Origin of the sequence: Pseudomonas sp. GM33 (assembly GCF_000282295.1) — a bacterium.
GTDB classification, from domain to species: domain Bacteria; phylum Pseudomonadota; class Gammaproteobacteria; order Pseudomonadales; family Pseudomonadaceae; genus Aquipseudomonas; species Aquipseudomonas laurylsulfatiphila.
Genome location: NZ_AKJO01000074.1, coordinates 1 through 55155 on the forward strand (window position 1 = coordinate 1; position 55155 = coordinate 55155).

Annotated in this window: 58 protein-coding genes (1 of these 58 only partly in view); 29 read left to right on the forward strand and 29 right to left on the reverse strand. The window is 61.8% G+C overall.

The window, feature by feature from the left end; genetic code table 11:
- The first annotated feature begins 330 nt into the window (after positions 1-330).
- The 5 genes from PMI26_RS17850 to PMI26_RS17830 all read left to right on the forward strand — a co-directional run bounded on the left by PMI26_RS17850 (position 331) and on the right by PMI26_RS17830 (position 3388).
- Positions 331-948 carry a cytochrome b/b6 domain-containing protein gene (locus PMI26_RS17850; RefSeq protein WP_007973715.1) on the forward strand — a complete coding sequence of 206 codons (618 nt, stop codon included), beginning with the start codon at positions 331-333 and terminating at the stop codon, positions 946-948.
- The gene (locus PMI26_RS17845; RefSeq protein WP_007973718.1) at positions 945-1730 is read left to right on the forward strand and encodes a molybdopterin-dependent oxidoreductase; all 786 of its coding nucleotides are present in this window, start codon (positions 945-947) and stop codon (positions 1728-1730) included. Before PMI26_RS17850 ends, PMI26_RS17845 begins: the two co-directional genes overlap by 4 nt.
- Before the next feature lie 53 nt (positions 1731-1783).
- Positions 1784-2038 carry a pentapeptide MXKDX repeat protein gene (locus tag PMI26_RS17840; protein WP_007973720.1) on the forward strand — a complete coding sequence of 85 codons (255 nt, stop codon included), beginning with the start codon at positions 1784-1786 and terminating at the stop codon, positions 2036-2038.
- 220 nt (positions 2039-2258) lie between these two features.
- Complete coding sequence (locus tag PMI26_RS17835; protein WP_007973722.1) at positions 2259-2666, forward strand: response regulator; 408 nt, start codon at positions 2259-2261, stop codon at positions 2664-2666.
- A 59-nt stretch (positions 2667-2725) separates the two neighbouring features.
- A complete protein-coding gene (locus PMI26_RS17830) occupies positions 2726-3388 on the forward strand; it encodes an HAD-IA family hydrolase (protein WP_033047763.1) in 663 nt (220 codons plus the stop codon).
- A gap of 106 nt (positions 3389-3494) precedes the next feature.
- Here the strand turns inward: PMI26_RS17830 and PMI26_RS17825 are convergent, their stop codons facing one another.
- The gene (locus PMI26_RS17825) at positions 3495-4154 is read right to left on the reverse strand and encodes a methyltransferase family protein (RefSeq protein ID WP_007973726.1); all 660 of its coding nucleotides are present in this window, start codon (positions 4152-4154) and stop codon (positions 3495-3497) included.
- Positions 4155-4226: 72 nt separating this feature from the next.
- On the reverse strand, positions 4227-5171 hold the full coding sequence (locus tag PMI26_RS17820; RefSeq protein WP_007973728.1) for a GlxA family transcriptional regulator: 945 nt from the start codon (positions 5169-5171) through the stop codon (positions 4227-4229).
- Positions 5172-5294: 123 nt separating this feature from the next.
- Here PMI26_RS17820 and PMI26_RS17815 point away from each other — a divergent pair, with 123 nt between their 5' ends.
- Complete coding sequence (locus PMI26_RS17815) at positions 5295-6086, forward strand: SDR family NAD(P)-dependent oxidoreductase (RefSeq protein WP_007973730.1); 792 nt, start codon at positions 5295-5297, stop codon at positions 6084-6086.
- Between the two features lie 101 nt (positions 6087-6187).
- Positions 6188-7180 (forward strand): pyridoxal-phosphate dependent enzyme, encoded by a 993-nt coding sequence (locus PMI26_RS17810; protein WP_007973733.1) that lies wholly within the window; start codon positions 6188-6190, stop codon positions 7178-7180.
- Here PMI26_RS17810 and PMI26_RS17805 read toward each other — a convergent pair.
- Positions 7174-7494, reverse strand: a complete 321-nt coding sequence (locus tag PMI26_RS17805) for a DUF2388 domain-containing protein (protein WP_007973734.1) — start codon at positions 7492-7494, stop codon at positions 7174-7176. The two genes, PMI26_RS17810 and PMI26_RS17805, sit on opposite strands and share 7 nt — an antisense overlap.
- A 131-nt stretch (positions 7495-7625) precedes the next feature.
- Between PMI26_RS17805 and PMI26_RS17800 the strand changes: the two genes are divergently transcribed.
- The gene (locus tag PMI26_RS17800; RefSeq protein WP_007973736.1) at positions 7626-8735 is read left to right on the forward strand and encodes an NAD(P)/FAD-dependent oxidoreductase; all 1110 of its coding nucleotides are present in this window, start codon (positions 7626-7628) and stop codon (positions 8733-8735) included.
- Between the two features lie 72 nt (positions 8736-8807).
- Positions 8808-9404, forward strand: a complete 597-nt coding sequence (locus PMI26_RS17795) for a DinB family protein (protein WP_007973737.1) — start codon at positions 8808-8810, stop codon at positions 9402-9404.
- On the opposite strand, the gene PMI26_RS17790 is transcribed toward PMI26_RS17795, so the two are convergent.
- The 3 genes from PMI26_RS17790 to PMI26_RS17780 all read right to left on the reverse strand — a co-directional run bounded on the left by PMI26_RS17790 (position 9325) and on the right by PMI26_RS17780 (position 12169).
- Positions 9325-10245 carry a LysR family transcriptional regulator gene (locus tag PMI26_RS17790; protein WP_007973738.1) on the reverse strand — a complete coding sequence of 307 codons (921 nt, stop codon included), beginning with the start codon at positions 10243-10245 and terminating at the stop codon, positions 9325-9327. The genes PMI26_RS17795 and PMI26_RS17790 overlap by 80 nt on opposite strands.
- 175 nt (positions 10246-10420) lie before the next feature.
- Positions 10421-10783, reverse strand: a complete 363-nt coding sequence (locus PMI26_RS17785; protein WP_007973739.1) for a DUF6124 family protein — start codon at positions 10781-10783, stop codon at positions 10421-10423.
- 489 nt (positions 10784-11272) lie between these two features.
- The gene (locus PMI26_RS17780) at positions 11273-12169 is read right to left on the reverse strand and encodes a LysR substrate-binding domain-containing protein (protein ID WP_007973740.1); all 897 of its coding nucleotides are present in this window, start codon (positions 12167-12169) and stop codon (positions 11273-11275) included.
- 116 nt (positions 12170-12285) lie between these two features.
- Here PMI26_RS17780 and PMI26_RS17775 point away from each other — a divergent pair, with 116 nt between their 5' ends.
- The 3 genes from PMI26_RS17775 to PMI26_RS17765 are packed head-to-tail and all read left to right on the forward strand — an operon-like array spanning position 12286 to position 14539.
- Positions 12286-13302, forward strand: a complete 1017-nt coding sequence (locus tag PMI26_RS17775; RefSeq protein ID WP_007973741.1) for an aldo/keto reductase — start codon at positions 12286-12288, stop codon at positions 13300-13302.
- A gap of 2 nt (positions 13303-13304) precedes the next feature.
- Positions 13305-14102 (forward strand): SDR family NAD(P)-dependent oxidoreductase, encoded by a 798-nt coding sequence (locus tag PMI26_RS17770; protein WP_007973742.1) that lies wholly within the window; start codon positions 13305-13307, stop codon positions 14100-14102.
- A 26-nt stretch (positions 14103-14128) separates the two neighbouring features.
- The gene (locus PMI26_RS17765; RefSeq protein WP_007973743.1) at positions 14129-14539 is read left to right on the forward strand and encodes an SRPBCC family protein; all 411 of its coding nucleotides are present in this window, start codon (positions 14129-14131) and stop codon (positions 14537-14539) included.
- Between the two features lie 157 nt (positions 14540-14696).
- Here PMI26_RS17765 and PMI26_RS17760 read toward each other — a convergent pair whose 3' ends face one another.
- Together PMI26_RS17760 and PMI26_RS17755 are read right to left on the reverse strand one after the other, a co-directional pair.
- Positions 14697-16100 (reverse strand): sensor histidine kinase, encoded by a 1404-nt coding sequence (locus PMI26_RS17760; RefSeq protein WP_007973744.1) that lies wholly within the window; start codon positions 16098-16100, stop codon positions 14697-14699.
- Positions 16078-16761, reverse strand: coding sequence for a response regulator transcription factor (locus tag PMI26_RS17755; protein ID WP_007973745.1), 684 nt, complete (start codon positions 16759-16761; stop codon positions 16078-16080). The genes PMI26_RS17760 and PMI26_RS17755 overlap by 23 nt, the downstream gene beginning before the upstream one ends.
- 132 nt (positions 16762-16893) lie before the next feature.
- On the opposite strand from PMI26_RS17755, the gene PMI26_RS31850 reads away from it, so the two are divergent.
- Complete coding sequence (locus tag PMI26_RS31850; RefSeq protein WP_007973747.1) at positions 16894-17244, forward strand: hypothetical protein; 351 nt, start codon at positions 16894-16896, stop codon at positions 17242-17244.
- 179 nt (positions 17245-17423) lie between these two features.
- Complete coding sequence (locus PMI26_RS17745; RefSeq protein WP_007973749.1) at positions 17424-18353, forward strand: hypothetical protein; 930 nt, start codon at positions 17424-17426, stop codon at positions 18351-18353.
- A 232-nt stretch (positions 18354-18585) separates the two neighbouring features.
- Here the strand turns inward: PMI26_RS17745 and PMI26_RS17740 are convergent, their stop codons facing one another.
- Positions 18586-19191 carry a glutathione S-transferase gene (locus tag PMI26_RS17740; protein ID WP_007973752.1) on the reverse strand — a complete coding sequence of 202 codons (606 nt, stop codon included), beginning with the start codon at positions 19189-19191 and terminating at the stop codon, positions 18586-18588.
- 382 nt (positions 19192-19573) lie between these two features.
- Here PMI26_RS17740 and PMI26_RS17735 point away from each other — a divergent pair, with 382 nt between their 5' ends.
- The 3 genes from PMI26_RS17735 (at position 19574) to PMI26_RS17725 (ending at position 22150) form a co-directional block, all read left to right on the forward strand.
- Entirely contained in the window at positions 19574-19978 is a 405-nt protein-coding gene (locus PMI26_RS17735) for a TraR/DksA family transcriptional regulator (protein WP_007935965.1), read from the forward strand.
- A gap of 618 nt (positions 19979-20596) precedes the next feature.
- Positions 20597-21820, forward strand: a complete 1224-nt coding sequence (locus PMI26_RS17730; protein ID WP_443200842.1) for a methyl-accepting chemotaxis protein — start codon at positions 20597-20599, stop codon at positions 21818-21820.
- Between the two features lie 126 nt (positions 21821-21946).
- Positions 21947-22150, forward strand: a complete 204-nt coding sequence (locus tag PMI26_RS17725) for a hypothetical protein (RefSeq protein ID WP_033047772.1) — start codon at positions 21947-21949, stop codon at positions 22148-22150.
- A gap of 5 nt (positions 22151-22155) precedes the next feature.
- Here PMI26_RS17725 and PMI26_RS17720 read toward each other — a convergent pair whose 3' ends face one another.
- From PMI26_RS17720 to PMI26_RS31855, 3 genes are all read right to left on the reverse strand, one after another.
- The gene (locus PMI26_RS17720; protein ID WP_007973758.1) at positions 22156-22392 is read right to left on the reverse strand and encodes a DUF2789 domain-containing protein; all 237 of its coding nucleotides are present in this window, start codon (positions 22390-22392) and stop codon (positions 22156-22158) included.
- A 132-nt stretch (positions 22393-22524) separates the two neighbouring features.
- Entirely contained in the window at positions 22525-22755 is a 231-nt protein-coding gene (locus PMI26_RS17715) for a hypothetical protein (protein WP_007973761.1), read from the reverse strand.
- Between the two features lie 161 nt (positions 22756-22916).
- A complete protein-coding gene (locus PMI26_RS31855) occupies positions 22917-23165 on the reverse strand; it encodes a hypothetical protein (protein ID WP_007973763.1) in 249 nt (82 codons plus the stop codon).
- Between the two features lie 412 nt (positions 23166-23577).
- Here PMI26_RS31855 and PMI26_RS17710 point away from each other — a divergent pair, with 412 nt between their 5' ends.
- The 4 genes from PMI26_RS17710 to PMI26_RS17695 all read left to right on the forward strand — a co-directional run bounded on the left by PMI26_RS17710 (position 23578) and on the right by PMI26_RS17695 (position 25939).
- Positions 23578-24048: a hypothetical protein gene (locus PMI26_RS17710; RefSeq protein WP_007973765.1), complete on the forward strand. Its 471-nt coding sequence runs from the start codon at positions 23578-23580 to the stop codon at positions 24046-24048.
- Positions 24048-24251 carry a hypothetical protein gene (locus tag PMI26_RS17705; protein ID WP_007973767.1) on the forward strand — a complete coding sequence of 68 codons (204 nt, stop codon included), beginning with the start codon at positions 24048-24050 and terminating at the stop codon, positions 24249-24251. Before PMI26_RS17710 ends, PMI26_RS17705 begins: the two co-directional genes overlap by 1 nt.
- A gap of 118 nt (positions 24252-24369) precedes the next feature.
- On the forward strand, positions 24370-25383 hold the full coding sequence (locus PMI26_RS17700) for an ABC transporter substrate-binding protein (RefSeq protein ID WP_007973769.1): 1014 nt from the start codon (positions 24370-24372) through the stop codon (positions 25381-25383).
- Positions 25384-25501: 118 nt separating this feature from the next.
- Entirely contained in the window at positions 25502-25939 is a 438-nt protein-coding gene (locus tag PMI26_RS17695; protein WP_007973770.1) for a DUF3995 domain-containing protein, read from the forward strand.
- Positions 25940-26079: 140 nt separating this feature from the next.
- On the opposite strand, the gene PMI26_RS17690 is transcribed toward PMI26_RS17695, so the two are convergent.
- The 7 genes from PMI26_RS17690 to PMI26_RS17660 all read right to left on the reverse strand — a co-directional run bounded on the left by PMI26_RS17690 (position 26080) and on the right by PMI26_RS17660 (position 33326).
- Positions 26080-26442: a Na+/H+ antiporter subunit G gene (locus PMI26_RS17690; protein WP_007973772.1), complete on the reverse strand. Its 363-nt coding sequence runs from the start codon at positions 26440-26442 to the stop codon at positions 26080-26082.
- Positions 26439-26717 (reverse strand): K+/H+ antiporter subunit F, encoded by a 279-nt coding sequence (locus PMI26_RS17685; protein ID WP_007973773.1) that lies wholly within the window; start codon positions 26715-26717, stop codon positions 26439-26441. The genes PMI26_RS17690 and PMI26_RS17685 overlap by 4 nt, the downstream gene beginning before the upstream one ends.
- On the reverse strand, positions 26714-27202 hold the full coding sequence (locus PMI26_RS17680; protein ID WP_007973776.1) for a Na+/H+ antiporter subunit E: 489 nt from the start codon (positions 27200-27202) through the stop codon (positions 26714-26716). Before PMI26_RS17680 ends, PMI26_RS17685 begins: the two co-directional genes overlap by 4 nt.
- A complete protein-coding gene (locus PMI26_RS17675; protein WP_007973779.1) occupies positions 27199-28884 on the reverse strand; it encodes a monovalent cation/H+ antiporter subunit D in 1686 nt (561 codons plus the stop codon). Before PMI26_RS17675 ends, PMI26_RS17680 begins: the two co-directional genes overlap by 4 nt.
- The gene (locus PMI26_RS17670; RefSeq protein ID WP_007973781.1) at positions 28881-29225 is read right to left on the reverse strand and encodes a Na+/H+ antiporter subunit C; all 345 of its coding nucleotides are present in this window, start codon (positions 29223-29225) and stop codon (positions 28881-28883) included. The genes PMI26_RS17675 and PMI26_RS17670 overlap by 4 nt, the downstream gene beginning before the upstream one ends.
- Positions 29225-32143, reverse strand: a complete 2919-nt coding sequence (locus tag PMI26_RS17665) for a monovalent cation/H+ antiporter subunit A (protein WP_007973782.1) — start codon at positions 32141-32143, stop codon at positions 29225-29227. The genes PMI26_RS17670 and PMI26_RS17665 overlap by 1 nt, the downstream gene beginning before the upstream one ends.
- A gap of 247 nt (positions 32144-32390) precedes the next feature.
- A complete protein-coding gene (locus PMI26_RS17660) occupies positions 32391-33326 on the reverse strand; it encodes a DMT family transporter (protein ID WP_007973784.1) in 936 nt (311 codons plus the stop codon).
- Between the two features lie 84 nt (positions 33327-33410).
- Here PMI26_RS17660 and PMI26_RS17655 point away from each other — a divergent pair, with 84 nt between their 5' ends.
- Together PMI26_RS17655 and PMI26_RS17650 are read left to right on the forward strand one after the other, a co-directional pair.
- On the forward strand, positions 33411-33974 hold the full coding sequence (locus tag PMI26_RS17655; protein ID WP_007973785.1) for a helix-turn-helix domain-containing protein: 564 nt from the start codon (positions 33411-33413) through the stop codon (positions 33972-33974).
- A 14-nt stretch (positions 33975-33988) separates the two neighbouring features.
- On the forward strand, positions 33989-35395 hold the full coding sequence (locus PMI26_RS17650) for an FAD/NAD(P)-binding protein (RefSeq protein ID WP_007973787.1): 1407 nt from the start codon (positions 33989-33991) through the stop codon (positions 35393-35395).
- Between the two features lie 168 nt (positions 35396-35563).
- Here the strand turns inward: PMI26_RS17650 and PMI26_RS17645 are convergent, their stop codons facing one another.
- From PMI26_RS17645 to PMI26_RS17630, 4 genes are read right to left on the reverse strand one after another with little or no spacing between them, the layout of a single operon-like run.
- A complete protein-coding gene (locus PMI26_RS17645) occupies positions 35564-37015 on the reverse strand; it encodes a hypothetical protein (RefSeq protein WP_007973789.1) in 1452 nt (483 codons plus the stop codon).
- Positions 37016-37044: 29 nt separating this feature from the next.
- Positions 37045-37506 carry a curlin gene (locus PMI26_RS17640; protein ID WP_007973790.1) on the reverse strand — a complete coding sequence of 154 codons (462 nt, stop codon included), beginning with the start codon at positions 37504-37506 and terminating at the stop codon, positions 37045-37047.
- 60 nt (positions 37507-37566) lie between these two features.
- A complete protein-coding gene (locus PMI26_RS17635) occupies positions 37567-39816 on the reverse strand; it encodes an Ig-like domain-containing protein (RefSeq protein ID WP_007973791.1) in 2250 nt (749 codons plus the stop codon).
- A 35-nt stretch (positions 39817-39851) separates the two neighbouring features.
- Entirely contained in the window at positions 39852-41198 is a 1347-nt protein-coding gene (locus PMI26_RS17630) for a hypothetical protein (protein ID WP_007973792.1), read from the reverse strand.
- A 279-nt stretch (positions 41199-41477) separates the two neighbouring features.
- On the opposite strand from PMI26_RS17630, the gene PMI26_RS17625 reads away from it, so the two are divergent.
- The 5 genes from PMI26_RS17625 (at position 41478) to PMI26_RS17605 (ending at position 50045) form a co-directional block, all read left to right on the forward strand.
- Positions 41478-42923: a sensor histidine kinase gene (locus tag PMI26_RS17625; RefSeq protein WP_007973793.1), complete on the forward strand. Its 1446-nt coding sequence runs from the start codon at positions 41478-41480 to the stop codon at positions 42921-42923.
- Positions 42924-43108: 185 nt separating this feature from the next.
- Entirely contained in the window at positions 43109-45916 is a 2808-nt protein-coding gene (locus tag PMI26_RS17620; RefSeq protein ID WP_007973794.1) for a multicopper oxidase domain-containing protein, read from the forward strand.
- Positions 45917-45933: 17 nt separating this feature from the next.
- A complete protein-coding gene (locus PMI26_RS17615) occupies positions 45934-47046 on the forward strand; it encodes an SCO family protein (protein ID WP_007973795.1) in 1113 nt (370 codons plus the stop codon).
- A 103-nt stretch (positions 47047-47149) separates the two neighbouring features.
- Positions 47150-48643 (forward strand): sensor histidine kinase, encoded by a 1494-nt coding sequence (locus tag PMI26_RS17610; RefSeq protein WP_007973796.1) that lies wholly within the window; start codon positions 47150-47152, stop codon positions 48641-48643.
- On the forward strand, positions 48612-50045 hold the full coding sequence (locus PMI26_RS17605) for a sigma-54-dependent transcriptional regulator (RefSeq protein ID WP_007973797.1): 1434 nt from the start codon (positions 48612-48614) through the stop codon (positions 50043-50045). The genes PMI26_RS17610 and PMI26_RS17605 overlap by 32 nt, the downstream gene beginning before the upstream one ends.
- On the opposite strand, the gene PMI26_RS17600 is transcribed toward PMI26_RS17605, so the two are convergent.
- Entirely contained in the window at positions 50046-50426 is a 381-nt protein-coding gene (locus PMI26_RS17600) for a hypothetical protein (RefSeq protein WP_007973799.1), read from the reverse strand.
- A 171-nt stretch (positions 50427-50597) separates the two neighbouring features.
- On the opposite strand from PMI26_RS17600, the gene PMI26_RS17595 reads away from it, so the two are divergent.
- Entirely contained in the window at positions 50598-51410 is an 813-nt protein-coding gene (locus tag PMI26_RS17595) for a class I SAM-dependent methyltransferase (protein ID WP_007973800.1), read from the forward strand.
- Between the two features lie 14 nt (positions 51411-51424).
- On the opposite strand, the gene PMI26_RS17590 is transcribed toward PMI26_RS17595, so the two are convergent.
- The 5 genes from PMI26_RS17590 to PMI26_RS17570 form a co-directional block, all read right to left on the reverse strand.
- On the reverse strand, positions 51425-51733 hold the full coding sequence (locus tag PMI26_RS17590) for an addiction module antidote protein (RefSeq protein ID WP_007973802.1): 309 nt from the start codon (positions 51731-51733) through the stop codon (positions 51425-51427).
- A 261-nt stretch (positions 51734-51994) separates the two neighbouring features.
- The gene (locus tag PMI26_RS17585) at positions 51995-52690 is read right to left on the reverse strand and encodes an N-acetyltransferase (protein ID WP_007973805.1); all 696 of its coding nucleotides are present in this window, start codon (positions 52688-52690) and stop codon (positions 51995-51997) included.
- Positions 52691-52994: 304 nt separating this feature from the next.
- Positions 52995-53789 carry a ChbG/HpnK family deacetylase gene (locus PMI26_RS17580; protein ID WP_007973807.1) on the reverse strand — a complete coding sequence of 265 codons (795 nt, stop codon included), beginning with the start codon at positions 53787-53789 and terminating at the stop codon, positions 52995-52997.
- Complete coding sequence (locus PMI26_RS17575; RefSeq protein ID WP_007973809.1) at positions 53761-54972, reverse strand: GNAT family N-acetyltransferase; 1212 nt, start codon at positions 54970-54972, stop codon at positions 53761-53763. Before PMI26_RS17575 ends, PMI26_RS17580 begins: the two co-directional genes overlap by 29 nt.
- Before the next feature lie 4 nt (positions 54973-54976).
- Positions 54977-55155, reverse strand: the final stretch of a protein-coding gene (locus PMI26_RS17570) for a hypothetical protein (protein ID WP_007973810.1). It continues 511 nt past the right edge of the window; 179 of the gene's 690 nt are visible here — the last part of the coding sequence; its start codon lies beyond the right edge, outside the window — the gene reads right to left on this strand; its stop codon occupies positions 54977-54979.

Below are 55155 nucleotides of genomic sequence, written 5' to 3' on the forward strand. Positions count from 1 at the left end.
GGGCGGGGGCGCCTGCCAGGGCAGTCAGCAGATGCTGGTCGAGGGTGGCGAGGGCTTCAGGGTTCATCGGGTCGGGTCGGTGGCGTGGAAAGGGGCGGCATTTAACCATAATTGCGCAAATCCTGTGGGAGCGGGCTTGCTCGCGAAGGCGGTGTGTCAGGCAATACAGATGTCGACTGACACACCGCCTTCGCGAGCAAGCCCGCTCCCACAGGTTCTGCCACAGGTTATCGAGTATGAGTTATCACGTTTAATTTAACTTTACGTGAGGATTTGGCGATCTTCCGGCTCCCATACTCGGCCCCAACGAACAACAAACGGGAGCCGGACATGTCGCAGTCAACTGCTTCACCCAAGGCCAGTCATCCACGCTGGCTACGCCTGACCCACTGGCTCAACGCCCTGGCGGTGCTGGTGATGGTCACCAGCGGCTGGCGCATCTACAACGCCTCGCCGATCTACGAATTCAGCTTTCCCAAGTCGATCACCCTCGGCGGCTGGCTCGGTGGCGCGCTGCAGTGGCATTTCGCGGCGATGTGGTTCCTGGCGATCAACGGCCTGATCTACCTGGCCTTCAACCTGTTCAGCGGGCGCCTGAAGCGGCGCTTCTTCCCGGTTTCGCCCAAGGGCGTGCTGCATGACCTGTGGGCCGCCTTGCGCGGAAAACTCGCACACGCCGACCTCAGTCATTACAACCAGGTGCAACGCGTCGCCTACCTGTTCGTGATGGTCGACATCACGCTGCTGGTGCTCTCCGGACTGGTGTTGTGGAAGTCGGTGCAGTTTCCGCTGCTGCGTGAATTGATGTTCGGTTACGAAGGCGCACGCCGTGTGCATTTCTTCGCCATGGCGCTGTTGGTGGCCTTCGTGGCGATCCATCTGCTGATGGTCGCGCTGGTACCGAAAACGTTGTTGGCCATGATTGTCGGCCGCAAGGAGCAAGCATGAAAAAGCGTATTCAGATCCCCGGGCTGGACGAATCTTCGATCCTCACCGACGCCCGCAAGATCCTCGCCCCGCAAATCGAAGACCGCTCGCGGCGTTCGTTCCTGCTGCGTGGCCTGACCCTCGGCGGCGTGGCGATGTTGTCCGGTTGCAACATCACCGACAACGAAAGCGTCGACACCGCGCTGTCGTCCATGTCGCGCTTCAATGACCGGGTACAGGGCTGGCTGTTCAACCCCAACGCCATGGCGCCGACCTATCCTGAATCGATGATCACACGGCCGTTTCCGTTCAATGCGTTTTACGGCATCGACGAGGCACCGACAGTGGAGGAGGAGAGCTATCGCCTGGAGGTCAGCGGCCTGGTCGCCGACAAACGCAGCTGGCGCCTCGACGAGCTGCGCGCCATGGCCCAGACCGAGCAGATCACCCGGCACATTTGCGTCGAAGGCTGGAGCGCGATAGGACGGTGGGGCGGCGTGCGCTTCAGCGATTTCCTCAAGCGCATCGGCGCCGACACCGACGCCAAATACGTCGGCTTCAAATGCGCCGACGACTATTACACCAGCATCGACATGGCCACTGCGCTGCACGCGCAAACCTTGTTGGCGCTGACCTGGGACGGCGCGGTGCTGCCACGCGAATACGGCTTCCCGATGAAGCTGCGCATGCCCACCAAGCTTGGCTACAAGAACCCCAAACACATTCAGGCGATTTTCGTCAGCAACACCTACAGCGGCGGCTACTGGGAAGACCAGGGCTACAACTGGTTCGGTGGCAGCTGACGGATGCCTGGCCCTTTCACACCTCCACAACCCACGCTCCAAGGAGTTTCATCATGAAAAAGTTGACCACCGTTGTACTGTCCATGTGCCTGGCCGTTGGCGCCGCCTCCGTGTTTGCAGCTGACACGATGAGCAACGACAGCATGAGCAAGGACTCGATGTCCAAGGATGCGATGAAGAAAGACGCGATGAAGAAAACCGATTCGATGTCCAAGGACGCCATGTCCAAAGGCAGCATGTCCAAGGACTCGATGAAAAAAGATGCAATGTCCAAGGATGCAATGAAAAAAAGCGAAATGTCTCAGTAAGTCCAATCACCGCAGGCCCTGTGGGGGCCTGCTCCCACAGGTTTTTTGTCGCCCCGAACGACCTGAGCCCCGAAAAAAGACATCGATGATTGATCCGGACGCGTGATGCCGGTCACCTGTCTGTATCAAAAATGAATTTCCGCGGTTTGTGCTGCTCATACCTTTAGGCAGCGGATCCAATTCCGCGAAATCATTGAGGCAATCAGGGAGCGGCACGGTCATGAGTCGAGTACCGACGGCGGGCGGACATCGTCCTGACGGGTTGATCCTGGTGGTCGAGGACGACCCGTTGATCCTGGAGTTTCTCTGCGAGATTCTCCAGGAGGAAGGTTTTGTCGTCGAGCCGCACATCAGTGCGGACGCGGCAGTCATCTATCTGGAGCAGCATGCGCCGCAGGTGCACATGCTGCTGACAGACATCACCATGCCCGGCACGCTCAATGGCGCGGACCTGGCCAACCAGTTCGGTGATCGCTGGCCGGACAAGCCGATCATGATCATGTCCGGTTTCGAAACCCCTGAAAGCTCCGGCGTGCGGCACGCGGTCTCGTTCATCAAGAAGCCCTGGATGATCGGTGGGCTGCTCGATTGTGTGAGCCAGACCTTCAAGTCCAAACGACTCAACTGAGCCGTTCGCAGATGCTACATTGCCGGGCAAATCCGTCCGGCAGATGCGAGGTCCTTTCCTTGTCCGATCACCCTGTATTCAACTCGACTTACCGTGCCTTTCTGTTCGACATGGACGGTACCGTCCTGACGTCCATTGCCGCTGCCGAGCGGGTCTGGACCACCTGGGCCATGCGCCATGGGGTCGATGTCGAATCCTTCCTGCCGACCATTCACGGCGCCCGCGCCATCGACACCATCAGGCGCCTGGGCTTGCCCGGGGTGGATGCCGAGGCCGAAGCCGCGTGGATCACCGAAGCGGAAATCGACGACGTCGACGGGGTATTCGAAGTGGCGGGCGCGGCGAAATTCCTCCGGTCCTTGCCGGCCAGACAGTGGGCGATCGTCACCTCCGCCCCACGGGAGCTGGCGCTGCGGCGGATGGCGGCGGCGGGGATTCCCGAACCTGAGGTTATGGTGACTGCTGAGGACGTCACGGTCGGCAAGCCTGACCCAGCGGGGTATCGACTCGCGGCCCGGCGCCTGGGCGTGGAGCCTGGGCAGTGCCTGGTTTTTGAAGATGCCACGGTGGGGATTCTGGCGGCTGAAGCGGCGGGGGCGGATTTGATGATTGTCACGGCGACCCATGAGCAGCCGATCGAGACGCTGCATGGGACCTTGGTTGACTATGACCTGGTCCGGGTTCAGGTGGATGCCGCTGGTCTGCGCCTGCACGCCGACTAATGTGGGAGCGGGCTTGCTCGCGAAAGCGGCGTATCAGTCAACATTGATAGCGACTGACACTATGCCTTCGCGAGCAAGCCCGCTCCCACAGGGGATAGGGTTGCAGTCAGTAAAGTCCCGGCACCAACCGCCAGGTGCGGGCGCAATAGGCTTCGTATTCGCTGCCGAACTGCGCCCTGAGCAAGGCTTCTTCCGAGTGAATCCGGGCGATCAGCGGGATCAGGGTCAACGCCGCCAGCAGCAGGCCGACGCTTGAGCGAAACGCCAGCGCCCAGCCCACGGCGATGACCATCATCCCCAGGTAACTGGGGTTGCGCAGGCGCCGGTAAATGCCCTCTGTGACCAGTCGATGCCCCGGCTGGATCGCCACCAGCCCGCTGAAACGCCTGCCCAACACAAACACCGGCCACAACCGCAGTGCGCCGCCCGCAATGAACAACAGTGCCCCGAGCCAGCGCACGCCTTCACCTCCAAAGGTCCAGAAATCGATGCGGTCGGTATAGGCCGGCAGGAAGCCGCTGAGCACGCCGATCACGCCGAAGACCGGGAGGACCCAGCGATTGGCCCGGTCTTCGCGTTCTCCCGAACTGAGGTTGACCTCGGTGAACAGTGATGCGACGGCCATGACCAGGGTGGCCAGGGCAACGACGACCAGTGAGCCGTGGCTGAAGTAAGCCGCGAAGCCGCCCAGTGCCCAGATCGCCAGGGCAAGGTAGGCGAGGGTGCTGACGACGGCGAAAAACGCCAGTTTGGCCGAGATTCTCATGGCGCCTCCAAAAAAGACCTCCGGTATGTTCAGTGTAGATACCGAGGGTTCCCACGTTGAGCGAGGGAGCGATCAAATCACCTCCGCCCGCGCATTGCGCCGGATCACCTGAGGCGGTTGTCCGAACACCCGCAGGAAGGTTTCGCGCATGCGGCGGCGGTCAGTGAGCCCGGTTTCCAGGGCGATCTGGTCGAGGGTCAGGCGTCCGCGCTCGAGCATCTGTCGCGCCGCCTCCAGACGCAGGTTCTCGATGGCCTTGGCCGGTGATTGTCCGGTTTCGGCGCGAAACGCCCGGCTGAATTGCCGGGGGCTGAGGTTGGCCACTTGAGCCAGTTGCTCCACCGAAAGGGGTTGGGCGAGGTGTTCCCGGGCATAGCCGAGCACGGTCTGGATGCGGTCGGATTTCGGCGCCAGTTCCAGCAGCGCCGAATGCTGCGACTGGCCGCCGGCGCGGCGGTGGTACATCACCAGTTTCTGCGCCACTGCCCGGGCCAGCTCGGCGCCGTGGTCCTTTTCCACCATGGCCAGTGCGAGGTCGATACCCGCGGTCATGCCGGCGGACGTCCAGATCGAACCGTCGATCACGTAGATGCGATCCGCCTCGACCTTGATCGCCGGAAACCGCGCCTGCAGTTCCCGGGCGTAGGCCCAATGGGTGGTGGCCCGCCGTCCGTCGAGCAAGCCGGCCTGGGCCATGACGAACGCCCCGGAGCAGATCGACGCGGTGCGGCGCGCGCTGTGGATGCTGGCCTTCAGGTAGTCCAGCACGGCCTCGGGCGCCTGTTCGACGATCGAGTCGCCACCGACCACGATGACGGTGTCGAACACGCGCCCGTCGAAGGCCTCGGTGCAAACGCTCAAGCCACCCGAGGCGCGCAGGGTGTGACCGTTTTCCGACAGCACGCGCACGTCATACAGGGTCTGTGCGGCACTGAAATTGGCGTACTCGAACACCGGCATGGCGGCCAGCGCCATGGACTGGAAACCCTCGAAAACCACGAACGCCACGCTGATCATCGGCCTGTCCTCAAACGCTATGTCCGAAAAACGTACTTTAAACGTCATTTGAGACAGGCGTAAGTCCCTTTATAACGGACTGCACCCGGCGAATCTCTCGCCTCACCCTTGAGGAATTGCACCATGGCTCTCTCATCCAAAGGCACTGCACTGATCACCGGCGCTTCTTCGGGCATCGGCGCGGTGTATGCCGACCGCCTGGCCCGCCAGGGTTACGACCTGATCCTGGTGGCCCGCAGCCGGGGCAGACTCAATGCCCTGGCCAAGCATCTGAGCGACCAGACCGGGCGCAGCGTGGAGGTGGTGGTCGCCGACCTGACGAACAAGGCGGATTCGCTGCGGGTCGAACAGATCCTGCGCAACGACGCCAGCATCACCTTGCTGGTCAACAACGCCGGGGTCGGTGGCGTCATGCCGCTGCTGGCCAGTCCCGTGGACGACATGGAAGCGATGGTCAGCCTCAACGTGACGGCGTTGATGCGCCTGGCCTACGCCGCTGTACCCGGCTTCGTTGCCCGGGGCGCCGGCACCCTGGTCAATATCGCCTCCATCGTCGCCATCGCCCCGGAAATCCTCAACGGCGTGTACGGCGGGACCAAGGCGTTCGTCCTTGCCCTGAGCCAGTCGATGCAGCATGAGTTGGCGGACAAAGGCGTACGCGTGCAGGCGGTGTTGCCGGGGGCGACTGCCACCGATTTCTGGAGCGAGGCCGGCAATCCGGTGGAAAACCTGCCGCAGGAGATCGTGATGTCCGCCGAAGACATGGTCGATGCCGCGCTCGCGGGCCTGGCGGCCGGTGAAGCGGTGACCATCCCGGGCCTGCACGATGGCAGCCAGTGGGATGGTTACGAAGCCCAGCGCAAGACACTGTCCGGGTTGTTTGGCAATAGCGTGGCGGCGCCGCGTTATCGCTGAGACTGTCTGCGGACCGGGTGAACTAAACTTGCATGAGAGGACCGTTCACCGCTGGCTCGTCGACCTGTTCGGCGAGCCGGTGGCGTGTAACAGGAACCGACATGCTTCACATCCGCACACCTTTGATCCTGCACCCCGGCCTGTCGACCCCGACCCGCCGTATCTGGCTGAAACTGGAAAACCTGCAACCGGGCGGCTCGTTCAAAATACGCGGCATCGGCTTGCTGTGCAGCCGGGCGGCGCAGCAGGGCAAGCGCAAGGTGGTCTGTCCCTCCGGCGGCAACGCGGGACTGGCCACGGCCATGGCCGCCGCATGCCTGGGGCTCAAGGCCTGCATCGTGGTGCCGCACACCACCCCGCACAGCACCCGGGCGCGGATCAGCAAGACCGGCGCCGAGGTGATCGAGCGCGGCAAGGTCTGGGATGAGGCCAATCAATGGGCCCGGGAACTCGCCCAGGACCCACGCAGTGAATTCGTGCCGGCCTTCGACCACCCGGTGTTGTGGGAAGGGCACAGCACGATGGTCGATGAAATCCTTGCCGACTGCCCGCCAGTGGACGTGCTGGTGGCATCGGTGGGCGGCGGGGGCTTGCTGGCCGGGTTGCTCACCGGCCTGATTCGTCATCGGCACACCGATTGCCGCATCGTCGCCTGCGAAACCGAAGGCGCGGCGTCATTCGCCGCGGCGGTGGCGGCCGGGCATCCGGTCAGACTGCCGAAAATCGACACGGTTGCCACGTCCCTGGGGGCCGCGCAAGTGGCCGCCTGGCCGGTCAGGCACATCGGCGATTTCCCCTATGAGTGCGTGGTGCTCAGTGATGATGAGGCGATCATGGGCGTGGTGCGTTACGCCAACGATTTGCGTCAGCTGGTCGAACCGGCGTGCGGCGTTTCATTGGCGATCGCCTACCTGGATCACCCGGCGATTGCCGACGCCCATGACGTGGTGATCGTGGTGTGCGGCGGGGTGAGTATCAACGCGCAGCTCGTGGCCGGGTGGGCACGCATGTCCACTGGCACGCACGCAAGGCAGGGCTGGAAACGCTATCCCGGTGTCACAAGCCCCACCGCTGGCGATGACGGTCTTCAGTGATCGGTGGCAACGCCTTCCTGGACGAGGATGGCGCGGGCCAGGTCTTCGTCGCTTGCGTTGTTGAGGGCGGGATTGTCCTGACGGATTTTTTTCAATACCGCTTCCAGATAAGCACCACGAATCGCACCGCCGCTGGCGACGAAGCTGGAGGCGTCATCGCGGGCGGGAATCATGAGTTTGTGGTCTTTGAACGTTGAGTACAGCGAGGCGGAAACCCCGGCGGAAGTGGCGACGTCACCGGCATCCACTTTGGCCAGAGCCGAACCTGCGGGCAAACAAAGTACCAGTGCAGAGATGATAAATAGGCGGCGCATGACGGTGTCCTCCGACTGCATGAAGCATAAGGGATGTATCACATAGTTTAGGATACGTGGCAGTCGACGAGAGTTCCGTGAGGAGAGCTCTGTGGCGTCGGCGCCGAGAACAGGTGTGGGAGGCAGGGTCGTTGAGCGTCGATATTCAAAGCGTGGTGATCGGGGCCGGCGTCGTCGGGTTGGCGGTGGCCAGGCACCTGGCCATGAGCGGGCGGGACGTGCTGGTGGTCGAGGCCGGGGCGGGGATCGGCACGGGCATCAGCTCGCGCAACTCGGAGGTGATTCATGCCGGTATCTATTACCCGGAAGGCAGCCTCAAGGCGCGGTTGTGCGTGGAGGGCAAGCAGCGTCTCTACGCTTTTTGCGATGAGCATGCCGTTGAATACCGACGCGTCGGCAAGCTGATCGTGGCCACCGATGCGCAACAGCGCTCGGTGTTGCAGCGTCTGTTGGAGCAAGGGCGACTTAATGGTGTCGATGACCTGCAATGGCTCGACAGCGCACAGGCCCGGGAGCTTGAACCGGCGTTGTCCTGCGTTGCGGCACTGTGGTCGCCCTCTACCGGCATCGTCGATTCCCACGGGCTGATGCTGGCCCTTCAGGGCGACGCCGAGCGGTTCGGTGCGACGCTGGCCTTGCACACGCCGTCGCTGTCGGCCCTGTGCATCGACCAGGGCTTCGAGCTGCACATGGGCGGCAGCCAACCCATGACCTTGCGCTGCCGCGAAGTGATCAACTGCGCGGGGCTGTCCGCTCCCGAGGTGGCGCGCGCTATCGTCGGCCTGCCTGCACAGTGCGTTCCCCAGGCGCATCTGTGCAAGGGCAGCTATTTCAGTTTCAGCGGCCGGGCACCCTTTCGACACCTGGTGTATCCGGCTCCGGAGAGTGCGGGACTGGGCGTGCACATGACGCTCGACCTGGGCGGGCAGGCGCGCTTCGGGCCGGATGTCGAATGGGTCGAGCACATTGATTACCGCGTCGAACCCCGCCGGGCCGAGGGCTTCTATCAGGCGATCCGCCGTTATTGGCCGGGGTTGCCGGACAATAGCCTGCAACCGGCCTACAGCGGCATTCGCCCGAAAATCAGCGGGCCGACCGAGCCGGCCGCCGATTTTCTCGTCAGCGGATGCGCCGAACATGGCGTGCCGGGGCTGGTGAATCTGTTCGGCATCGAATCACCGGGGCTGACCAGTTGCCTGGCGCTCGCCGAGTACGTGGTGAAACGCCTCGACGACCGATGATCGGTGCTGACCCTGCCTTGCGGGCATCGGGTCTATGCTAGGGAGTGCGCTTACTGCCATCGGAGACCTCTGATGATCACTGTACGCACTGCCTGCCTGCTGGCCGATTACAAACGCTGGGCCAATCAGCGTTTGTTTGACAGCCTTGCGGCGCTTCCTCCGGGCGAAGTCAAAAAACAACGGGTGTCGGTGTTCAACAACATGATCGGCACCCTCAATCATGTCTACGTGGTGGATTGCATCTGGCGGGCGCACCTTGAAGGCCGGGGACATGGCTTCAAGACCTCGCACGATCTGCTGCATGCCGACCTGTCCGAGCTGCGCCAGGCGCAAAAAGAGATCGACCGCTGGTACTGCGACTGGAGCGCCCGGCAAACCGATGCCTCCCTGGACAGACCGGTGGAGTTCACCTTTGTCTCGGGCGAAAGCGGCACCATGAGCGCCGGCGCGATGCTGATGCATGTGGTCAACCACGCCAGCTACCACCGTGGCTGGGTGGTGCAGATGTACTTCGAGATTCCGGCCATGCCACCGGTGACCGACATGCCGGTGTACCTGCGCGAATCCGAACCGGTGCTCCTGCAGTCGATCAATGCCCCGACGGTGGCGCCGCCATGTGCTGTGCAATTTTCGAACGCAACCAGCGTTCTGCCGGATCGTTATCGCTGACCCCGTTCCAGACCATCGACAGTTCGGACAGGTTGATCTCAAAGGGCGCATCGTCCGCCCGTAACTGGCTGCTGCCTTCGATCAGCGCACTGGCCGCGTAATCCGGTACGGTGGCGAGCATGTCAGTCCCCGCCAGTAGCGCCCGCAAGCCCGCGAACTGTGGCACCGCCAGTACCACCCGACGCGAACGGCCGATGCGGGCCAGGTCATTGTCGATGGCACCGCTCAGATCCCCGGAAAACGACACCAGTGCGTGAGGGCGTTCGCAGAACTCGTCAAGGGTCAACGGGCCGGGACGGTCATCGCCGCGCAGAATCTTCACACTCAGGTCGCGCAATTTCTTGCGCTTGGCATTGGCCGGCAATTCCGTGGTGTAGCTGATGCCAACGGAAATCTCGCCACTGGCCAGCATCGACGACATCAGCAGAAAGTTCACCCGGCGCACCACCACCACAACGTTCTGCGCCTCCTCGCGAATCTGCTTGAGCAGCGGCGGAAAGAGCCCGAATTCGGCGTCGTCGGACAAGCCGATGCGAAACACCTCGCGACTGGTGGAAGGCTCGAAATCCTTGGCCCGGCTGACCGCACCGGAAATGGTGTCCATCGCCGGCTGCAACTCCTTGAGAATCTGCAACGCCCGCGGGGTCGGCTCCAGGCTCCGACCGTTGCGCACCAGCAACGGGTCGTCGAACAGATCGCGCAGCTTGGCCAGCGACGCACTGACAGCGGGTTGACCGAGGAACAGCTTTTCCCCGGCCCGGGTCAGGTTCTTCTCGAACATCAGGGTTTCGAAAATCACCAGTAGGTTCATGTCCACGCGACGCAGGTCGTTGCGGTTCATGGTGATGGCTCGGTGGGGGTGGGTTTTTTCAGTAAAGCAGCAAACCCTGCGGAATCTAGCGTTCGCTGAATACCTGTGGGAGCGAGCTTGCTCGCGATTGCGGTGCGTCAGACACATCATCGTTTAACTGATGCTCCCTCATCGCGAGCAAGCTCGCTCCCACACGTTCGGCGCTTTATTCAGGCGGATCGAGTCGATCCAGCGCCCGGTTCACTGCCAACTCACCCAGCATGATGACCTGGGCGATGCCCAGCAGGGTGTTGCGATGCGAGCCCTCCAGAAAACCCGCCAGATCATTGGTCATCACATTGGCCGAGGCCAGCGATTCGCAGGCGTGGGCCAGCAGGGTTTCGGTGTCGAGGTCGGGGTTGATGGTGAACATGGTGGACGGTTTGTGAGGCACGGTCATGATGTTGGCGGCGGGGTTGAGGTAGTGATTGAGGGCGCGTTCGGCGGCTTCTTGGAATTGCTTGGAGTCGGGGCTTTCGTAGGGGGAGGCTGGATCGGTTTCTGGCGGGTTGGGTGTTGGTTTGATCATCGATAGAACTCCAGTACTGTAAAAATTGGAGCCATCACTTTCGCTACCAAACGAAGGGCGGTGGCCATGCACAGGTTGGTAGACCGGAGTACTGGAACCGGCGCCCCCGAAGAGGCCCTGCGCATGACGACCATAAAAGCAGCAACTGCTTGAAGTGGCGCTACGCGCAGTACTCCGGGCTACCAAACCCGATCGCTGTTTTTCAGCGACCGGCTAACGATAAAGCCCGGACTCAAGGCGCGTAAGCCGGCGGATTCTGGCGTAACCGTAGGCAATGACGCAAGGCGCTGTAGCTTTCATCAAGTTACGCTGACAGCCGTTAAACAAGGGCGGTCAGTCGATGTTTAATGTGCGGTTGTCACGACAAAAACATGGCTTTGGGCTGGGCACGAAACCTGTGGGAGCGGGCTTGCTCGCGAAAGCGATGTGTCAGTCGACAACATTGCTGGCAATGCCGACGCCTTCGCGGGCAAGCCCGCTCCCACAGGTTCATGAGGTGGACTCAGGCTCGGTCAACATTTTGCGGAAAGTCTCCACCAACGGCCGCAAATTGATCCGGTGCCACGCCGCCCACAGCGGTCGGGTGAGGGAAATCCACGGCACTTCCCGCAGCACCACACCCGGCGGTGCGTTGCGGCTCAAGCCTTTCTGGATCATGGCGATACCCAGTCCCGAGGCCACCAGCGCCATGGCGGTGAACGGGCCGGTGGCTTCCATGCGGATATCCGGGGTGAAGCCGGCGCGGATGCAGGCGCTGACGAAGTTTTCGCGGCTGGCGACATTCTGGTGTTGCACGCCAATCCACTCCTGACCGGCGAGGTCTGCCGGGGTCAGCACGGTCTGTTGTGCCAGCGGATGGTGCTCGGGCAGGGCCAGCAGCATCGGGTCGTCCAGCACCTGGAAGCCCAGCAGGTCCGGGTCGTCTTCGGTCGGTGGTTCGCTGACCAGGGCGATGTCCAGGCTACGCTGGCGCAAGCCTTCGAGTTGTTCGGCCGAGCGCAGGTTGTACAGCGCCACGTGGACGTTCGGCCGGTTGGCCCGCAGCACGCGCAAGGCATTGGGCAGCACGCCGGCGTGCATGGCATTTTCGATGTAGCCGATGCACAGGCCGCCTTCCTCGCCGCGCCCCAGGCGTTTGCCGAGGGATTCCAGGCGATTGGCGTGGGTCAGCAGGGCGCGGGTTTCGGCGAGGAAGGTCTGGCCGTCGCGGGTCAGGCGAATGCGTTGCTGGCTACGCTCGAACAGGGTCAGGCCCAGGCGCTCTTCGAGCTGGGCGATCTGCCGGCTCAGGGGCGACTGGGAAATGTGCAGGCGTTCGGCGGCGCGCCCGACGTGTTCTTCCTCGGCGACGGCGACGAAGTAGCGCAATTGGCGGATGTCGATCATGTCAGACCTTCAAGGACTCAAGTGCTGCACATTATGTCTTGGACGGTCCGATGCTCGCAATCTAGGATCGGCTCAACGGTCAGCCACCTGACCTCTGATACTCAAGAGGATTCACCATGAGCTTGAAAGACAAACTGCCCGGCGCGCTGGGCTTGGGCACCGCACCACTGGGCAACATGTTCCGCGCCATTCCCGAAGACGAGGCGATTGCCACCGTCCATGCCGCCTGGGACGCCGGCGTGCGTTACTTCGATACCGCGCCGTTCTACGGTTCCGGCTTGTCGGAAATTCGCCTCGGCGCCGCTTTGGCCCGCTACAACCGCGACGACTATGTACTGAGCAGCAAGGTCGGCCGGGTGATCCTCGATGAAGTCGAAGACACCGCCGCCCGTGACCTGGGCGAGAAGAGCGGGGTGTTCGAGCACGGCCTGCCGAACAAAATCGTCAACGACTACAGCGCCGACGCGACCCTGCGCTCCATCGAAGACAGCCTCAAGCGCCTGCAAACCGATCGCCTGGACATCGTCTGGGTCCACGATATCGCCCAGGATTTCTATGGCGACCAATGGCTGGAGTACTTCAACCAGGCCCGCACCGGCGCGTTCAAAGTGCTCACACGCTTGCGCGAGGAAGGCGTGATCAAGGGTTGGGGCCTGGGGGTGAACAAGGTCGAACCCTGCGAGCTGACCCTTGATCTGAGCGAAGCGCAGCCGGACGGTTTTCTGCTGGCGGGTCGCTACACTCTTCTGGACCATGATCGCGCCTTGCAGCGTTTGATGGACGCCGCCTTGGCGCAGCAAGTCGAAATCGTGGTCGGCGGTCCTTACAGCTCGGGCATCCTGGCCGGTGGCGCGCACTTCGAATACCAGAAGGCCAGCCCGGCGATCATCGACAAGGTCGAGCAGATCAAGCGTATCGCGGCGGCCCATGGCGTCGACGTCAAGGCCGCAGCCTTGCAGTTTTCGCTGGCTAACCCGGCAGTCGCCGCGGTGATTCCGGGTTCCAGCCGTCCGCAGCGGATTGCCGAAGACGTGGCCGCGCTGTCGGCGGTGATTCCCGCTGCTTTCTGGCAGGCGTTGCGTGAGGCGAAACTGGTCTCCGAGCGCGCGCCCTTGCCCCTCACTGGAGCTTGAGCATGAAGATTGATTTGAGCGCAAAACTGGCAATCGTCAGCGGCAGTACCGCCGGCATCGGCCTGGGTATCAGCCAGGCACTGGCCGAGGCGGGCGCCACGGTGGTGGTGATCGGCCGCGATACGGCCAAGGTCGAGCAGGCACTGGCGAGCATCCGTCAGCGTGTTCCTGCTGCGCAATTGCGTGGCGTGACCGCCGACCTGGGCACCGCCGAAGGCGCCGAAAAACTGTTCGCCGCCGAACCACGGGCCGACATCCTGGTGAACAACCTCGGGATCTTCAATACGGTGGATTTCTACGACGCCCCGGACAGTGAGTGGACGCGCTTCTACGAGGTCAACGTGATCTCCGGTGTGCGCCTGTCCCGGCACTACACGCCGGGCATGGTCAAGCAGGGGTGGGGGCGGGTGATCTTCCTGTCTTCGGAATCCGGCGTGGCGACACCGGCGGACATGATCAACTATGGCGTGACCAAAAGTGCCAACCTGGCGGTGTCCCATGGCCTGGCCAAACGCCTGGCCGGCACCGGGGTGACGGTCAACGCGATCCTGCCCGGCCCGACCTTTACCGATGGCCTGGAAGACATGCTCAAGGACGCCACGGCCGAATCCGGGCGCAGCGCCCGGGACGAAGCCGATGCGTTCGTGCGCAAGGCCCGGCCGACGTCGATCATCCAGCGCGTGGCGGACGTCGAGGAGGTTGCCAATCTGGTGGCCTACATCGCTTCGCCGTTATCCTCGGCCACCACCGGTGCTGCCTTGCGGGTCGACGGCGGTGTCGTCGACAGCCTGGCCATCTGAACCTTTTTGATTGGAGAAAGCATTTCATGGCAACTGCAACAGCCTTCATCGACATCCCGGCTTCGGCCGAGCAGGTCTGGCAATTGATTGGCGGGTTCAACTCGCTGCCGGACTGGCTGCCGTTCATTCCCAGGAGCGAGCTCAGTGACGGCGGGCGCGTGCGCAGCCTGCAAACGGCGGATGGCGCGGTGGTGATCGAACGCCTGCAAACCTTCGACAACGCGGGCCGAACCTACAGCTACTCGATTGAGCAGGCACCCTTTCCGGCGACTGATTATCTGGCGACGATCAAGGTCGAGGCGCAAGGCGAGGGCGCGCGGGTGACCTGGTCCGGGCGGTTTGAACCGGTGGGTGTGAGCAATGAGGAAGTGGAGGCGTTGTTTACCAGTATCTATCAGGGTGGGCTTGAGGCCTTGCGGGCCAATTACCCGGCCTGATTCACCCAGCGGAAAACACCACCAATCCCCTGTGGGAGCTTGCTCGCGATGACGGTGTGTCAGGTAAAAATATATCGCCTGACACTCCGCTATCGTCGGAACGCCGCCCGGACCAAGCTCGCTCCCACAGGGGGTGATCATTGTTTGTAAGAGTTTGTCAGGCCTGCGGTATCAAACTCTCCCGACAATCAAGTACCAACCGCGCACCGCCCAGTTCGCTGCTGCCCACCTCCAGCGTAAATCCGTGCAGGCTGACAATCGCCGCGACGATGGACAGGCCCAGCCCGAAGCCGGTCTTTTGATTGCCGGCCTCGGCGCGATAGAAACGCTGGAATACCGCTTCACGCTCTGCCTCGGGAATGCCGGGGCCTGAGTCGAGCACTTCGATCCGTGTATGCCCGCCAGCATTGACCCCGCGCAGGATCACCGCACCACCGGGCGGGGTGAATTTGATCGAGTTGCTGAGCAGGTTCGCCACGGCTTCGAACAGCAGTGCCCGGTCGCCGTTGAGAGGTGGCAATGACGCGGGCAGGTGCAACTGGAAAACCAGGCCGTCGTCTTCCGCCAGGGGCAGGTAGAACTCATGCAGTTCCTGCAGTAACGCCACGGGGTCCAGTTGCACGAAACCGGAGCGGCGCCGGCGATCTTCCAGTTCGGAAATCCGCAGCAGGCCACGGAAACGCGCCATCAGCGTGTCGGCTTCGGCCAGCACCAGGTCCAGTTGCATGGCCTGCGGCGAGCCTTCGCCGGCTTGCTGCTGCATGCGGTAAAGCTGCGCGCGCAGACGGGTCAGGGGCGTACGCAGGTCATGGGCGATGTTGTCGCACACGCCCTTGACCTCATGCATCAGGCGCTCGATGCGTTCGAGCATGGCGTTGACGATGGCGGCGAGCATGTCCAGTTCGTCACGCCGATTGGACAGTGGCAGGCGCCGGCTCAGGTCGCCCGCGACTATGGCTTCGGCACTGGCCTGGATCCCGCGGATGCGGCGCAACGGCCGGCGCCGCAGCAGATACCAGCCGACGATGCCCGGCAGGATGGTCAGGGTCACCCCCCAGAACAGCGCGTGAAGAATGATGCGGGTCACGGCGAACAGCGAACCGTTGTCGCGCACCAGCACCAGCCAGCGGCCGTCGAGGGTGCGGGTCGCCACGGCGTCGCAACTGTCGGCGGGCAGCGTCTGGTCATCATTGTCGCCGGAGGCATCGCAGTCGCGCAGCATGTGGATCTTGCCATCGAGCGGCAAGCCGTCCGGAATGTAGCGCAGGGCGCCGCTGAGGTAATGGTGCCGGGCATCGAACAGGCCATAGGCGTCGATGCCGCGGATGTCGAAGGTCATGCTGACGGCGAGGGCGTCCACCAGTTGCTCGCCCGAGAAGCGCGAAAACAGGTGCTGGCGCTGCATCAGTGAGTGCTTGGCCAGATTGTCCAGGTAAGCGGAAACCTCGTAGTACATGACCCCCATGAGGATCCCGCTCCAGATCACGAACAGCGAACTGTAGAGCGCCAGCAAACGGCTGCTGGAGGAGCGCCAGCCTTTAGATGGGTTCGGCAATGACATAACCGGAGCCTCGCACGGTCCGAATCAGTGGGACATTGCCAGGCGGGTCGATTTTCTTGCGCAGACGGCCGATGTGTACGTCGATCAGGTTGGTGCCGGGGTCGAAGTGGTAACCCCAGACTTCTTCGAAAATCATCATCCGCGAGAGGATTTGCCCGGTATTGCGCATCAGGAACTCCAGCAGTTTGTACTCGGTGGGCAACAGCGTCAGCAGTTGACCGTCGCGGCTCGCTTCGTGGCTGATCAGGTTCAGTTCCAGGTCCGCCACCCGCAACGTGGTGGCCTGGGCGGTCACGGTGTTCTGCCGGCGCAGCAGGACTTCGACCCGGGCGGCCATTTCATCGGTGGCGAAGGGTTTGGTCAGGTAGTCGTCGCCGCCGGCGCGCAAGCCGCGCACGCGCTCATCGACGTCGGACAGTGCGCTGATCATCAGGATCGGCGTCGCCACGCCCATGGTCCGCAGCGTGGTGACGATCGCCAGGCCATCGAGCTCGGGCAACATGCGGTCGAGGGTGATCAGGTCATAGTTGCCGCTGACTGCCCGCTCCAGCCCTTCACGGCCATTGTCGACCCAATCGACGTCGAGGCCGTGGCTACTCAGTTCGGCGACAATTTCCCGGGCGGTCACGGCGTCGTCTTCGATGGTCAAGATGCGGGTCATAAGGCTGGCCTGATTTGCAGTTCAATACGAAGTTGCGAGCATTTTGCCAAGAAAAAACCGCGACTTAATAAATTAACTTTCATCTGGGCGGGGTCCCGTTCGCAACATTGATATCATTGAGCCATAACTTCAATGGGGTGCTGCATTGTGCGTAACTCGATCCGCCATGGCTGGATGCCGATTTGTCTGTTGTTGTTCAGTGTGTTCAGTTCATCTGCCTGGGCTGGCAATACACCCTGCTCCGGCAAAAAGGGTGGAATCGATCGCTGCGACGGCGATCTGTTCCTGTGTAACGACGGCTCCATCAGCGGCTCGAAAAAAAGTTGCTCGGCCATGTTCGGCGGTCAGACCCAGGCACGTCCACAAGCGTTTATCCAGGACACGCAGGGGTGCTCCTGTGGCACCGGTTCGTTTTGTACCGGGCCAAGAGGCGGCGTTTACTGCCTGACCCCCAGTGGCAATAAAAGCTATAAGCGCAAATAACCCATGCATAAAACCCGTTGGCTCAACCTGTTCCTTGCAGTTTGCATGGGACTGGGAAGTTCAAACTTTCTAAGCGATTGAAGCGCAACGATTTATTCAAAGTGCGTAACTGGCACGGTGACTGCAATTCCTTCCTCGAAGAGTTGTAACACCATCTTTCTGCCTGGAGCGATACAACTATGAATAGATCCTCTGACGGTTTCTATCCCGCCATGGACGAGTCCACGACGCTGTCCGGCGTGTCCTGGGGAGCGATTTTCGCGGGTGCCGCTGCCGCGGCGGCGTTGTCGCTGATCCTGGTGTTGCTCGGCTTCGGCCTGGGTTTTTCGGCGGTGTCGCCTTGGGCCAATGAAGGCGTGAGCGCCAAAGGCCTGGGGATCTCGACCATTGTCTGGCTGGCCTTCACCCAGATTGTCGCTTCGGGACTTGGCGGTTACATCGCCGGGCGACTGCGGGTGAAGTGGGCGTACATGCACGGCGATGAAGTTTACTTTCGCGACACGGCCCATGGTTTTCTGGCCTGGTGCGTGGCGACGCTGGTGACGGCCACGCTGGTCGCCGGGTCGGTCAGCAGTCTGGTCGGTGGTGGCGTGCAGGCCGGGGCGAACATGGTCGGCGGTGCGGCCAGTGCCGCGACGCAAGCCGTGGGCACTGCGGCGGGCAATACCCAAGGCGATGAGTACGGTTACTTCGTCGACAGCCTGTTCCGTGATGATCGCCCGGTTGCCGTCAGCGATGATGCGGCCCGGGGCACCGTCACCCGGATCTTTGTGCGATCCCTGAACAGGGGTGAACTGGCCGCCGAAGACCGGACTTACCTGGCGCAACTGGTCGCACAACGGACCAACCTCACTCAGGCCGACGCCGAACGTCGTGTCGATGAAGTCTATGCCCGCACCCAGAAAGCCGTGGCCGACGCCAAGCTGGCCGCTCAACAAGCCGCTGACACCGCTGCGAAAGTGGCGGCGTGGACCACGTTGTGGATGTTCGTTGCGCTGTTGGCCGGCGCGTTTTTCGCCAGCCTTGCCGCGACCTTCGGCGGTCGTCGCCGGGATGCGGTGGTGTATCTGGAAACCGATACCTACGTCACCGCTGCACCGATTCGTTAATCCAGGAGAACTACCATGCGTTCATTACTGCTGTTCTTTCTCGGCGTGCCGATCCCGATCATTATCCTGATTGCGTTGTTTGTGCATTGATTCGACTGAAGCTATAAAAGCTTCGCGAGCAAGTCGGATCGCCGCACCGCCGCTCCCACAGGAACGCGTGATTCCCTGTGGGAGCGACGGTGCGGCGATCCGACTTGCTCGCGATGGCGGTCGAAGAGGCGAAATGAATCCGTCAGTCGATCGGCGTACTGACAAAAACCTCAAGCCCTTCGGCATACGCCGTGAACGCGGCAATTCGCGGAAACTGCGCCGCACTCACCTGATCCGGCACCACCAGGTTGGTAAAGCTCCAGGCCACCGCCAGCGTGATGCCGTCCTGCTCGATCGCACCCTCAGTCTTCAGTGGCTGCTTTTCCAGCTCCCGCTCCAGTGCCGACCAGGCCGCCACCAGTTGTCCTTCGACCCGCTGCACCCAAGGCTCGAACTGAATTTCCGCCGGCCGCAGGTTGCGCTCGTAGTAAAGCTGCACGGATTTTTCGCTGGCGGCCAGCGCCAGGCCGATCAGGCGCAACGCGCGCAGGCGCCGAGCCGGTTCGACGGGCATCAGGCTGCTATCGGCCAGGGTTTCCAGGTAGTCGATGATCAGCGTCGAATCCATCAACACCTCACCGTCATCCAGCACCAGCGTAGGCGCCTTGACCACCGGGTTGATCTGCCGGAATTGTTCGAAGTGGCGGAACACCGAGACCGATTGATGTTCCAGCGTGATTCCCAGGCATTTGGCAGAAATGGCGGCGCGCCTGACATAGGGCGAGTCCAGCATACCGATCAGCTTCATGGTCCTTTCCTTTATATGGCCATTTCGGGAGGGACAACCTTAGCTGAGGTTCGCAGCCATGCAAATGGCAGGGAAAAAGGCGGGGAAAATGGCCCCGTGCAGGCCGTTTGTCTTCTATATACAGCCGCTCGATTGAATTTCTTGCTATAAACGCACTCCGATTACCGCCTCAAAGCCTGCCGTAGAGCATTTTCAGGGCTTTGTCGGACAAATTCGCTGTCTTTTCAGTTGCTGAGGCCTCAAGTCGGCCTTAGACTGCCGCCCCTCGTAAATTGAGTGCCGGGTGGCGCTTGGAACAAACGGCGCCTTTCCGATGGCCTGCCCAGGTCTGCCGGAACGCTCCCTAATTCGCCTTAATGCACGTTTTTTTATAGAGATATCAATGACAAAGGACAAGTTGCTGGCCATGCCGGCGGATGACTACATGAATGCCGAGCAACATGCTTTTTTCTCCGAGCTGTTGCAGAACATGAAAGTCGAAACCCATGAGCGCATCGAACAGAACCGCATCGCCATCGAAAGCCTGGACACCCCGGCCGATCCGGCAGACGCGGCTTCGGTCGAAGAAGAGCGCACCTGGCTGGTGAACGCGATCGATCGCGACCAGCGCATGCTGCCTCAGTTGGAACAAGCCCTTGAGCGCATCAAGGAAGACAGCTTTGGCTGGTGCGACGACAGCGGCGAGCCGATTGGCCTCAAGCGCCTGCTGATCAGCCCGACCACCAAGTACTGCATCGAAGCTCAAGAGCGTCACGAGCAAATCGACAAGCACCAGCGTCAGGCCTGATTCTGTGAGGTAGCCCAGTTATACCGGGCTGCCTGGAAAAGATCGCAGCCTTCGGCAGCTCCTACATTTGTTCCGTAGGTGCTGCTGAAGGCTGCGATCTTTGTTTTCTGTCGTCTGCGATTTCCCGATTCTTCTGTTGATCTGCTGCAAGGTTCGCGACTAAAGGCTCATGGATAATGGCCTTATGCTGGCGTTTAATGCGATGACAACAATTAGAAGTTTTCCGGGGTGACGATGATGACAAGAGACGGGTCTCTGGCTGCGGCAGTGACTGCACCAGTGCTGTTGCCGAAAAACCGCTGGCTGACACCGACGCTGCAAAGCATCGCCCTGATGCTGTTGTTATGTGGCATGACGTTGGGCGGTGGGTCGCTCTACCTTGGCCTGCCCCTGGCCGTACTGATCATCTGGCTGCCTCGCTTGCGTTCGCGCGCGACCCCACAGGCGGCTTCCCCCGACAACCCCGATGCCATCGGCGAATTGACTCGCGATCTTTCCTACACCACCAGCCATAACGCGCTTTCGGCCGCCGGGGTGGCGTTCTCGGTTCGGCAACTGGCGGAAAAACTGCAATCGCAGCTCTCGGCGGCGGCACAGATCGTCAGCAACGCCGAGGTCATGATTACCACCGAACACGCCACCTCGCTGCTCAGTCGCCAGGCGCTAAGCGCCGCCAGCGAGGCTCATCAATGCGGCGCGGTGGGGCGTACGGAACTGATCGAGTCCATTGCCCGCATGCACCAGCTCAGCCAACGCGCCAGCAACAGCCGTGAACTGATCGAAGCCTTGAGCCTGCGCAGCGATGATATCCAGCGCGTGACCCTGGTGATTCAATCCATCGCCAGCCAGACCAACCTGTTGGCGTTGAACGCCGCCATTGAAGCGGCGCGGGCGGGGGAGCACGGCCGCGGGTTTGCCGTGGTGGCCGATGAGGTTCGCGGGCTTGCCGCGCGCACGGCGACCGCGACGGGCGAAGTCGGTGAGATGGTGGCCGATATCCAGCAACGTACTGCGCAGGTGGTGGAGCAGATCCGCCAACTGTCCAGCGATCTCGACACCGGCGTCGAGCAGGTCGAGCGCACGGGGCAGCACCTGGAGAACATTGCCCGTCTGGCGGCCAGTGTCGAGTCCCAGGTCGGGGACATCGCCCAGGGCGCAGACACCAACCGTGAACAGCTCGACAGCCTGTTTCACGCCATCGAACAGATGCGCAGCGACCTGGCGGTCAGCGACCAGCAGACTCAGCGTCTGGCCCAGGCGGCGGTGCAAATGGAAGGGCAGGCCGAAACCATCAGCGAGCGACTGGCCGAGGTGGGGCTGGATGATTATCACCAGCGAATCTATGACCTGGCCCGGGAAGGCGCGAGCCGGATTGCAGAACGTTTCGAGGCGGATATCGATGCCGGTCGAATCAGCCTGGACGATCTGTTCGACCGCAACTACCAGGTCATCCCCAACACCAGCCCGACCAAGTACCAGACGCGTTTCGACCGCTACACCGATCAGGTGTTGCCAACGATCCAGGAACCCTTGTTGCCGCGTCACGAAGGATTGGTGTTCGCCATCGCCTGCACCCAGCAGGGTTATGTGCCGACCCACAACCATGCGTTCAGCCAGCCGCTGACGGGGGACGCGCAGGTCGATGCCTTGCAGAACCGGACCAAACGCAAGTTCGCCGACCGCACCGGGATCCGCTGCGGCAATCATCAGAAGGCCGTGCTGCTGCAAACCTATACCCGCGACACCGGTGAGTTAATGCACGATCTCTCGGTGCCGATCATGCTCAAGGGCCGGCATTGGGGCGGTTTGCGCCTGGGCTACAAGCCGGAAAAACCGCGCTAGAAACTCGGGTTGCCGGGTGATTGTTACAAATCCTGCAATTAACCTGTGCAGCGTTTTGCTGTTTCCTCGTCGAAAATTTAACTAGCATATCTATTAATTAGGTTGCTAATGAAGTTCGAGGTCAGCATGCAAGGCAAAGTTGATGTCGCGGTCATGATCGGCAGCGGCGTACCTGCCAATCTGCGCTCCATGGGACGCAAGGTTTGTTGGGTGGTGTTGCTCAATGGCGAGCGCCGGGGCACGGCGTTTTCCAGTCGCGACGAGGCGGAGGAGTGCAAGGCTGCCTGGTTGGCGCAATTGGACGCCGAACGACCTGACAGCCTGCATTGAGGTGGTCAGTGGGTCTGATGCATGCGCAGGTTCAGGTCGTCGACCACCCGCGCCCAGTCTGCGTCTTCGCGCAGTTGTTCCTTGAGGAAGCCGGCCTGCTGCGGTGACCAGAACTCGGCGTCGATGAGCTTCTTGTCGTCGGGCAGGGAATGGCCGGCAATGAAGTCGTCGATCGCTTTCTGGCTCGAGTCCAGGCCGAGCTGGTCGAACAGGCCTTTCAAGTCATGTGTCGGTGATTCCATCTTCATCTCCTTGCAGGTCATCAGTCGGGTCGAGGGGCGACGTGCGGTCTCCTGGTTTCGAGGGCGCCGCACGGGTGGAGTTCGATCACGATGTTCAAACGCAACACAGAGCATAGACCGCCAATCCGGCTATCAGGCTTTCAGTGCCCCGGCATCGACCGCCGCCTTCAGTTCCCTGGCCGATTCCTGGGCCGCAATCGCAGCGACATCCGGGGTTTTGAACCAGCGATCCTTTTCGACCTGGTGATAGGTCACGGTCTTGAGCGGAGGTTTGGCGCGCATGACAATCACGGCCTGGAATTCACCCTCGACTTCTCTGGCTTCACCCCGGATAAAAAACTCGCCGATATCAAATTCCGTCACGTTGCAGACTTCCCCTGGAAATACATTGTTGTTGTCAACGCAATCCGATTGGTTGCGGATCCGTTTTATTGGGCGGGCAGTATGGCAGTAGTTGCCCGTCGACGGCTGAGATAAGTCGACGGGCAGACCAAACGTCGATGAAAATGAGCGTGGCGGGCATGTCAACCCTGTGATTCAAGGAACCGGGCGAGGGCGCAGGCTTCGTTATGATTGGCTCGGAAACCTCTTACACAGCCTGTAGAAATATCCTTGATGTGAAAGAAGGCAATACCCGCCATCACTACCTGAAAGCGCAGGCGGGGAGGGACATCCGGAAGCGGTTCAGAACGGCCGAACGGCAACGGCTGCGAGATCGCTGTTGTTTCCGAGTCAGGCAGCAAGGGATAGGCAAAGTGTGTCAGTGTGCACATATGAAGTCCTTTTCATTGTTTTACCGACGTATGTACGTCGTTTTGGCTAGTCTCCAGGAGCATCGCTGCTCTAGAATCACCCTGACTGGTGGGTGAATGATGTTTATCTAAAGCAATTTTTTGCTGAGGATATGTAGGAAAATTTGTTCTCTTGGTGAGATTTTTCCCCGAAGTTGATAGTCCATAATTTTCTGGCAGCAGGAAGGGCGTTTTCCTTCAGCCTGTGACGAACGCCAGTCAGGACGACGCGAGTGACGTTCCAGTAGTCTTCTCAAGCTTCGTGATGAATGAGTGCACTGCTCATTCAGGACTTCAATCCGGGTTCTCTGGCTACACCTTCGGCATTGCCGCTTTTTTGGCTGTGCGATTATTTTCGCGTACGGCACCATTTTTCAGATGTGGGGATGTTTCCTTGGCAGTAAGTAATCTCGATATGCATGCCCTGTTCGTGCTGGGCGATTTGCGCGCAAAGCTGGTCAAGCAGTTTCAGTCACGTTTCGTTTACATCACCGAACAGAACGCTGAAGGCATTTACATTGCCGAAATCGACACCGAATCAGCCCTGGTGGTGGACGACAAACCCGGACTCAAGCTCAAGGTCGGCGATCATTTCAGCGCCTCCGTGCTGCCCAGTCGCGAAGGCGGCAAGCTGGACATCAGGTTCCGCGACATCAAGCTGACGGTTTACGGAATTGGCGATTACGCCTTCGTGACCACGGCCGACGGTCAGGGGATCGTGTTCAAGGAAGGTCACAGCGTGGTGATGGTGTTTGCCGCCCATCAACAGCTGCAGGAAGGCCTGACCAAGACCCTCAAGGCCGTGACCGCCAAAGCGGCCAAGTGGCGCAAGGGCGAACTGGTGACCTTCAAGGCCAGCGAGTGATGACCCAGACCCGCGCCGACTTCCACGAACAGAACCTGGCCAGCGCTCAAGACGAAGCGCGGCGGCTGTTAGGGCACAAGACCCTTCTGCAAGGAGCCTGGCTGAACTGGGTGGCGTCACAGCTTTACCAACTGCAACCGGCGCCCTACGCCAGCATGGTCAGACGTGAGCTGGCGCGTTTGCAGGAAATTTCCGAAAACTGATCCACGCACCTCGAAAACGGGAACCTCTACTACAGTCATTGGACTGAGTATTCAGAGGCTTCGCGGTCTACTGCCAGGCCATCCTGCTATTGCTGTGAACAGCACGAGGTGCAAAAGCATGAACGGATTTCGACGGTTGCTGGCTGCTGTCCTGGCCACTTTCGGTTTGCTGGCGATACCCGCCCCGGTGTTTGCCGCCCAGGCGCCGATTCACTTCGCCGACCTGAACTGGGAAAGCGGCAGCTTGATCACCGATGTCCTGCGCATCATTGTCGAGAAGGGTTATGGGCTGCCCACCGATACCTTGCCGGGCACTACCATCACCCTGGAAACCGCGCTGGCCAACAATGACATCCAGGTCATTGGCGAAGAGTGGGCCGGTCGCAGCCCGGTCTGGGTCAAGGCCGAAGCCGAAGGCAAAGTCGTCAGCCTCGGTGACACGGTCAAGGGCGCTACCGAAGGCTGGTGGGTGCCGGAATACGTGATCAAGGGCGACCCCGCCAAGGGCATCAAGCCGCTGGCGCCAGACCTGCGCAGCGTCAGCGACCTGCCACGCTACAAGGACGTATTCAAGGACCCGGAAGCCCCGACCAAAGGGCGTTTCCTCAACAGCCCGATCGGCTGGACCTCGGAAGTGGTCAACAAGCAGAAGCTCAAGGCGTACGGCCTGGACGACAGCTACGTGAACTTCCGCAGCGGTTCGGGCGCGGCCCTGGATGCAGAGATCAGTTCGTCCATTCATCGTGGCAAGCCGGTGCTGTTTTACTACTGGTCGCCTACGCCTTTGCTCGGCCGCTTCAAGCTGATTCAACTGGAAGAGCCACCGTTCGACGCCGAAGCCTGGAAGACCCTGACCGACGCCGACAACCCCAATCCACGGCCGACCCGTTCCCTGGCTTCGAAGCTGTCGATCGGTGTGTCCACTCCGTTCCAGAAGCAATATCCGCAGATTGCCGAGTTCTTTGCCAAGGTCGACTTCCCGATCGACCCGCTGAACAAGGCGCTGGCCGAAATGAGCGAGAAACATACGCCGCCGCGCCAGGCAGCGCAGGCGTTCATGAAGGCTCACCCGGACGTCTGGCGCGCCTGGCTGCCCAAGGACGTGGCGGACAAAGTCTCCGCCGCCCTGTAGGCGCTGCCGCAGGTCGGGATCTTTTGATCTTTGTCATGAAAAAGCAAAATCAAGACATCGCAGCCTGCGGTAGCTCCTACAATGTTCGGTTCATATCCCTTTCAAGGATCTCTGAACCATGACCCTGTTGTTGGCTCAGTCGCTGGTGACGATCTTCGCCGTGATCAGTCTGGTGCATGTGTATTGGGCGTTGGGTGGCGAGTGGGCGGCGGTGGCGGCGGTCCCGCAAGTACCGCAGGAAGGCAGCGCAAAACTGAAACCGGCGTTCAAGCCGCGAGGCTGGATCACGCTGGTGGTGGCCGGGGCATTGCTGTTGATCGCCGTGCTGGTGTGCTGGCGGGTGGGCTGGTGGCTGCCACCCTTGCATCACTGGTCGTTGCAGTGGGCGATCAGTGCCATTGCGATCTTGCTGTTTGCCCGGGCCATTGGCGATTCGGAGCTGGTGGGCTTTTTCAAGGAGGTCAAGGGCTCGGAGTTTGCCCGGCTCGACACCTGGGTTTATTCGCCGTTGTGTGTGGTGTTGGGGGCGGGGTTGTTGGCGGTGGCCTGGGCCTGATTGATCGATGTTTCTGTAGTGGCAATACTGGCCTCTTCGCGAGCAAGCCCGCTCCCACAGGTTTTGTGTGCGCCGCAAATCCACTGTGGGAGCGAGCTTGCTCGCGATGAGGCCGGTCCAGTGGATACAAATCCTTTTGTCTAACTACCACTCTCGGTCCGCCGACTACTCACCTCAGCCGGCACATCATCCCCGGCCATGCGCTTGCGAAACAGCGCCGCCCGGGCCAGCAGCAAGGTGGTCACGGGCACGGTAATCGCCAGCAGGATCGGAATCAGCCAGGCGTGCAGGACAGGCGCAGACTTGAGCGCCGAAAAATAGATGATCGAAGCCAGCGCCACGCACCAGGCTCCGAGTGTCGAGGCCAGTGCCGGTGGGTGCATGCGCTGGAAGTAGTCCTTCATGCGCAGCAGGCCCGTGGCGCCGATCAAGGCAAACAGACTGCCGAGCACCAGCAGGATCGCCACCGGGATTTCCACCCACAACGACAAGGGCGTATTCATTCGATCACCTCACCACGCAGCAGGAATTTCGCCAGGGCGAACGAGCCGACGAAACCGAACAGGGCGATCAGCAGCGCCGCCTCGAAGTAGGTGTCACTGGCATAACGAATACCCAGCGTCAGCATCATCAGCATCGCGACGATGTACAGGTAGTCCAGCGCCAGGACTCGGTCCTGGGCCGACGGCCCTTTGAACAGGCGGATCAGGGTCAGGATCATCGCCAGGGAAAACAGGAACAGGCTCAGCAGGATCGCGTTCGCCAGCAAGGGGCTCATTCGAAGATCTCCATCAACGGACGCTCGTAGGTCGCCTTGAAGTGCTGGATGAACAGCGCCTCGTCGTCCAGGTCGAAGACGTGCAACAGCAGAATGCTGCGGTCCAGCGCCAGCTCCGACCAGACCGTACCCGGCACCACCGTGGTGATCATCGACAGCGCGGCCAGGCCGTTGGCGTCACGCAAGTCCAGCGGCACCTTGATGAATTGCGAGCGTGGCGGGCGGTGCCCGGCATTGAGCACGCCCCAGGCCACGGCGAGGTTGGACACCAGCACATCGCGCCCGACCAGCAGGACCAGGCGCAGGATCACCCCCGGACGACGGATGCGCACCGGCAGCGGACGCAGCCTGCGCATCATCAGCGGCGCGCAGAACCCCAGCGCCGCCCCCAGCAGCAGGTTGCCGGGGCTGGTCGACAGGTTCAGCAACAGCCACAGCAGGCACAAGGCCAGCGAGAGCAAGGGGGCGGGAAACAGACGCTTCATGGTTGCACCTCCTGCGGGATCGCCTTGGCCGTGGGGTTCGGTACGACGCGGGTGTCGAGCACCGCCATCACGTATTGCTGCGGGTTGTACAAGGCATCGGCGGCGGCCTGGGTGTAGCGCAGCAGCGGATCGGCCTTGAAGGTCAGCGCAATGCTCAAACCCAGCAGCGCGAAGATCGGCACGCATTCCAGGCGTCGCAGCAGGGGCGATGGTCGTTCCGCCGGCGTCCAGAAGCGCTGGATGCCCAGGCGCGAGAATGCGACCAGCGACGCCAGCCCCGACACAATCAACAGCACCAGCAGGCCCCACGCGGCGTTGGAAATCGGTCTGTCGCCGCTGTTGCCCAGGCCCAGCGGATTGAGCAGGGCGCCGATCAGCCCGAGTTTGCCGATAAACCCGGAGAGCGGCGGCATGCCGATGATCAGCAAGGCGCAGGCGATGAAGCTCAGGCCGAGAAACGCCATGGTCCAGGGGATCACCTGGCCGACCACGGCTTTCTGGTCGTCGTCGAGGTTGGTGCCTTTGGGGGGATGCAGGGATTCCAGGGGGCGGGGCAGCAGTTCGGCTTCATCTTCGAGCTGTATCTCGTTGGCCGAGCGCGAGCGCTCGATCAGTTCGGCCAGCAGGAACAGCGCGCTCAACGCCAGGGTCGAGCTGAACAGATAGAACAGCGCTGCACCCACCAGGTTCGGCTGGGCGAAACCGATGGTCGACAACAGGATGCCCGCCGACACCAGAATGCTAAGGCTGGCCATGCGCTCCAGGCGTTGCGCGGCGAGGATCGCAAGGGCGGCGCAGACGATGGTCGCCATGCCGCCGTAGATCAGCCACTCCCCGCCAAAGAACGCCGATGCCCCGGCTTGGGCGGAGAACAGCAGCGTCCACAGGCGCAGCAAGGTGTAGACGCCGACCTTGGTCATGATCGCGAACATCGCCGCCACCGGCGCGCTGGCCGAGGAATAGGCCGGCACCAGCCAGAAGTTCAACGGCCACATGCCGGCCTTGGCCAGAAACGCGACGGCCAGGATCCCCGCGCCGGCGTGCAGCAAGCCCCGGTCAGCTTCGGACACCAGCGGGATCTTTACCGCCAGATCGGCCATGTTCAGCGTGCCGGTCACCCCATAGATCAGCGCCGCGCCAATCAGGAACAGCGACGAGGCCAGCAGGTTGATCGAAATGTAATGCAGTCCCGACGACACTCGCGCCCGGCCCGAGCCGTGGAGCATCAACCCGTAGGACGCAGCCAGCAACACCTCGAAGAATACGAACAGGTTGAACAGGTCCGCGGTGAGGAATGCGCCGTAAAGCCCCATCAACTGGATCTGGAACAGTGCGTGGAAACTCGAACCGGCGCTGTCCCAGCGGGCCATGGCGAACAGCAGGGCACTGACGCCGATGATGCCGGTCAGCACCAGCATCAGCGCCGAAAGACGATCGACCACCAGCACCAGGCCGAACGGCACTTGCCAGTTGCTCGGCAGGTACACGCCGATGGAGCCTGGCACGCCGGTGGTTTGCGTCCATTGCAACAACGCCACGGCAATGCCCAGCCCGAGCAGGCTGGAGAACAGATTGATCCTGGCCTTGAGCGGCCGGTGCTTCTCGCCGAGCATCAGCATGATCGCGGCCGTCAGCAACGGCAGCAGGATGGGCGCGACGATCAGGTGGGTCATCGCCATCATTCCCTGGGCTCCCGGCCATCCACATGGTCGGTGCCGGTCAGGCCCCGGGACGCCAGCAGCACCACCAGGAACAGTGCGGTCATGGCGAAGCTGATGACGATCGCCGTCAGCACCAGTGCTTGCGGCAACGGGTCGGTGTAGTGCAACAGATCCTGCGGCACGCCGTCCTTGATGATCGGTTCCTTGCCGATGAACAGGCTGCCCATGCTGAAAATGAACAGGTTGACGCCGTAGGACAGCAGGCACAGGCCCATGACCACCTGGAACGTCCGTGGGCGCAGGATCAGCCACACGCCGGACGCGGCCAGGACGCCGATGGCGATTGCGATGACTTCTTCCATCAGACGGCTCCCTTGGCGGTAACGGATTTGGGCTGGGCAGCGGTTTTGTGACCGCGCACCGATTGGTGGGCGAGGGCGGTGAGGATCAGCAGGGTCGAGCCGACCACCACGCCGTATACGCCGATGTCGAAGAACAGCGCGCTGGCCAGGTGAATGTCACCCAGCAGCGGCAACGAAAAGTGCCAGGTATGGGTGGTCAGGAACGGGTAGCCGACCAGCATCGCACCCAGGCCGGTGGCCGTGGCAAACAGCAGCCCGGTGCCCATCCAGCGCAGCGGTCGCAGGCTCATTTGCGCCTCGACCCACTGCGTGCCGGCGACCATGTATTGCAGGATGAACGCCACCGACATCACCAGCCCGGCGACAAAGCCGCCGCCCGGTTGATTGTGCCCGCGCATGAACAGGTAGAACGACACCACCAGCGCCACCGGCAACAGCAGGCGCACCAGCACCGCCGGCACCATCATGAAGCCGAGCGCGGTGTCGCTGGCGTGACGCGGGTTGACCAGGTCGGTGACCACATCCGGTGCGAGCAAGCGTTGCTGGGCCGGCAGTTGCAGGCTTTCTTTCGGCGGGCGGAAGCGACGCAGCAGGGCGTACACGGTCAGGGCCACGGCCACCAGCACGGTGATTTCACCGAGGGTGTCGAAACCACGGAAATCCACCAGCATCACGTTGACCACGTTGCTGCCGCCGCCTTCGGGCAAGGCGCGACTCAGGTAGAAGGAGGAAATGTCGTTGGGGGTCTGGCGCGTCAGCATGGCGTAGGCCAGCAACGCCATGCCGACACCGACCGAGGACGACAACAGCAAGTCGCGTATCCGCCGCACCCGCGCGCGGCGCAGGCTGCCCGGCAACGGCGAGACTTCTTCGATCCGTCGTGGCAGCCAGCGCAGGCCCAGCAGTATCAGCACCGTGGTCACCACTTCGACCGCCAGTTGGGTCAGGGCCAGGTCCGGCGCCGAAAACCAGACGAAGGTGACGCAGGTCATCAGGCCGCACACGCTGACCATGGTCAGGGCTGCCAGACGGTGATACTTGGCCTGGTACGCCGCGCCAAGGGCACAGGCGATGGCCAGCAACCACAGGGTGACGAAGACGATCGAGCCGGGGATCTTCGGCCGGTCGCCCCAGTGCAGGCTGCTGTGCAGCATGGGAATCAAGCCGGCCAGCACGGCGGCGAGCACCACCAGGAACAACTGCATCTGCAGGCGCCGGGTACCGATCCGCGGCTCCAGGCGACGGGCCAGGCGCAGGCTGGCGACCAGTGCCCATTCGAACAGGTGCTTGCCGTCCAGGCGACCCACGACGGGCGGGCGGTTGAAGCGTCCGCGCTTGAATTGATTGCGCAGCAGCAGGTAGATCACGGTGCCGCAGGACAAGGCGATCAGGCTCATGATCATCGGCGCGTTCAGGCCGTGCCAGATCGCCAGGCTGTATTCGGGCAGGGCGCCGCCGACCACCGGTTGCGCCGCCGCCGCGAGCAGCGGGCCGACCACCTGGGCCGGGAAGATCCCCACCAGCAGGCAAGTGAACACCAGCAGCTCGACCGGCGCGCGCATCCAGCGCGGTGGCTCGTGGGGCGTGTGAGGCAAGTCGGTCGCGGGCGGACCGAAGAACACATCCACGGTGAAACGCAGGGAGTAAGCCACGCTGAAGGTACCGGCGATCGTTGCCACGATCGGCAAGCTCAGCTCGACCCAGCGCGTGGCATTGATGAACACGGTCTCGGCGAAGAACATCTCCTTGGAGAGGAAGCCGTTGAGCAACGGCACGCCGGCCATCGAGGCGCTGGCGACCATGGCCAGGGTGGCAGTGAACGGCATCAGCTTGTACAGGCCGCTGAGTTTGCGGATATCGCGGGTGCCGCTTTCATGGTCGATGATGCCGGCGGCCATGAACAACGAGGCCTTGAACGTCGCGTGGTTGAGGATGTGGAACACCGCGGCGACGGCGGCCAGCGGGCTGTTCAGGCCAAGCAGCAGGGTGATCAGGCCGAGGTGGCTGATGGTCGAGTAGGCCAGCAGTCCCTTGAGGTCGTTCTGGAACATCGCGCAATACGCCCCGAGCAACAGGGTGCAGGCGCCGGCGCCGCTGACGATGTAGAACCATTCTTCACTGCCCGAAAGCGACGGCCATAGCCGCGCGAGCAGAAACACCCCGGCCTTGACCATGGTCGCCGAGTGCAGGTATGCCGACACGGGCGTCGGCGCGGCCATGGCGTGGGGCAGCCAGAAGTGGAAGGGGAATTGCGCGCTTTTGCTCAAGGCGCCGATCAGGATCAGGGGCAACAGGATGGGGTAGAGGGCATGGGCACGAATCAGGTCGCCGGCGGCCAGGACCTTGTCCAGGTCATAGCTGCCGACCACATGGCCGAGCAGCATGACCCCCGCCAGCAGGCACAAACCGCCCGCACCGGTCACCATCAGCGCCATGTAGGCACCCCGCCGGGCATCGGCGCGATGGTGCCAGTAGCCGATCAACAGGAAGGAGAAGAGGCTGGTCAGCTCCCAGAAAAACACGATCTGGATCAGGTTGCCGGAGATCACCAGCCCTAGCATGGCGCCCATGAAGGCCAGGAAAAACGCGAAGAAGCGCGGCACCGGATCGTTCGGCGACATGTAGTAGCGGGCGTACAGCGACACCAGGGTGCCGATGCCCAGCACCAGCAGGGAGAACAGCCAGGCGAAACCGTCCATGCGCAGGACGAAGTTCAGGCCCAGGCTGGGCAGCCAGGAAAACTCTTCGCGAATGACGCCGCCATGGGCGATCTGCGGGTACAGGAAGGCGACCTGAACGCTGCCGATCAGGGCGATCAGACCAGCCAGCAGGGATTCGGCGTTACGGGCATTGTGCGGCAACACGGCCGCCAAACAGCTGCCTATGAAAGGCAGAAGCAGTAGAACTATCAGGGACATAGGCTTCTAATCTGCGGAAGTTTGTTAAGCATCATACGTGCCAGCTCCCGGATCGCCAAACGCCAAGCTGTCGCAGAATCCTACACGGTAGACGCAAAAGCCCTGATTCACATTGTTTCCGGTAGAAAGGTTTCGCCTGTGCCGACGCCTTCGCGAGCGAGCTCGCTCCCACAGTGGGAATGCGTTTCCCCTGTGGGAGCGAGCCTGCTCGCGAAAGCTATTCAACAAACAAAGCAGAGGCTACGGCTTAACCCTGTGTTTCCCGCTCCAGTTCCTCTTCGACTGCAGCCGCCTTACCCTTGGTCTTCAACTCGCTGACAATCACCGCCGCCACAATCAACCCGGCCCCGACCAGGGCAATCGCCGGCAGGCGTTCCCCGGCGATGCGCCCGACAATCCCGGCCCATACCGGCTCACCGGCATAGATCAGCGTGGCGCGGGTCGGTGACACGCTTTTCTGTGCCCAGTTCATCGCCACCTGAATCGCCGCACTCGCCGCCCCGAGGCCCAATGCGCTGCACAGCAGCAACCAGGAGAAGTCCGGAATCGCCTCGTTGGTCGGCACCACCATCAGGAACGACAGCACCGACGTGACCGCCAGTTGCACCACCGTCACCCGGCGCACATCGACCTGGCCGGCATAGGTGCTGATCAGGATGATCTCGGCCGCAATGGCCACGGCGCTGATCAAGGTGGCGATTTCACCGGGGCTGAAGTTGAACGACGCACCGGCCGGCCCGGACAACAGCATCAACCCGGTGAAAGCCAGCATGATGCCGATGCTCGGCATCAACCCCGGACGCCGCCCCAGCACCAGCCATTGCAGCAATGGCACGAACGGAACATACAAGGCGGTAATGAATGCCGATTGGCTGCTGGGAATGCTCTGCAACCCGACCGTCTGCAAGCCGTAGCCGAGCATGATCGCCACGCCGATGAACGACCCGGCCTTGAGTTCGAACAGGGTCAGGTCCCGCAGGTGACGCCAGGAGAACAGGGCGACGATGCTCGCGGCGGCGGCAAAGCGCAGGCCGACGAAAAACATCGGGCCGCTGACGGTCATCGCATGCTGGACCAGCAGGAAGGTTCCGCCCCAGACCATCGTGATCAGCACCAGCACGCATTCGGCCTTGCTGAACCTTGTGAAACGGGAGGAAGCCTTTGGAGAATTCACCGACGTCATGACCTTGCACGCTACTGGAGGGGGACGCACAATGCGCCGAATGTTGCGCAGTATACTGCCCAACCCCACTCAGTGAGCAATATAGTGCACAAAGATTCTACCCAACGGGCTTCGGTCCTCCAGCACGTCAGTCAAAATGTTCGTCGTTTGCGTCATGCCGCCGACCTGAGCCAGACCGCGCTGGCGGAAAAATCCGGTGTCAGCCGCCGAATGCTGGTGGCGATCGAGGCGGGGGAAAAGAATGTCAGCCTGACCACCCTCGACCGCGTGGCCGAAGCCCTCGACGTCGCCTTCAGTGACTTGATCCAGGCCCCCGATGCCCGTGATCCCAGCCGTATCAACGAACTGGCCTGGACCGGCACGATCCCCGGCAGCAGGGCGGTGTTGCTCTCCAAGGCCAGCGCCAGCCGCGAAGTCGAGCAGTGGGAGTGGTGCCTGCAACCGGGCGAGGTGTATCCCTCGGAGCCGGACGCCGATGGCTGGAGCGAACAGATTTATGTCTTCGAAGGTTGCCTGACCGTTATGCTCGGCGACCGGCCGCAGAATGTTGCAGCGGGTGAATTCTTCATGTTCGCCAGCAACCAGCCGCACTGTTATCGCAATGACGGGCTGGTAGCGGCGCGGTTTGTGCGTAATGTGGTGATCTGATCAGGGAGAGCAGGATGGGCCAGACCTTGAACAATGACGCCGAGGTTCTGATTATCGGTGGCGGCCTCAGTGGCGCGATGCTGGCGGCGCAGTTGATGCGCTTGCCGGGCCGACGTCGGGTGCTGGTGATCGAACCCCGGGCCGAGTTGGGACGGGGCGAAGCCTACAGCGCAGTGGAGTTGGGTCACACGCTCAATGGCAACGCGGCGCGGATGAGTGTCGACCCGGACAACCCCGACGACCTGACCCAATGGCTTACCGACTACATTGCCGGCGGCGGCTGGCCGGAGTCGGACCAGCAGCATGTGCCGATCAGCGAATTGTTTCCGCCTCGGGGAATCTTCGGCCTGTACGCTCGGCAACGCCTGGCCGAAGCGCAGGCGGTGGGCGCCTTGGTCGGTTCGACGGTCGAGCATGTGCAGGCCGAGGTGGTCGATTTGCAAGTCGATGCAGACGCCGTGCGGTTGACCTTGAGCGACGGCCGAGGCTTGCAGGGCGCTTTTGCGGTACTGGCCACCGGGATGTTCCCCGCCGCGCGCACGCCACAAACCCAATCCAGCGGCTTGAATGCGACTGCTCTCGATCCATGGGACGTCGCAGCCATGCAGCAGCTCGATGCGCAATCGACGGTCATGATCATCGGCTCGGGCCTGACCATGGTCGACGCCGTGGTGTCCCTCGAACAGGCCGGCCATCGCGGGCCGATCGAAGTGTTTTCCCGCCATGGGCTGCTGCCCCATGTGCGCCGCCAGCCACCGGCCTGGGTGGATTTTCTCGCCGAGGATCAGGACATCCGCACACCTCGCCAGTTGCTGCGCGAATTGCGTCGACACTGCCGGGACGCCATCGCCCGGGGTATCGACTGGCAGGCGCCACTGGACACGGTACGGGCACACATCGGCCGCTTGTGGCATCAGGCGACGGATGTGCAGCGTCGGCAGTTCGTGCGGCATGTGCGGCCCTGGTGGGAAAGCCATCACCACCGCTCGCCACCCTTGAGTGCCGAACTGGTCGAGCGCTTGTATAAAGAAGGACGGCTGCGTATTCACGCAGCGTCCTACCAGGGCCTTGAGCCTTCGATCAATGGCGGGGTGAGCATCCGCCTTCGACGACGCGGCGAGGCCCAGGCCTGTGTGGTCAGCGGTGCTGCCCTGATCAACTCCAGCGGTATCGAGTACGACTGGCGCCGGGTCGCGCGCCCGCTGCCCCGGCAACTGCTCGCCCGTGGCCTGGTGCGGCCCGGGCCGTTGGCCCTGGGCATCGCGGCAGCAGTCGATGGCGCGGTGCTGAACGCCGAAGGGCTGCCCGCCAGCCGTCTGTTTGCCATGGGCCCGCCGTTGCGCGGCATGTGGTGGGAAAGCACGGCCGTCACCGATGTGGCGAGCCAGGCCAAGGCGCTGGCCGAGCGACTGGTGCGCTAAGACCGTCCATTCAACACACCGCGCTGGTAGGAGCTGCCGAAGGCTGCGATCTTTTGATCTTGATTTTTGACAATGTCAAAGGGACGCAAGATCAAGATCAAGATCGCAGCCTTCGGCAGCTCCTACAGGGAAACTCCGCGGGGTGTCAGGCTCCCCGCAGCCCCCCGACTACTGCTGCATCACGGTGGCCTGGTTGGTCGAACCATACTGTTGCACGGTGGCGGTCTGGGCCATGCCGCTCTGGTCGATGTTGGCGATGTTGCCGGTGCCGCCCTGGGTCACGTACGCCACGTTCATGGTGTCGGCCTGTTTCACGGTGATCATGTTGTCGCTGCTGCCGGACAATTGCTGGGTGTAGGCGCGGTTGCTGCTGCCGTCCTGATTGAATTCGGTGCTGTTGCCCGTACCCATTGTGCTGCCCATGGCCAGGTTGGTCTCGCCGCGCTGGTCGGAGATCAGGATGTTGTCAGTGCCGTTCTGGTCGAAGTACAGCTCGTTATACAAATTGTCCTGGCTGACGGTGGTTTTGTTGCCGGTACCGGTCTGGTTAGTGGTCACGATATGGCCGGTGCCGTTCTGGGTGAAGTTGGCGACGTTGTCGTAGCCATTCTGGTTGATGGTCGCACGCTGGTTCTTGCCGAACTGGCCGCCGGCCTGCGGGCCTTTCCAGTTGCTGGCGTAGACCTTGTTGCCGTCACCTGTGGTGGTGACATTGAGCACCTGGTCAGTGCCGTTTTGATAGGTGTAATGCACGTTGCTGTTGCCTTGTTGATACAGCGCCAGGGTCGCGTTGGTGGATTCGTACTGGTCGGCATAGAGGGCATTGAGGTTGCCGACCTGCAGCACCGAAGCCACGTTGTTATCGCCAAAGCTCTGGTCGACGATGGTTTCGTTGGTGTTCCCGTATTGGTTGATGGTGGTCTGGCTGGCGACCTGTGTCTCTTGCCAGACTTCGGTGCCGTTGCCATTGCCGTGCTGGTTGATGCTCAGGTTGCCGCCCTGGCCGTTGCGCTGGTCGCCATAGGCATAGTTGCCGTCGCCGTTCTGGTTGATGTCCATCCGGGCGCCGTTGTGCAACACCTGTTCGGCGGTGCCGTAGTTCTCGTTGCCGTGCTGGGTGACCGTCGCTTTATTGTCGATGCCCACCTCCGTCTGTTCGACGTTGGCCTCGTTGTTGTCACCGAACTGGAAGGTCTTGGCGGACGCGCCGTCCTGGCTGCTCTGGTAGATGAGCGAGAAGTTGCCGTTACCTTGCTGTTGCTGCAAGGCTTCGCTGCTACCCACGCCGATTGACTGGCTGGCATGGGTGTTGTTGTACGTGCCGGACTGCAGCTGATTGATGGTGCTGCCGTTTTCATACAGCTGCTCGGCATATCCGGCGTTGTACTGGCCGGACTGTTGCTGGTCTATGGTGCTGGTGGCGGTGTCCTGCACCGCCGCGGCATCGTTGCCCAGACCCTGTTGCTGTTGATTGGCGCTACTGAGCGCAGCCGCGATCTGCTTCACGTCGGCGATGTTGGCGGTGCCGTCCTGAAACTGGTTGGAAATGCTGTCTTCAGCCATGGCCTGGGCACTGGCCATGACGAGGATCGCGGCGGTGAGGGGCGTCAATTTGAACATGATTGAATCTCCATATAGGGTGCAGTGCTTTAACGATATTGTTTGACCGAAACGCTCATGCCGTTCCCGGACTGGTTCACGGCGCTTTGCAGCCCCGTGCCGGCCTGGTCGATGCTGGCGCTGTTGTCATTGCCGTTCTGCGAGATCCGGGCGCGGTTGTGGCTGCCTGTCTGGGTAATCGAGGCATCGTTACCGGAGCCTTGCTGATTGATCATTGCCATCAAGTCGCTTCCTTGTTGCAGGATGTAAGCCTCCTGATTGCTTCCCGCCTGGACGATGGTGCCGAGCAACGACTGACCGTTCTGTTGCAGCATCGCGACGTTGGCCTGGCCGTTCTGGTCGATCAGCGCGTGCTGACCTGCCGGAGGTGGCAACTCACCAAGATCGCCACCGGGGCCGAGGTCCTCGTTTTCCATCAGATCGTCGGCGTGCACGCCTGTAATGCCGCACAGCAGAAGCAGGCAGAGCAAGGTGGCAGTCGAAGTTTTCATGGACCTGTCCTTAGGTTTGAAGCCGGCCCCATCAGCCAGCGTGGCTGATGGGGCGCGGGCTCAGTTGGCGATCACCGGCACCGAACGCACGGAGCCTTGGGACGAGGTGATCGTGGCGGTCGGGTTCGCCGACGGAACCACGGTGGTGGTGTTGTTCACCGTCAACTTCCAGCGTCCATTCACCGGTACGGAGGTGGTGCCCAGGGTGACCAGCCCGGCAGGGGTCGTGACCTTGACGGTGATGGTGTTGCCGGTGGTCACCGATGAGGTGCCGGCAAAGTTCCAGGTGAAGCGGTTATTGGAGCGGGCGCTCACCGTTGCGGTGGTCACTGCGAAGGTTTCCGCAGCAGGCTTTGGCGAGACCTGCACCGTGACCGTGGCCGGCGTCGTCGACACGGCGCCGAAGCTGTCCCTGGCGAAGTAGGTGAAGGTCGTGGTGAAGGCCGTGGGGACGCTGGCCGGTGGCGTGTAGGTGAGCACTGTGCCGTTACTGCTGACGGTGCCGCTACCTGTCGGTGGCGGAGTGAAGCTGGCGACGGCCAGCGGCAGGTTGCCTTCCGGATCGGTGTCGTTGGCCAGCACGCTGATAGGGATCGCCACACCCAGGGTCGTGACGGCATCGGCGACTGCCACCGGAGGCCGGTTAGGCGCCACGGTAATGGTCACGGTTGCCGCCGTCGTCGAGGCCAGGCCTTTGATGTCCTGGGCCTTGTAGGTGAAGGTCGTGGTCAGCGGCGCGTTGACCACGGCAGGTGGGGTGTAGACCACCGCCGTGGTGCCGCTCAATGCCACGGTGCCTTGGCCGGTCGCCGGTGGGGTCAGCGCGGTAATGCTCAGCGGTGTGTTGCCATCAGGGTCCCTGTCGTTGGCCAGCAGGTTGAGGGTGATCGGCACGCCGAAGCTGGTGCTGCCGGTATCGGCAACGGAGATCGGTGCCTGGTTGGCGCCGGTGTCCGGTGCAGTGCCGACGACGACAACCGGCTCGGTGTCACTGCCACCGGCGGCGGATTTCACCGTGACGGTTGCAGGTGGTTGGGCCAGGTCAGCCACCGTCAGGCTTTGCAGGGTGCCGGATTTCGTCAGTCGTGCGAAACCCTGGGCGACCATGTCCGGTACCACCACTTCGTCTGTGGAGGAGGCTTCGATCAGCAGGCTGTGGTTGCTCCAGCTATACCGAGCGGTCTGGATTTTCACCACGTCCGAGAGCTTGCTCGACACCGCCGTCGGGCGGGTGGTGCCGGCCGGGTTGGTGGCGGTCACCACCACGACCGGAGGCACGGTGCCGTTGGCCAGCAGATGCTGGGCGAAGAACGTGCCGTTGTTATCGCTCACCATGCTGGTCTGGCAAGGCGTGGGTGGCGGGCCGGGCACCAGGGCGATGCTTTCGCGAAAGCACAGGGTCGAACCGTTGGCGGCTTTGGCGAACACTTCGACCCGGGTGCTGTTGCCCCCCGTGCCGGCGGTGCGTCGGTAGGTGGCGCGGCTCATCTCCACGGCGGTTTGGGCGCGGCTGTCGAGCACCTTGCCGGCCACGGTGAAGAGGTTGGTCTGGATGGTCCCGGCCGGACCCTGGATGCGTACGAAGTTGGTGTTGTTGGGGCTGCCGGTCACGGCCTCGGTGAGGTTCGGGTCGCCGATGAAGGTTTCGACCGCGCCGGTGTCCGGATTCACCGCGGTGTAGGGGCCGTTGACGCTGCGCAGGAACGGCCCGATCGCGCCGTTGACCGCACCGGTGAACACCCCTGGCGCACCGATGCCGACGTCCCGGGTGATGTTGATCGCACGACGTCCGGGCGTGGTGACGTTGACCGTTTCCACACCATAGGGGTGGGTAATGGTGTAGGTCCCGGCAGTGGGTACATTTATCCGCATGCGAATCCGCGCGAAGCTGATTTGGTCGCCGTCGACCGGATTGCCGCCGGCAAATGCAGCCTCGATCCCGGCGACATAAGCATCCATGCCATAGCCGGCGGCGTTGTTGGGGATGGTGGTTTCGGCCAGGTACCAGAAGGCTTCGTCCGGCCAGTTATCGGGGAACACCATCGGTTGGGTGTCGTCGAAAATGCCGGGTGTCGGCAGCAGGGTGCACATGTAGGCCGGCGGCACACTGGCAGCGACCCTCGTGCTGACGGCACGGGACTGGCACAGCTCCATCGACAGCTGATTTTGGTCCTGATACCAGATCGGGAATTTCCCGGTGGCAAAGGTGTAAGGGCCGGGATCGACGGCGGCGAGTTGCGCGAAAGCACTGCCGGACAGCGATAGAGTCAGTCCCAGGGCGTTGACCGCCAGGCGTGGCCATTTGTTCATGATGCCTCCTGATGAGGATCTGGGCATGTGAGCGTTCATTGCACGATGACCACTTCTTCGGTATCGCTGCCGCCATTGGATGACGTCACGCGAACCTGGGCTGGCGGAATCGGCGTGATGCCGGTGGCCAGGCTTTTCTCGGCGCCGTCGCCACTCAGGGCGCCGATGGCTAGACCGGTGCCGGTGGTAGCGGTGAGCACCGGTGGCGATGTTTCATCGCTGGTCGAGGCGCTGATGCTGATTTGCCCGGTGCTCAGGCTGTACTCGGCCCGTGAGATCGTCACCAGGTCGGTCAGCGGCATTGGCAGGACGGTCGGCGTGCTGCTTGGGATGGCCAGGTGGTTGTCGGCGGTCACCTGCAAGGTGCTCGGCAGGGCCGGATTGGTCGGTGACTGCGCATACCAGTGGCCGGTGGTGTCCGCTTCGGAGAAATTCAGCACCGGGTTGTTGCTGGTCAGGGTCACGCTGGCCGGCGGCGGCGGGGCCATCACGAACACATCCTGCTGGGCCACCGGTGCGCTGGCGCCGGCATGACGCGAGTAGGTGCTGCGTTCAGCGATCACCGGGGTCGGCCGAACCACCGACGACAACTTGCCGGAAACGGCGAAGAGGGTGGTGCGCAAGTCCAGGCCATTGGGGCCTTCGATGCGCACGTAGTTAGTGTTGAACGGGCTGCCGGTGACGGCTTCGTTGAGGTTCGGATCGCCGACGAATGTTTCCGCCTGGCCCGTGGTCGGGTTGGTCTCGGTATAGGGGCCGTTGAGGCTGCGCAGGAATGGTCCGACGTCACCCTTGAGTGCGCCGTTGTAGGTTTTTGGCGCGCCGATGCCGATGTCCCGGGTCATGTTGATCGCCCGCCGGCCGGGGGTGTCGATATTGAATACCTCGACGCCGTAGGGGTGGGTGATGACATAGGTGCCGGCAACGGGCACGTCGACGCGGATACGGATACGGGCGAAGCTGATCTGATCGCCCTCCAGCGGATCACCACCGCTGAAGGCGGCTTCGAGCGCCGAGACATAGGTCAGGTCGATGCCTCGGGCGGCGTCGACGATGGTCGTTTCGCCTGTCGCCCAGAACGCTTCGTCGGGGAAATTGGTCGGGAAGACCAACGGTTGGGTGTCATCGAAAATCCCCGGGTTAGGAATCAACGAGCACATGTAAGTCGGGGCGCCAGGCGCGCTGGCAACCCTGGAACTGACAGCCTTTGACAGGCACAGGTCAAGTGTTCGGCCGTGGGAATCCTGATACCAGGCGGCGAAATTGCCGTTGGCTGGCAGGTAGGGTCCCGGGTCTACGGCAAACAGCGCTGCCTGGGCGATGCCTTGGGCCAGAGCGGTCACGACCAGCGTGGTCGCGGTTTTGTACAGTAAAGGGTGCATGAGTATTCCCTCTATCGAAGTACCTGCCCCATAGGGGTGGGTCAGTTGGCTGGGAAGTTGGCAACTTCCATACCAATTAGCGAAAACGCCCGTGAGAGGCCCGGAGTAAAGGCGTTGACGCAGTCGCGGCCGACAGACCGGGAAGTGCTCAAACGGGCGGTTGTCCCCAATGTTGGGGGTGATGGGGCGTAGGGACGGGTGGGGAATCGCAGCCCCCAGGTTCGGGCAATTTGCCTTGGGTGGGCTATAAACCTATGGGGGGTTACCGGGAACGTGTTCATGACCACAATCGCCAAAGTGCTTGCGAGCGAAAGCGAAGTCCGCTTGAGAACGCGCAAGCAGCCGTTCGATCTGCTGCGCTGGTTTTCGCTGATCAGCATGGCGGTGATCGGCACGGTGGCGGTGGCGCTGGGGGCGGTGTCCACGCGGTTCGTGATTACCGAAAGCGTGCAGCGCGATGCGCTGTTGACCTCACAGTTCGTCCAGGCGATTGCCACGGCCGAGGTACGCCATGTGTCGATGCCCAATGTGCGGACCATGGGCGAGTTGCTCGACCCACGAACAGACAAGGACTTTCCCGACGTCGACCCGCTGGCCCGGGCCAGTGCCCGTGATGAATTCCTCGACCATATCGAAAATCTGCCGGACGTGATCCTGGCCAATATCTATGCCCCCGACCGCATGGTGATCTGGTCGACCAACCCGTCCTTGATGGGCACCACGATTCATGACGATGAAGACCTCGAGCGGGCATTCAACTCGAAGACTCCCGTGTCGACCGGTTACCACGATGTGGACCAGTCCCGCATGGAGCAGAAGTTCGCGGTGCGCCCCAAATTCATCTTTCTCGAGAACTACATTCCCCTGTTCGACGCCGATGGCACCACCGTCACGGCGATGGTCGAGATCTACAAGGAACCGCAGGACCTGATCAACCGCATGGAGCGCGGCCTGGTGCTGATCTGGCTGGCGACCGCCCTGGGCGGCGCTCTGATTTACCTGGGGCTGTACTGGATCGTGCGACGTGCGGCGATCCTGCTGGCGACGCAGCAGAAGCAGTTGATCACCAACGAAACCTTCGTCGCGCTGGGGGAGATGTCCTCGGCGGTCGCCCACAGTCTGCGCAATCCGTTGGCGAACATCCGTTCAAGCGCCGAGCTGGCGATAGAGTTCGACGACGGTCCGGCACACGGCAACATCAACGACATCATCGGTCAGGTCGATCGCATGTCGAATTGGGTACGAGAGTTGCTCCAGTCCCTGCGACCACTCAATGACGAGGCGGAACCGGTGAACCTGGTGGCTGCACTGCACGACAGCCTGCTGGCTTACGAGCAGCAGATCGGCAAGGCCAGGGTCAACGTGGTGTTCGAGCCGGACCAGACGCCCATGGTCCTGAGCCAGCACGTGCAATTGACCCAGATCCTCAATAGCCTGCTGTCCAATGCATTGGAAGCCATGGGCAGCGGCGGAACGCTGACCATCCGGATCGAGCCGCGCGAAGCCCAGCGCGTCAGCGTGACGGTCAGCGATACCGGCATCGGCATGAGCGAAGAACAGCGCGCCATGGCCTTCCGCCCGTTCTTCACCACCAAGCAGAGCGGGCTGGGCGTCGGGCTGGTGCTGGTCAAGCGGATCATGGAGCGTTTTGGCGGTGCAGTGACCCTCGACAGCCGTGAAGGCGAGGGCACGACCGTCCGCCTGTCGTTCATGTTGGTCCCCTGAAAGCGGGGATGAACTATCCCCGTTAGCGGGGGGCACTCCCCAGTCATTCTCACGCTCATGGCACATTGATGTTGATAAGCCATTGTTTTATCGAGTGTTAATACTTTTGTATAAAACAGTTACAAAGCTGGCGAGGTCCTTGCACAGCCACCATCACCCCCTTCACGACATCGAGGCGGCTGGTGATGGAAAGAAAAGCTCGGTACAACTTCAAACGTCTAACACTGTTAACGCCTTTGGGCGTCGTACTGACAATGGCGCTGGGCACCGCGACATTGCGCGCCAGCCCCATCGACGACGAGCGACAGCCAGAGCCTACCGATCCTTCGGCGTATTACGACGAACCCGCGGATGAACCGGCGGCGCTCAATGCCATTTTGAGCATGCCGGAGGCCAACCAGGATTCCTTCGATCTGCCTGACGGGAACAAAGGCTCGCGGGATACCACCCGGGTGGAAAACCAACTTCCGCCGGCACAGCAAACCAGTTTCAACTACCCCACCAATGGCAAGCCCAGCCCGTTGTTCGGCGCGCAGCCATTTACCCAGCAATTGGTGTTGTTCGAGGAGTTCGGGCCGGAAAAACTCGACCCCACCACTCCCTCTGCACCGCTGCCGTTTCCACCACCGGCCATTGGCCCTTTGCCGCAACAGGACCCTACCAGTGCGGCGCGCAGTGCACCGCCCACCGCGGCACTCGATGCCTTTTTGCGCCAACCGGGGCTGACACCCTTTCCGAGCCAGTATTCCAATGCGGTTGACCGCAATCCGTGGCAGGCGCAGATCGAATATTTTCTCAACCGTCGTATTGGTTCTTCCGCCGAAGGTCGTCCACCAGGAAAAGGCTGGTCCCATCAGCGCTGGAACGAGTTCTACCCGCAGAACGCCTACAAAACCGTGCAGACCGGCGCACGGATCAATGGCGGTATCCGTGATGCCCGGCAAATGCACCACTACGCCGTGGGCGAGTTCGGTCCCGGCGGTCTGTATCACAACGTCGCCGGTGTACCGGCAACCGATGGCACCTCCAAGGGCGTCGATGCACGTTTTCACCCGAACATGCCGGTGCAAAAGCACAACTCGGTGTGGACTTTCGACGGCACCTTGCCGCCGAAACTGTTGATGGTCAGGTATGGCCAGCCGGTGTTGATGCGTCACTACAACGGCTTGCCGATCGACCCTGGCGCGAACATGGGCTTCGGCCTGCACACCATCAGCACCCACGAGCACAATGGTCACGCTCCGGCGGAAAGCGACGGCTATGCCAACGCGTTTTTCTTTCCGGGACAGTATTACGACTATCGCTGGCCGATCCAGTTGGCCGGCTATGACAGCATCAATACCGATGCCAAGGATCCGCGCGCGGCGTTCCCTTGCTCGCCCGGCGAAACCCTGTGGACCAACGACGGCAGCCCTGGCCTGAAAACCTGCGACCACGGCACCATCAAGATCCGCGGCGACTGGCGTGAAACCATGAGTACCCACTGGTTCCACGACCACATGCTCGATTTCACCGCGCAGAATGTCTACAAGGGCAACGCGGCGATGATGAACTACTACAGCGCCCTGGACCGTGGCAACGAATCGGTGAACGACGGCGTCAACCTGCGTTTCCCCAGCGGCAGCGCCTTGCCTTGGGGTAACCGCGACTACGACGTCAACCTGGTCGTGGCCGACAAGGCCTGGGATCAGACTGGTCAGCTATGGTTCAACCCGTTCAACACCGACGGTTTCATCGGTGACCAGGTGCTGGTCAACTGGCAGTGGAAACCGACCCTGGACGTGCGGGCCCGCAGCTACCGGTTCCGTATCCTCAACGGTTCGGTATCGCGTTACTACAAACTGGCGCTCGTACGTGAAATCAAGGGCACCAGCGGCGAGTTCCAGGGCCCCAAAGGCTCAGGTGTGTCCTATGCCAGGGTGCCGTTCCACATGATCGCCAACGACGGCAACATCATGGAACACAGCGTGCCTTTCGACGGCAGCATGGACCTGGACGCCGACGGCGACAAACAGAACCACAACGCCATCCTGCCCACCCAGGGCATTGCCGAGCGGTTCGACATCATCGTCAACTTCGCGAAAAACGGCATCAAGCCAGGCGACAAGATCTTCTTCGTCAACCTGCTGGTGCATGACGACGGCAAAGGCCCGAAAGAGCCGGTGGCGCTGGCGGACGTGCTCTCGGAAAAATACCTGGCGGTGATCAAGCAAAGCAGCAATGGCCCCCAATGGGACAGGGGTGACCCGGCAGTGGGCAAGATCCTGCAGCTCAACGTCAAGGCCTACACCGGCCAGGACCTGGCCATGGACCCTGCACTGTACGAGCCGGCCAAACCGGGCAAGGCTGAAGGCCTGGTGATGATCCCGCTGAAGATCCATCGCGACAACACGGCCGACAAGGCGCTGCTGGCCAAGGCCCGCCATCGCACCTTCACCTTCGGCCGCTCCGACGGCACCGATGAGGCACCCTGGACGGTCAAGACCGATGGTGGCTTCGGCTTCCACATGGACCCACGCCGCCTGAACACGGCCACCCAGTTGGCCAGCGGCCCGACCGATGCCGGCGTCAAGGGCTTCGGGACCCTGGAAGTGTGGAACATCAAGCTCGGCGGCGGTGGCTGGAGCCATCCGGTGCATGTGCACTTCGAGGAGGGGATCATTCTCAGCCGCGGCGGCAAGGCGCCGCCTGAGTGGGAAAAATGGGCGCGCAAGGACGTGTACCGCATCGGTACGGAAAAGGATGGGCTGGACAGCGTAGAGATGGCGATCAACTTCCGCGAATTCGCCGGGACCTATATGGAGCATTGTCACAACACGCAGCACGAGGACAACTCGATGCTGTTGCGCTGGGACATTGAACACCCGGGGCAATTCCAGTTGATGCCGACACCGCTGCCGAGCTGGGATGGTGTGCGCTACGTGAACTCTGCCGCGCTGCCAACCTTCCGTACCGGTGATGGTTACGGTCCGAAAGTGACCGTCACGAAATGAACCGGGAGGGTGTCGACATGAACACGAAGCTGCATTCACCACGCTCACGCGCTTTGGGCATGCACCTGGTGCTGATGCTGGTGACCGGTTTGCTGGCCAGCCAGCTGCTGGTCGCCAGCCAGCCATTGTCGACGCCCACAGCGGCTCCGGCAGCCGCTGCCGAACCCGCTGTCGTCGAGGACGCCACCCCCTGGGGTGCCGGCTATTTCCCCAACACCCTGCTGACCGACCAGGACGGTCGGCAGCTGCGTTTTTTCGATGACATGATCAAAGGCAAGGTGGTGGTGATCAATTTCATCTTCACCACGTGCAGCGACTCCTGTCCCCTGGAAACCGCGCGTCTGCGTCAGGTGCAGAAACTGCTGGGAGACAGGGTCGGCAAGGATATTTTCTTCTACTCCATCAGCATCGACCCCTTGAGCGATACCCCCGAGGTGCTCAAGGCCTATGCGCAACGCTTCCAGGTCGGGCCCGGGTGGAAATTCCTCACCGGGGAATTCGCCGACGTCACCGAGTTGCGGCAGAAACTGGGCCTGTTCATCGACGGCATCGACAACGGACGCAACAAGGACCACAACCTGAGCCTGATCGTCGGCAACCAGGAAACGGGCCGCTGGATGAAAGCCTCGCCGTTCGAAAATCCGTGGATCCTGGCCGACCAACTGGCCAACACCCTGCAGAACTGGAAGCAGCCCAGTGTGGAAGAAAGCTACGTCGATGCACCGGAAATTCGTCCGCCAAGCAATGGCGAAGAGCTGTTCCGCACCCGCTGCGCGTCTTGCCACAGCCTCGGCCCACAGGACGGGCAGGGCATTGGTTTGCGCAGCATCGGCCCGGACCTGATCGGCGTGACCCGTCAGCGCGATCCGACCTGGCTCAACCGCTGGATCCGCGAGCCGGATCGCATGCTGGCGGAAAAGGACCCGATTGCGATGGAACTGTTCGATCGCTACAACAGAATCTCGATGCCCAACCTGCGGCTGGACCAGAAGTCCGCCCAGTCCATCATCGACTTCCTGCACGAAGAAACCGACCGTCAGCATCCGCCCGTGGCGCCATTGGCCAGTGGTAGCGAGGAGCCTGAACATCATCATTCAGTTACGCAACCGAACGTGCCCCAAATGCAATAGCGTCAAAATAGTTACGTTGGCCAGTCAATTGCTATCAATGTTACCTACACTGACTTGATACAGGGCTGGAAAGGCTGGTTTTCAAGGACTCAGGACAGACCCCATGCAGATACTGGAACAACAAAAAGTACCTGCGTCGCAGGCCCCGGCAGCGCCGCGCAAGGGTTGGCGGCCGCAGTTCAACTTGCTGCGCTGGTTCTCCCTGGCCAGTTTTTTCATCATCGCCGTGGTGGCGCTGGGGCTGGGTTACATCTCCACGCGTTTTGTGGTCGATGAAAGCATCGAGCGCGATTCGATGCTGACCGCGCAGTTCATCCAGGCCATCGGCGAGGCCGAAATCCGTCATGCCGGAATTTCGCTGGACAGAACCATGGGCGAAATGCTCGATCCGCGACTGGATCATGCCTATGCCGACGTCCGCCCCGAATCCCGGGCCGCCGCACGGGCCGAGTTTCTCGACCATGTGGAGCATCTGCCGGACATCCTGCTGGCGACTGTGTATGCCCAGGACCGCACCGTGGTCTGGTCGACCAACTCCGAGTTGATCGGCGTGCGCATCGAGGACGACGATGAACTGGATGAATCCTTCGATATGAAATCGCCGGTGTCCACCAGCTACCACCAGATCGATGAAGAGCGTCCCGAGCAGCGCCTGCTGCACGAACCGGAATACCTGTTCGTCGAGAACTACATTCCGATGTTCAACGCCGACAAAAGCAAAGTCATCGCCATGGTGGAGATCTACAAGGAACCGGTGGACCTGGTGGGGCGCATCCAGCGTGGTTTCAAGGCGATCTGGCTGGCGACCCTGATTGGCGGGGCGGCAATCTACCTGGGGTTGTTCTGGATCGTGCGGCGTGCGGCGATGCTGTTGCAAAGCCAGCAAAAACAGCTGATCGCCAACGAAACCTTTGTCGCCCTGGGGGAAATGTCCTCGGCGGTCGCCCACAGCTTGCGCAATCCACTGGCCAACATCCGTTCCAGCGCCGAACTGGCCCAGGACATCGCCAGCCAGCCGGCCCAGAAAAACATTGGCGACATCATCAACCAGGTCGACCGCATGTCGCGTTGGGTCCGGGAGTTGCTGGTGTCGTTGCGGCCGATGAATGACGACTTTGAAGCGGTCGACCTGGTGCTCGCCATCGACGACACCCTGAGTGCCTTTGAGTCCCTGATCAAGCGTTCGAACGTCGAAGTGCGTTTCGCTCCCGCCAGCGTGCCACCGGTCGTCAGCCACCAGGTGCTACTGACGCAAATACTCAATAGCCTGTTTGCCAACGCACTGGAAGCCATGCCCAAGGGGGGCATGCTGACGATCGAGATCGACTCCCCGGTGCCCGGCTACTTGAGCATGATCCTGACCGACACCGGCAAAGGGATGTCCAAACAACAACAGCAAATGGTCTTCAAGCCGTTTTTCACCACCAAACAAGGTGGATTGGGTGTGGGCCTGGCCCTGGTCAAAAGAATAATGGAGCGGTTTGACGGCTCGGTCGATCTGACCAGCCGGGAGCAGGAAGGAACCCGTGTTTGTCTCAATTTCAAAGTGGCAACGGGAGGGGTATATGGAGCACAGCATTCTGCTGGTCGAGGATGACGAGATCCTCGCCGAGAATATTCAGACTTACCTGGAGCGCAAGGACTTCGAGGTGACCGTCTGCCACTCGGCTGAAGATGCACTGGAGCAATTGGGTTCTTTCGCACCTGACGTGGTACTGACCGACAACTCGTTGCCGGGCATGAGTGGTCACGACCTGATCCAGAAGCTGCGCATCAGCGCGCCGGATCTGAAAGTGATCATGATGACCGGTTACGGCAACGTCGAAGACGCCGTGGTGGCAATGAAAGAGGGCGCCTTTCACTACGTCACCAAACCGGTGGCCCTGCCGGAACTCAAGCTGCTGCTGGACAAGGCCCTGGCGACCGACCGCATGGAGCGCACGCTGTCCTTTTACCAGGAGCGTGAGGCCCAGAAGTCAGGGGTGCAGGCACTGATTGGCGAGTCGGCACCGATGGTGTATCTCAAGGGCACCATCAGCCAGTTGCTCGACGCCGAACGGCGGATGGCCAACAGCGATCTGCCGCCGGTCCTGGTGGAAGGCGAGACCGGTACCGGCAAGGAATTGGTGGCCCGGGCATTGCACTTCGACGGCCCGCGCAGCAAAGGCCCGTTCATTGAATTCAACTGCGCTTCGATCCCGTCCAACCTGGTGGAATCAGAGCTGTTCGGCCACGAGAAGGGTGCCTTCACCGACGCCAAGGACCGTCGCATGGGGCTGGTGGAAGCGGCCGATGGTGGCACGCTGTTCCTCGATGAAATCGGTGAAATGGACCTGCTGTTGCAAGCCAAGCTTCTCAAGTTGTTGGAAGACCGGACCATTCGCCGGGTCGGCTCGGTGAAGGAGCGCAAGGTCGATCTGCGGGTGATCAGCGCCACCAACTGCAATCTCGAACAGATGGTCCAGCAAGGCAAATTCCGCCGCGACCTGTTTTTCCGCCTGCGCATCATTTCAATCAAGGTACCGCGCCTGTATGCGCGTGGCGCCGATATCCTGCTGCTGGCCCGACACTTCCTGGGGCTGCACGGCAAACGCTACGGCAAGCCGAACCTGTATTTCAGCAACCAGGCCGAAGAGTTGCTGCTCAGCTACAGCTGGCCAGGCAACGTACGCGAATTGCGCAACATGCTGGAGCAAACCGTATTGCTGGCGCAAAGCGACACCATCGCCGCCCATCAGTTGAACGTCTGTTTGAGCCTGGTGGATGAGCCACCGATGTTTCAGCACGAGCCGCAGCATTTCAGCGAACAGCGTCCGTCCTACAACGGCGGCGAATCCATGAACCTGCCGGAAGTGGAGCGCGACATGGTGCGCAAGATGCTCGACAAGACTGACTGGAACGTCACCAAGTCGGCACGCCTGCTGGGTCTTAGCCGTGACATGTTGCGCTACCGGATCGAAAAGCTCGGCCTCGCCCGCCCGGACAAACGTCAGTGGTAATCATTGCAGCACCGGGCCCTGTCTCAGGCAGGACAGCATGCAATCGGGATTCTCGACTTCCTGGTTCACGTAGACGCCACGCTCCGGATCGTAGGAGCGGATAAACACCCGGACCGTGGCATCGGCCACGGTTGGCAGGCGCGAGTCGGTAAACACGTGCTGGCTTGAAACCGGAATGAAATCCCCAGGCGCGGTCGGGATGTATGAGCCCGGCGGGATGATGTTCATGGACGGTGGTGAGGGGTGGGCGAAGGGTTGGTCGGCCCCGTAATAGTTGAATTCACTGCTGTAGTCAGTGGTGTTTGGAAAGTCGTCGGCGCGGGCAGCAGCGGATACGCTCAGGCAGAAGGCGAACAAAAGCGTCAGGTCGGTCTTTTTCATGGCAACACCTGCTAAATCGGTTTAACCATATTTCTTCCAAGGTCATTAACTATAGCTCTCACCGGGAGCGGCCGTCGGCGCTGCGCGGATTACAAGTTCGCAACATCTGTCAGGATGGGCTTGATCTAGACTCCGCCGGTCAATTCGACGACCTGAACCCTGGAGTGTGCAATGGAACTGCCAACAAAAGAACAAGCCATCGCCAGCAACCGCGAGGCCTGGAATGACTCCGCCCGTCACCACAAAGACTCCAGCGAATGGCAAGCCTTGTTGAAGGGCGTGGAACAGGTGGATTTTTCCTGCCTGGATGACACCCTGACCGCGCTGCTGGCCCAGACCGGTGTCGACGGCAAGGAGGTGCTGCAACTGGGCTGCAACAACGGCCGCGAAAGCCTGTCGCTGTTCGCCCTGGGTGCGCGCAACGTGGTGGGCGTCGACCAGTCCGGTGCATTTCTCGAGCAGGCACGGGAACTGGCTTGCCGCTCGCCCCATGCGCCGCAATTCATCGAAGCGGACATTCACCACTTGCCTGCACCACTGCAGGAGCGCTTCGACCTGGCGCTGATCACCATCGGGGTCTTGAACTGGATGCCGGACATCGGCGAATTCTTCCGCCATGTGGCGCGTACGCTGAAACCGGGGGGCGCGCTGGTGGTGTACGAAACCCACCCGTTCCTGGAAATGTTCGACCCCGAGGCCGCCGACCCTTTTCGCCCGAGCAGTTCATACTTCCGTCGCGAACCCTTCGTGCAGCACGAACCGATCGTCTACGAGGGCAAGGTCGAACAGCCGGCCGCGCCGTCCTACTGGTTCGTCCACACCCTGGGCGACCTCTTCGGCGCCGCCATTGCCGCAGGCCTGCAGATCCGTCACTTCAAGGAATACCCGCACTCCAACCGCGAAGAACTGTATGACCGCTATCAGCAGCAGGCAGCGCAGTTGCCGTTGTGTTTTACCTGGGTGGTGGTGAAGCCAGTGACATAACGCGCGGAATCAAATCAGAGATTTGAGTGATTGACCGTGTGCCCTGGCTGCGCGCAGAGATCTATGCCCAGGGCATGAATGACCTTCAGGACCGTATCAAAACGTGGTTTTGCTCCGGGCGCGAAGGCTTTGTAGAGGCTTTCGCGACCCATTCCCGAGTCTTTGGCAATCTGTGTCATGCCACGGGCTTTCACCACATAGCCGATAGCGCGAAGAAACTCCTCGTTGTCACCGTCTGCCAGTACCTGAGACAGGTACTCGCTAATGGCTTCATCACTGTCGAGCAGTGCCGCCATGTCGAAATTCGTCAAAGTCTGGCTCATGGTCAAACCTCCTTTGCCATTTTTTTTGCGCGTTTGATTTCGGCTGCTGGACAAGATAATTCATTACTCGAATGTATCCGGATGGATACGGATGAACAGTCAGACATTTCCGCGATCAGGTGGTTTTTTTCTGAGGAAGATGTAGGCGGCCCCATCGCGAGCAGGCTCGCTCCCACATTTGATCTGTGTCGTTCACAAATCCAATGTGGGAGCGAGCCTGCTCGCGAAGGGGGCGACGCGCTAAAGCGGATAACCCCGGAATCAAGCCTCGGCCTGTGCCTGTGTCACCACCGGCCGCCCCGGTTTGCGCAGCGGATCCAGGCGTGAGCCGCTGTAGCGGGTTTCGCGGAAGAAACGCCAGCGGCCGAACAGGCCGTAGACGTGGGTGACGCGGCCCTGTTCCTGGTAGCCCATGCGGATGTGCAGTTTCAGCGCCGGGATGTTGTGGGTCTCGCAGACGTCCACCACCTTGTTGCAGCCTTGCAGCGCCATGGCTTCCCAGAGGGCCACCTGGACATCCACGGACAGGCGGGTGCCGAAGTAGGCGCGGGTCATTTCGCCGCCGAATTCGAAGAACTCGCCTTCCTTGACCGGGAACCAGCAGCCGTAATAGTGACGGTCGAAATAATCCCGGGTGCTGCCCCAGATGAAGCCGATCGCATGGCCTTCGTCATCCAGGTACATCAGTCCGGTATGACCTTCGGCGGCGAGCTCGGCCATGGTCCCGACGCGGTCGCCGAAGTGCTTGGCAAACGCCGTGGCGTTCTGCGGGGTGATGGTCACCTGGCGCACGGGAGAATAGGGCCGCAGCTTGTGCGGCGGTACCGGGCTGACCAGGTCGCGCTCCATCCACAGCAACTCCCAATGGAAGAACACATAGCGCTTCCACAGCGTACTGAACGTGCGACCCAGGCCCTTGCGCTTGATGTGTTCGTGAAGCTTGTCGAGTACGCTCATGAATCCCTCCTTTAACCGAGGATTGGTGGGGTGTGGTGAAGGTAGTGATGGGTATAGATCACCAGTGGCAATTGCATGGTCATGTCCTTGCCATCAATGTATTTCAGGTTGTGTATCGGTCTTGACACGGTTTTCAGGCGTCAAAAAGCTGCTCGTCCCGGACGTATTCGGGAGGAAAACACCGATTCAAAGCTGTACTACCTGTGGGAGCGAGCTTGCTCGCGATAGCGGTGGTTCAGTCAACAAAGAGGTTGAATGTGCCGGCCTCTTCGCGAGCAGGCTCGCTCCCACAGGAGATTGCGGTTTATTCGAGAACAGCCTGCGCGCGGTGGGGCGCAGCCTCGCCAGCAGCGGTATAGGCAACCCGCGGCACACCCGGCAAACGCTGTTCCAGCAACGCACTCAAGGACTCTCCCGGTTCCAGGTAGGCATCGCCGAAGTCGGCGCCTAGCCGGTTCGGATGGGCGACGATTTCCAGCAGTCCGTCGGGCGGCGGCGCGCCGTTGCGCAGATCCACCGGGGTGCACACGTAGTCGGCGGTGGCGCCGGCCAGGTGGCTCAGGCGACGGTTGAGCAGGTCCTTGAACACGCGCTTGGGCAAGCTGAGGTTTTGCCCCAGGTTGCGCGCCAGACGCACAGGCACCCCCTGGCGGGCGGCGAAGCGCGCGACGATCTCGCCGATCGGCCAGATGTTGTGAACGTGTTGATGGGAGTCCAGGTGACTGGGGCGCAAGCCGTTGTCCAGGCAGCGTTGCCACTGGGCTTCGAGTTCTTCGAGTACGGCGTGGCGATCCCGGCGCCCGAGCCAGAAGCGGGTGCGGCGCAGGTTGAGGTCGAACACGCCGGCGCCGTCGCAAAAGGTCGGGCGCTGCACAATGCTCTGGCTCAACGGGCGGCCGTAAGTCAGGTTGAAGTGCAGGCCGATGCGACCTTCGAGCAACGGGTGCCGAGCCAGGACGCAGGCCGCTTCGAACGCCGGCATGTTGGCCATGGCGGTGGCGGAGCTGATGAGCCCGGCCTGGAACGCGCCGAGGATCACCGCGTTTTCGCAAGCGCTGAGGCCGAAGTCGTCAGCGTTGACTATCACTTGCCGGGGCATGTTCAGCCTCCTTGAGTTTTTCCGTAGGCGCAGGTGTTTTGACAGCCGGTGTCGCGACAGGCGCCGGGGTGGCGACTGCAGCCGCTGCTTGCCGGGCGCGCCATTGCTGCAATCGGGGTTTGAAGCGTTGCCAGACCCGCAAGGCCAGCCCCAGCACCAGACCGCTCGGGCGCCAGGAGTAAAAACTCCAGCGCCAGTGTTCCAGTTGCCCGGTCATGCGTTCGTGCAGTTGATGGCTGGAATTTTCCAGGCTGACCCGTGATGCATCGATCCACTGCCAGTGGTCTTCCAGGCCCCAGCGAATCCACTCTTCGAGCAGCACCCGGCCGCTGCCCAGGTCGGCATATTGCGGCAGGAACGCCAGGTTGTAGTCGTACAGCCGACCCTGTTCCAGCAAGCCGAGGCGATAGCTGATGCAGCGCCCCTCAAGCTCCAGCACCACCACGCGCACCAGGCCGCGGGCGGCCAGTGCGGTGAAGGCGCGGTCCATCCACTGGCGATGGCGTGCGTCGGAAAAGATCCCGACCCCTTCATCGCCTTTCCAGCTCACGGCTTCGACTTCAGCGATTTCCTGCAACAGCGGCCCCATGGTCAGCGCGTCGGGGGTAATCCGCCGCACCCGGGCGCCACAGGCGGCGATGCGTTTGCGTGCGCGGCGCAGCTTGTAGCGCGGATCGCCGGAGACTTCCTGGTGATCGGCCTCGCTGATCAGGTGCACCGGCACCCGACAGCTCAGGCGTTGTTCGGCGGTCGAGCTCAGCGCCTGCCACGGTGCCAGGGCCTGGGCCGTGGCACCGGCCAGTTCATTCAATTGCAGCAGGGCATGGGGCAGGCGCTGGCGGATCTGCGTCAGCGCCTTGCCAAAAGCGTCGCCGTCCAGCCTGGTCAGCAGCGCGAGACGGTCGGCGAGGGGGTAACCCAAATGATGCAGGACCCGAAATGGCACACGCGCAAAGCGCTCCACGGACGCCACCAGCGGCAGGCACAGCGCCAGTTCGTCACCCTGCCAGCCGAGCAGCACGTGCAACCGCTCGCCGGGTTTGAGTGCCTGTTCCGATGCGCATAGCCAGGCCAGGGTGTTGAACGGCGTGTGGTCCGTCACGCTCTGGCGCAACGCTTCGTAAGCCGCCGCGGGAAAGTCGTGGGTGCACAACGACGTGTGCCATTCGAATCGTAGCGTCATGGGATCACGTCGCCTCGGCGGTGGCAGGTTCACGCACCGGTTTGCGCAAGGTTTCCAGGCGCGAGCCGGTGTAGCGTGTTTCGCGGAAGAAGCGCCAACGGCCAAACAGTTCGTAGACGTTGGTGATCCGTCCCTGTTCGCTGTAGCCGGTGCGTATGTGCAGCTTGAGTGCCGGGATGTTGT

Excerpts from the sequence above, each read along its gene's own strand:
- PMI26_RS17690 (WP_007973772.1), bottom strand. The coding sequence starts at position 26,442 with ATGAATACGCCCTTGTCGTTGTGGGTGGAAATCCCGGTGGCGATCCTG.
- PMI26_RS17620 (WP_007973794.1), top strand. The coding sequence starts at position 43,109 with ATGGAAAGAAAAGCTCGGTACAACTTCAAACGTCTAACACTGTTAACG.
- PMI26_RS17685 (WP_007973773.1), bottom strand. The coding sequence starts at position 26,717 with ATGAGCCCCTTGCTGGCGAACGCGATCCTGCTGAGCCTGTTCCTGTTT.
- PMI26_RS17645 (WP_007973789.1), bottom strand. The coding sequence starts at position 37,015 with ATGTTCAAATTGACGCCCCTCACCGCCGCGATCCTCGTCATGGCCAGT.
- PMI26_RS17705 (WP_007973767.1), top strand. The coding sequence starts at position 24,048 with ATGACCCAGACCCGCGCCGACTTCCACGAACAGAACCTGGCCAGCGCT.
- PMI26_RS17810 (WP_007973733.1), top strand. The coding sequence starts at position 6,188 with ATGCTTCACATCCGCACACCTTTGATCCTGCACCCCGGCCTGTCGACC.
- PMI26_RS17835 (WP_007973722.1), top strand. The coding sequence starts at position 2,259 with ATGAGTCGAGTACCGACGGCGGGCGGACATCGTCCTGACGGGTTGATC.
- PMI26_RS17610 (WP_007973796.1), top strand. The coding sequence starts at position 47,150 with ATGCAGATACTGGAACAACAAAAAGTACCTGCGTCGCAGGCCCCGGCA.
- PMI26_RS17790 (WP_007973738.1), bottom strand. The coding sequence starts at position 10,245 with ATGAACCGCAACGACCTGCGTCGCGTGGACATGAACCTACTGGTGATT.
- PMI26_RS17630 (WP_007973792.1), bottom strand. The coding sequence starts at position 41,198 with ATGCACCCTTTACTGTACAAAACCGCGACCACGCTGGTCGTGACCGCT.
- PMI26_RS17650 (WP_007973787.1), top strand. The coding sequence starts at position 33,989 with ATGGGCCAGACCTTGAACAATGACGCCGAGGTTCTGATTATCGGTGGC.
- PMI26_RS17720 (WP_007973758.1), bottom strand. The coding sequence starts at position 22,392 with ATGGAATCACCGACACATGACTTGAAAGGCCTGTTCGACCAGCTCGGC.
- PMI26_RS17760 (WP_007973744.1), bottom strand. The coding sequence starts at position 16,100 with ATGTCATTGCCGAACCCATCTAAAGGCTGGCGCTCCTCCAGCAGCCGT.
- PMI26_RS17820 (WP_007973728.1), bottom strand. The coding sequence starts at position 5,171 with ATGATCAGCGTGGCGTTCGTGGTTTTCGAGGGTTTCCAGTCCATGGCG.
- PMI26_RS17765 (WP_007973743.1), top strand. The coding sequence starts at position 14,129 with ATGGCAACTGCAACAGCCTTCATCGACATCCCGGCTTCGGCCGAGCAG.
- PMI26_RS31855 (WP_007973763.1), bottom strand. The coding sequence starts at position 23,165 with ATGTGCACACTGACACACTTTGCCTATCCCTTGCTGCCTGACTCGGAA.
- PMI26_RS17825 (WP_007973726.1), bottom strand. The coding sequence starts at position 4,154 with ATGAGAATCTCGGCCAAACTGGCGTTTTTCGCCGTCGTCAGCACCCTC.
- PMI26_RS17640 (WP_007973790.1), bottom strand. The coding sequence starts at position 37,506 with ATGAAAACTTCGACTGCCACCTTGCTCTGCCTGCTTCTGCTGTGCGGC.
- PMI26_RS17845 (WP_007973718.1), top strand. The coding sequence starts at position 945 with ATGAAAAAGCGTATTCAGATCCCCGGGCTGGACGAATCTTCGATCCTC.
- PMI26_RS17595 (WP_007973800.1), top strand. The coding sequence starts at position 50,598 with ATGGAACTGCCAACAAAAGAACAAGCCATCGCCAGCAACCGCGAGGCC.
- PMI26_RS17730 (WP_443200842.1), top strand. The coding sequence starts at position 20,597 with ATGATTACCACCGAACACGCCACCTCGCTGCTCAGTCGCCAGGCGCTA.
- PMI26_RS17600 (WP_007973799.1), bottom strand. The coding sequence starts at position 50,426 with ATGAAAAAGACCGACCTGACGCTTTTGTTCGCCTTCTGCCTGAGCGTA.
- PMI26_RS17805 (WP_007973734.1), bottom strand. The coding sequence starts at position 7,494 with ATGCGCCGCCTATTTATCATCTCTGCACTGGTACTTTGTTTGCCCGCA.
- PMI26_RS17780 (WP_007973740.1), bottom strand. The coding sequence starts at position 12,169 with ATGATCGACATCCGCCAATTGCGCTACTTCGTCGCCGTCGCCGAGGAA.
- PMI26_RS17755 (WP_007973745.1), bottom strand. The coding sequence starts at position 16,761 with ATGACCCGCATCTTGACCATCGAAGACGACGCCGTGACCGCCCGGGAA.
- PMI26_RS17605 (WP_007973797.1), top strand. The coding sequence starts at position 48,612 with ATGGAGCACAGCATTCTGCTGGTCGAGGATGACGAGATCCTCGCCGAG.
- PMI26_RS17785 (WP_007973739.1), bottom strand. The coding sequence starts at position 10,783 with ATGATCAAACCAACACCCAACCCGCCAGAAACCGATCCAGCCTCCCCC.
- PMI26_RS17840 (WP_007973720.1), top strand. The coding sequence starts at position 1,784 with ATGAAAAAGTTGACCACCGTTGTACTGTCCATGTGCCTGGCCGTTGGC.
- PMI26_RS17725 (WP_033047772.1), top strand. The coding sequence starts at position 21,947 with ATGCAAGGCAAAGTTGATGTCGCGGTCATGATCGGCAGCGGCGTACCT.
- PMI26_RS17670 (WP_007973781.1), bottom strand. The coding sequence starts at position 29,225 with ATGGAAGAAGTCATCGCAATCGCCATCGGCGTCCTGGCCGCGTCCGGC.
- PMI26_RS17775 (WP_007973741.1), top strand. The coding sequence starts at position 12,286 with ATGAGCTTGAAAGACAAACTGCCCGGCGCGCTGGGCTTGGGCACCGCA.
- PMI26_RS17635 (WP_007973791.1), bottom strand. The coding sequence starts at position 39,816 with ATGAACAAATGGCCACGCCTGGCGGTCAACGCCCTGGGACTGACTCTA.
- PMI26_RS17615 (WP_007973795.1), top strand. The coding sequence starts at position 45,934 with ATGAACACGAAGCTGCATTCACCACGCTCACGCGCTTTGGGCATGCAC.
- PMI26_RS17770 (WP_007973742.1), top strand. The coding sequence starts at position 13,305 with ATGAAGATTGATTTGAGCGCAAAACTGGCAATCGTCAGCGGCAGTACC.
- PMI26_RS31850 (WP_007973747.1), top strand. The coding sequence starts at position 16,894 with ATGGGGTGCTGCATTGTGCGTAACTCGATCCGCCATGGCTGGATGCCG.
- PMI26_RS17700 (WP_007973769.1), top strand. The coding sequence starts at position 24,370 with ATGAACGGATTTCGACGGTTGCTGGCTGCTGTCCTGGCCACTTTCGGT.
- PMI26_RS17735 (WP_007935965.1), top strand. The coding sequence starts at position 19,574 with ATGACAAAGGACAAGTTGCTGGCCATGCCGGCGGATGACTACATGAAT.
- PMI26_RS17665 (WP_007973782.1), bottom strand. The coding sequence starts at position 32,143 with ATGTCCCTGATAGTTCTACTGCTTCTGCCTTTCATAGGCAGCTGTTTG.
- PMI26_RS17815 (WP_007973730.1), top strand. The coding sequence starts at position 5,295 with ATGGCTCTCTCATCCAAAGGCACTGCACTGATCACCGGCGCTTCTTCG.
- PMI26_RS17590 (WP_007973802.1), bottom strand. The coding sequence starts at position 51,733 with ATGAGCCAGACTTTGACGAATTTCGACATGGCGGCACTGCTCGACAGT.
- PMI26_RS17850 (WP_007973715.1), top strand. The coding sequence starts at position 331 with ATGTCGCAGTCAACTGCTTCACCCAAGGCCAGTCATCCACGCTGGCTA.
- PMI26_RS17585 (WP_007973805.1), bottom strand. The coding sequence starts at position 52,690 with ATGAGCGTACTCGACAAGCTTCACGAACACATCAAGCGCAAGGGCCTG.
- PMI26_RS17580 (WP_007973807.1), bottom strand. The coding sequence starts at position 53,789 with ATGCCCCGGCAAGTGATAGTCAACGCTGACGACTTCGGCCTCAGCGCT.
- PMI26_RS17740 (WP_007973752.1), bottom strand. The coding sequence starts at position 19,191 with ATGAAGCTGATCGGTATGCTGGACTCGCCCTATGTCAGGCGCGCCGCC.
- PMI26_RS17625 (WP_007973793.1), top strand. The coding sequence starts at position 41,478 with ATGACCACAATCGCCAAAGTGCTTGCGAGCGAAAGCGAAGTCCGCTTG.
- PMI26_RS17795 (WP_007973737.1), top strand. The coding sequence starts at position 8,808 with ATGATCACTGTACGCACTGCCTGCCTGCTGGCCGATTACAAACGCTGG.
- PMI26_RS17660 (WP_007973784.1), bottom strand. The coding sequence starts at position 33,326 with ATGACGTCGGTGAATTCTCCAAAGGCTTCCTCCCGTTTCACAAGGTTC.
- PMI26_RS17680 (WP_007973776.1), bottom strand. The coding sequence starts at position 27,202 with ATGAAGCGTCTGTTTCCCGCCCCCTTGCTCTCGCTGGCCTTGTGCCTG.
- PMI26_RS17695 (WP_007973770.1), top strand. The coding sequence starts at position 25,502 with ATGACCCTGTTGTTGGCTCAGTCGCTGGTGACGATCTTCGCCGTGATC.
- PMI26_RS17575 (WP_007973809.1), bottom strand. The coding sequence starts at position 54,972 with ATGACGCTACGATTCGAATGGCACACGTCGTTGTGCACCCACGACTTT.
- PMI26_RS17675 (WP_007973779.1), bottom strand. The coding sequence starts at position 28,884 with ATGATGGCGATGACCCACCTGATCGTCGCGCCCATCCTGCTGCCGTTG.
- PMI26_RS17745 (WP_007973749.1), top strand. The coding sequence starts at position 17,424 with ATGAATAGATCCTCTGACGGTTTCTATCCCGCCATGGACGAGTCCACG.